A 44,703-nucleotide genomic window follows, 5' to 3' on the forward strand; every position below is an offset into this window, starting at 1 on the left:
TGGACCGCGCATCGCCGCGGTCTGCACGGTCGTACGCTCGGCGAGGCCACGCACTTCCTCGTCCGCGCGGTCGCCCTTCACGACCGGCCGGACTGGCGTGCGGCGGCATCCTCGAACCTCGACACGATCGTCGCCCGGCAGCGGGACGACGGCAATCTCGGCAGCATCCATCATGCCGAGACGGGAGAGGTGCTCGTCTGGGACGGATCGGCCGGACTCGCCTGGGTGGGCGCCCTCGCCGAGGCCGCCGCGTGGGATGAGCGGTACCTTCCCGCCGCGGTGCGCGCCGCGGACTGGTACGCGCGCCTCGTGCTCGACGAGGACCTGCACGGCGCTCCCGAAGACGTCGACCTGGCGGGGACGAGCGAAGACGGCTACGTGGCGGTGATGGCCTATCGGGCGCTGCACCGCGCGACCGGCGACGGGCGTTGGCTCGATCTCGCGCGGCGGGCGGCCGACTTCGCCCTGTCGTTCCGCTACACCTACGACGTCGACTTCGCGCCGTCGTCGATGCTCGGCGTCTACGACTTCGGCACGCGCGGCGCCGATCAGGCTTCGCCCTCGAACCAGCATCTGCACTCCTACGGCCTCGTGATGACCCGCGAGATGCTGGAGCTGGCGGATGCCACGGGCGACGAGCACTACCGCGAACGCGCGCTCGAGTCGCTCGCGTGCTTCCGCCAGTTCGTCGCGCGGTTCGACGGCGACTTCAACGCGTACCGGGGCATGGTCACCGAGCGGTACTACCAGACGGAGTGCTTCCAGCCGAAGGGCATGCTGCTCACCCTTTCGCACGCATGGAGCGCCGGCGTGCTGCTGCTCGGCTGCGAAGACGCGATCGCCGCGGGCATCCTGGGCCCCTGAGGGTTGTCAAGCCCCTCGGCCGACCTCCGACCCTCGCGCAGGATGGGGTCGACCTGAGGAGGCGCAGTGGATGTGATTCTGGTGCCGGGGCTGTGGCTCGACGGATCGTCCTGGCAGGAGGTCGCCGCGCTGCTCGACGCCGCCGGTCACGTCACCCACCCGCTGAGCCTGCGCGGTCTGACGGCGAGGTCGGCCGATCGGTCGGGGGTGATGCTCGCCGATCACGTCGCCCTCATCGCGAGCACGATCGACCAGATGGGCGGCCCCGTCGCGCTCGTCGGCCACGCCGAGGCGTGCGGGCTGGTTCACGCCGCCGTCAACCGGCGACCCGAGCGCGTCGCCCGCGCCTTCCACGTCGGCGGCCTGCCCAGTGCGCACGGGACCTACGTCTTCACGGGGTTCACCGCCGATGCCCACCGCGACACGGCCGACCTCGAATGGCGGGGGTCGGCGGATGCCGCTCTCGCCGCCCTGCGGGAGCGCCAGCGCGACGGCTACGGCAACGGCGTCGACTCCCTGCAGCGGCTCACCGACGAACGACGCTTCGATGTGCCGGCCACGATCGTGGCGACCGAGTACACCACCGACGACATCCGCCGATGGGTCGCCGAAGACGCCGATCCCGCACGCGAGGTCGCCCGCCTGCGCGACGTGACGCTCATCGATCTGCCGTCGGGCCACTGGCCGCAGTTCGAGCACAGCGAGGAGCTCGCCCGCCTCATCCTCGAGTCCCTCCCCACCCCTCACTCAGCCACGGTGGATCAGAAACGCGTCCCCGCGGGGCTTGGGGGCGGCATTTCTGATCCAGCCTGAGCGCACTCCTTCAGTAGGAGTGGGCGCGCGCGGCGTTCTTGACCTGCGCGATCGTCCCGTCGGCCGACGACTCGTACGCGGCGAGGATGACGCCCAGCACGTCGATGCCCTCGACGTGCGTCTGGAGCGGACGACGCCCGTCGCGGAGGCTCTCCGCGAAGTGGGCGATCTCGGCGGCGAACTCGTGCACCGGCTCGAACGTCGTCGTCACGGGGTCCTGTCCGCGCAGCCGTGTGGTCAGAGTGGTGCCGTCCGACGTCAGCGAGCCCTTCTCGCCGACGAGGGAGAACTTCTCGGTCGCCACCGCGGGCTGGTACGCCCAGCTCGTCGTCACGTGCCCGACCACGCCGTTGTCGTAGCGCACCAGGACCTGGGCCGAGTCCTCGCCCTCCATGAATTCCAGCCGGTGCCGCGAGAGCATCGCGGCGACCTCGACGGGGGTCCCGCCGGCCAGATGCTGGAGCAGGTAGAGGGGGTGGTACCCGGTGTCGATGAGCTCTCCACCGCCGGCCGTGGCGGCGTGGGCGCGCCACCCCATGCTCTCGGGCGTGAAGTCGTTGAAGAAGCTGTCGGTCGTGCGCACCTCGTACACGCGTCCGAGCGCCCCGCTCTCGACGAGCTGCTTCGCCGCGGCGACGGCAGGGAGGAACAGCTGGTTGTGCGCGCACATCACGGTCACACCGTTGCGCTCGACGGCATCGGCGATCGCCTCGGCCTCCGCCGCCGACAGGCAGAGCGGCTTCTCGCAGAGCACGTGCAGCCCGGCATCCGCGGCGGCGATCACGGCGTCGGCGTGCAGGTGGTGCGGCAGGCAGATGTCCACGGCATCCAGCCCGCCCGCGGCGATCATGTCGCGATAGTCGGCGAAGACGCGCACGTCGGGGTCGTCACCGCGACGCCTCTCGGCGTTCTCGGTGATCGGATCGGCGACGGCGGCGAAGGTCACCGTCTCGGGGTTGCGCAGGTATCCGGCCACGTGCGCGCCGGCGATGCCGCCGGCGCCGATCAGCCCGATGCGGATCCTGTCGGTCGCGTTCGTCATGCGTGTCCTTCCGTTCGGGGGGCGGTGTCTCGGGCGGCGGTGTCGGCGGCAGCGGCGTTCGCGGCGACGACGAAGCGGGTGAGGTCGACCGCGGCCTGCAGGTTGCGCGCGGTGTCGGCGCCGCCGCGGATCGCGTCGACCCAGAGCGCGTACGGGCCCGCGGCGGGTTCGTCGAGCTCGATCTCCGACCAGGTGTCGCCGAACCGGCCGCCCTTGACGATCATCGATTCCTGGCCGAATCCGTAGAGGAGCGACGCCTCGGTGCCGCGCAGCTCGAGCGCCGAGGCGCCCGGGGTCGTGACGAAGGCGGCCTCGGCCACGCCCAGCGCTCCGCCGGGGTACTGCGCGACGACGACCGCGTTGTCTTCGACGGCGCGTCCGGTGACGTGGCCGTAGGCCGCGGTGATCCGTTCGGGGCGCGCGCCGAGGAACCGCTGGATGAGATAGGCCGGGTGGCATCCGAGATCGGCGAACGCGCCGCCGATCGCCGCGACCGGGTCGGCGAAGCGTTCGGGGAGCCATCCCGCGAGCCAGCCGTCGTGGGCGACGCGCACCCGCGCGTAGGTGATCTCGCCGAGGGCGCCGGAGTCGACGAGGCGCGCGGCGGTGACCCCGAACGGCTCGGCGAGGCGGGGCAGCGACACGACGAGGGCGACGCCGGCGTCGCGCGCGGCCGCCACGAGCGCCTCGGCCTCGTCGACGGTCGGCGCGAGCAGCTTCTCGGTGAAGACGTGCTTGCCCGCGGCGATCGCCCGGCCGATCACGTCGGTGTGCTCGTTCGTCGCCGTCGTGACCGTGATGGCGTCGAGATCGGGACGCGCCAGCAGGGCGTCGAGGCTGTCGGCGAGCGGAACGCCCAGGCGGGCGGCGCCCGCGCTCCCTCGCTCGGCATCCGGATCCCAGGCGCCGACGATGGTCGTCGCGGGATGCTGGACCGTCTCGCGCGCGTAGTCGTCGGCATGGACGTGCCAGAACCCGACGACGCCGACTCCGATGGTGTGGTCAGCCAACAGGGCACTCCTTCGTGTTGTCGTCCGTCCGCGCACGCCGGAGGGATCCGGCGCGGGGTGGGATGTGGCAACGTTACCAGGTGCTCCCGCGCGGAGTCACGCCGTAGAAGGAGATCAGGAGTGATCGCCGACGATGATGTCGGCGACGAGCGGATAGTGATCCGATGGCGGCAGTCCGCCCGGCTCGTCGCGGACGATCCAGGCGGCGGCGGAGTGCGCACCCAGGGTTCCCGGCGCGAAGAGCACGTGGTCGATGCGACGGTCGTACTGTCCGACCGCCTCCGGGGGCGCGAAGCGATTGGTCGAGCTCAGCGTGCGGTCGTCGGCATCGGCGGGCGCGGCGTCCCACGCATCGCGCAGGTCCATTCCCGCGAGCGGGGGCTGGCTCGGGTCGTAGTTCAGGTCGGCGAGCAGGATGCTGGGGAGGGGCCGGGCGTCGTGGCCCTCGCGCGTGATCTGGCGCAGCGCAGCGACCTGGGCGGTCGTCTCGTCGAGACGCTCGGGCTCCCAGCTCGTCGCCCCGACGACGACGCGGAGCTCGCCGCGCGGATGCGCCACCGTGGCGACGAGCGCCGCGTTGACGCGCCCGTCCGAGGGCGTCGCGGCGCGCTCGACGTGAGCGATGGGCCAGCGGCTGACCAGACCCAGGCCCATCCGCGCCTCCGCCTGCGAGGGCTCCTCGACGGGCTCCGGCTCGGGCGGGAGCCCGACGGGGACGAACGCCGCGGAACCGCCGATCGCCTGAGCGAGCACGTCGGCCTGGGTGACACCGTCGGCGCCCCAGCACTCCTGGAGTCCGAGCACGTCGGGCTGCTGATCGCGGACGACCGCGAGCAGACCGGGTTCGCGCTGCTGCCAGTTGCCGCCGAACCGCCACCACACGTTCCAGGTCATCGCACGGAGGGAGTCCATGTCGACAGGATCACCCGGTGCCGGGCGGCCGCGCATGCCCTTGACAGGCGCGCGCGGCGCCCCTCAGCGGTGCGCGGCGACGACCTGCGCGACGGCGCTGCGCTCGGCGTCGGTGGGCTCGGCGATCGCCATGCGGCAATGCGTGTCGACGACGTCGAGCACGCGGTACGCCTCTTTCATGCGGGCCATGTCGCCGCCGATGAGCGAGACGACGTCGTCGACCGCGGCCTGCGCGGCGGCGATCGCGGCGGCGTCGCCCGAGCGACCGGCATCCGCCAGCGCGCGGAACGGCTTGGGGGTCACCGACGAGACTCCCGAGACGACGCCCTGTGCGCCGACGCCGACGGCCGCGATGAGGTCGCGATCGGCGCCGGTGTAGAGCTCGAAGTCCGCGGGCACCGCGGCCCGGTAGGCGGCGATGTCGTCGAGCGAGAGCTCGCTGATCTTCGCGCCGACCACGGTGGGTAGCTCGGCCAGGCGCGCGAGGAGCGCGGGCGAGACCGGGTTCCCGCTGCGCGCGGGGTAGATGTACACGTACAGGCGCCCGTCGCCGACGGCATCCGACACCGCCCGGTAGTAGTCGAAGATCGACTCGTCCGTGGCCTTCAGATAGTAGGGGGTGAGGGCGGCGAACTCCGTCGCGCCCAGCTCGCGCGCGATCCGGGTGAGTCGCACGGCCTCGAACGTGCTCGGCTGACCGACGTGCACGATCACGCGCATGCGGTCCCTCAGCTCGGCGAGCGCGGCCTCGACGAGGGCGGCGAACTCGTCGGCGTCGACGGCCGGGAACTCGCCGGTCGTGCCGAGCACGAAGGCGCCCTCGTTGCCCGATTGGGCGACGAACCGGAAGATCGCGCGCGATCCTTCGAGGTCGAGGCTCCCGTCGCGGTGGAACGCGGTGGGCACCGCGGTCAGGATGTCGTAGCGCGTCACTTCTCGTTCTCCTTGGGGGTCTTGCCGGGCTTGCGGGTGCGCACGGTCGAGGTGAGCAGATCGGGCGTGGCGGCGAGCTCGTCGTGCGCCCGCTCGATCTGCTCGATGCTGTCGTCGTGCAGGATCGAGTCGGCCAGCGCCGCACGCTCGGCACGCGGTCGCCGCGCGGCACGGATGGCCGGCATCACGATCGACAGCACCGCGAGGGCGAGCAGCACGATCGCGATGGGACTGACGACCTCGAAGAACGGGCGCGTCGGCAGGATGGCCAGCGTGCGGGCGAGGTTCTCCTCGGCCAGCGGCCCCAGGAGCAGACCGAGCACCACCGGTCCGGCCGGAACCTGCATGCGCTTGAGCAGGACGCCGACGACGCCGAACACGAGCATCGTCACGACGGTCGAGAGCGAGTTCGAGGTGGCGTAGGTGCCGATGATGCAGAAGATCAGGATGCCGCTCCACAGGTACGGCTGCGGCACGTCGAGCAGCTTCACCATGCCCTTCATGCGCACGAGGCTCAGCGCCAGCGACAGGATCGTCGCGATCAGCATGATGCCCACGATCGAGACGACGAGATCGGGACGGTTGGTGAAGAGCGTCGGACCGGGGGTGATGCCCCAGATGATCATCGATCCGATCATCACCGCCATCACCGAGTCACCGGGGATGCCGAGGGCCATGGTCGTCGTGAGCGACCCGCCGAGCGTGGCGCTGGAGGCCGTGTCGGAGGCCGCGACCCCCTCGATCGATCCCTTGCCGAACATCTGCGGCTGCTTCGAGACCTTGCGCGCGCGCTCCCATCCGATCAGACCGGCGATGTCGCCGCCCGCGGCCGGGATGAGGCCGACGCCGAGTCCCACCGCGCCGCCGACGGCCGTCGCGCGCCCGCTCTGCTTGAGCTCGGAGCGGTTCGGCCACCAGCGGCCGAGGCTCGAGATGGGCCGCACGCGCGAGGCGCGGTGCGTGAGCAGCTGGTCGAACAGCTCGGCGATGCCGAAGAGCCCGATGATGACGGCGATGAAGTTGACGCCCTCGACGAGTTCGAGCACACCGAACGTGAAGCGCTGGTCGGCCGTGGCGGCGTAGGTGCCGACGGTGCCGAGCATCAGCCCGAACAGGCCGGCGAGGATGCCCTTGAGCATCGACTTCGATGAGATGCCGATCATGATCGCGATGCCGAAGACGACCAGGGCGAAGAGCTCGGGAGACTTGAAGTAATCGCGCGCGAAGCTGGCGATCGGCACCGCGGCGACCGAGAACAGCACGAGCGAGGCGAGGATGCCGACCGCGGAGACGATCGCCGAGACGGTGAGCGCGAGTCCGGCCCGGCCCTGTTTCGCCATCGGATAGCCGTCGAGCGTGGTCGCGATGGATGCCGGCGTGCCCGGGGTGTTGATGAGGATCGACGGCACCCGGTCGCCGAAGTTCGCGGCGACGTAGATGGTGAGCAGGACCGCGAGGCCCTGCACGGGCTCGAGGGTCATGGTGAACCCTGCGGCGAGCGCGACCGCCATGGTCGCGGTGATGCCGGGGAAGGCGCCGACCATGAAGCCGAGCACGAGGCCGACCAGCATGTACAGCAGGATCGAGATGTCGAGGAGCGAGTTCAGCCCCTCCATGAGCGCGTTCACAGGGGAATCCTCAGGAGGATCCCGAACACGACGTAGACGAACGCCGTGACCGAGACGGAGTAGATGATGAGGCTCAGCCACCGTCGGTGGCCGTAGAGGAGCATGAGGCCGGCCATCAGCAGGGCCGTGGCGATCGGGAACACCTCGATGCGGTAGCCGAACAGGATGACCGAGCCGAGCGACCAGATCGCCACGAAGACCAGCGCGATGGCGATCGTGGCGACGACGCGGACGTAGCCGTTCGGCTGGATGCGCTCGAGGTCTTCCCTGGTCGGGGCGGGGCGGGTGATCGCGATCGCGAGGATGGCGATCGCGATCACCACGCCGGAGACGCCGACCACCATGGGCCAGAAGCGGGCGTCGATCTGGCCGGCGGCCGCCTCGCGACGCAGAGGGATCTGCGTCGCGAGGAAGACGTAGCCGGCGGTGAACGCCAGGGCGACGATGCCGAACGCGATCTCGAGCGGCCGCGACGCGGCCGCGCCCTGGTACTCGTCCGCGTGTGCGGTGTCGGAGGTCGACATGCTGCGCCCGGTGCTAGCCCAGGAGGTCCTGGAAGAGGGTGAACTGCTCGTCGACGAAGGCGGTCCACTCGGCCGAGTCGCGGTAGACGACCAGGTTCCCGGCATCCTTCTGGAACTGCTGGTAGCTGTCCGACTCGACGGCCTCCTTCACGGCGGCCTCGAGCTTCTCCTTCACGTCGTCGGGAAGACCCTTCGGGGCGTAGATGCCGCCCCAGCCGCCGAACTCGACCGCGTCGCCGAGGGCCTCCTCGACCGTGGGGACGTCTTCCGCGTCGGGGTGCCGCTCGTCGTTCATGACGCCGAGGATGCGCACGGCCTCACCCTGCGCGAGGGCTTCGCCGAGTCCGGAGACGGCGGCGACGGTCTCGCCGGATGCCGCGGCGGCGACGGCGGTCGCACCGCCGTCGTAGGGCACGGGGGTGAAGTCGGCGTCGGTGGCGTCGCCGAGCCCGATGGTGGCCGCCTCCCAGATGGAGCCGGCACCCGAGTTCGCGACGGTGACGGCGCCGGACTTCGCCTGGTCGACGAGGTCTTCCAGACTCTCGATGCCGCTCGACGCGCCGACGGTGATGACGCCGGGGGCGAGCATGATCTGGCCCAGCAGGTCGTAGTTCTCGGGCAGCACGTCGGCGCTCTGAGTGGTGTTGAGCATGGCGATCTCGACGGGCGCGAAGCCGATGACGTAGCCGTCGGGCTCCTGCGCGCCGACGTACTCCATCGCGAGCGCTCCGGCGGCTCCCGGCATGTTCTCCGGGATGACGCTGACGCCGAGGATCTTCTCGAGCTCGGTGGCGAGGGCGCGCGACGAGAGGTCGGACCCTCCGCCGGGGTTCGCCTGGATGATGAGGCGGATGTCGTTCTCCGGGAACGTCGACTCGGCGGCGGTCTCGCCTTCTTCGACCTTGGTGCAGGCCGACAGGACGAGGGCGGTGGCCGCCAGGGCGGCGATGGCTGCGGCCGCCCGGGTGATGCGCGTGCGGGGCATCTTTGCTCCTCTACGTGGGTCGACCGTGTTGTCGACCCGTCGAGGCTAACAGTGTTGACTGTTAACAGTCAACACGGAAGTGGGCTAGCACAAGAGCAGAGCTGACGCCTCCCCCTTGGCGCGGCCATCCTCCTCGGCGAGCGTGGATGCATGCAGACGCGATCGACGGCACCCCACCCGCTGACGGAGGAATCACCGCAGCTCCTGCTGCGCGGCTATGGCTTCGGCGAGCACCTGTGGCGGCGCGCCCGCGACGGCGCCCGCGCCGTGCCGATGCGCCTGCTGGGACGAGACGCTCTTCTCGTTCGCGGAGCGGAAGGCGTCGGCCTCTTCTACGACGGCGAGCGCACCGCGCGGCACGGTGCGATGCCCGCGTTCGTACAGGAGACGCTGTTCGGTCACGGATCGGTGCACAGCCTCGATGGTGCCGACCAGCGCCACAGGAAGGCCACGTTCGTCGACGTCGCCTACGAGGATGCGCAGGTCGAGCGGCTGACGCCGCATCTCGAGCGCGAGTGGCGCGACGAGCAGCAGGCGTGGATCGACGGGTCGAGTTCGCGCAGCGCCTACGACGCGGCGGTGGGGGCGCTGGGCCGGGCAGTGATGCGCTGGGCGGGACTCCCCGGAACGGGCGCGGCGAAGACGCGCTGGGCCGAGCGACTCGCACAGATCGTCGACGGCTTCGGAGCCCCGTACTCACCGGCATTCCTCGCCGCGCAGGTGAATCGCCTGTGGTCCGATCGGCATGCCCGGCGGCTGATCGAGGCCGTGCGCGCGGGAGAGCTCGGGCCGCCGGCGGGCACGGCTCTGCACGAGTGGGCATGGCATCGCGATCGCGAGGGCGTCCTCCTCACCCCGCACCTGGCCGGCGTCGAGCTGCAGAACGTGCTGCGACCCACGATCGCCGTCGCACGCTTCGTCGCCTTCGCCGCGAAGGAGCTGCACGATCGCCCCGAGTGGCGCGAACGGATCGGCGCCGAGACAGCGACGAGGGACGCCCTGGTGGGCGGCACCCTCGCGACCGCGTTCGCGCAGGAGATCCGCCGGACCGCGCCTTTCGTTCCGCTGCTGCCCGCGTGGGCGACGCAGGACATGGAGTTCGACGGTCAGCGCGTGCCGGCGGGAGGGCGCGTGGTGCTCGACATCCTCGGCACGAACCTCGACGCCCAGTCGTGGGAGCGGCCTGATCGGTTCGATCCGGAGAGGTTCATCGGCGTGGACGATTATGAGGCGCTCGAGGCCTTCGTTCCGCACGGCGGCGCCGATGTCGCCGACGGCCACCGCTGCCCCGGAGAGAAGCTGGCGATCGCGGGCCTCGCCGCGGCCATCGCAGCGATGAGCGACCCGCGCGTCACCATTGTCCACGACGGGCTCGGGGTGAACCGGCGGCGACTGCCGACGAAACCCCGGTCGGGTGGTCGGGTGCGAGCCAGCGGCTCGCCCTCGCGCTGTCCCTTCCATTGAGGACCCGTGCCATGGCGAGGTTGCGTGAGCGGCTGATCGACACGGTCGCGTCCCTCCTGGGGGGAGCGCTGGCCGGCGTCTTCGCGGCGATCCGGGCGATGCGGCACCCGCGCCCCATCCATCCGCGCGGACTCGTGCTGATCGGCGACATCGCGTGGCTCGGCACAGGGGTGCGCTCGGGCATCGCCTGGATCGACGCGCCACCGGTGGCACCCGCGCCGGTGACCGCTCGCCTTTCGCGCTCGGTCGGGCTTCCCGCCCCGCTTCCCGATGTGATCGGGCTCGCCCTGCGCATCACGATCGCCCGCGAATCCCGCTTCGCCGATCTCGAACTCGCCACGACCGGCATCGGCGTGCCGGGCCGCTTCCTGCTGCGCCCCCACCGCACGCCTTCGCGCGCCCTTTTCGGCACGCTGCTGCCCTACCGGTCGTCCACCGGTCCCGTGCTCATCGCCGCGCAGCCCCGTCCCGGGCGCACGCTGCCGTCCGGGCTCCCGCAGATCTCCGACGCCATCGGAGAGGAACCATGGACGCTGCAGCTGTCTTTCGCCCGACCGCGCGGACCGTGGCATCCCTTCGCCGAGGTCACCCTGCGCGTCGCCGAGGATCAGGATGACCACGATCTGCGCTTCGACGCGCTACGGCATCCGCTCCCCGGCGCGTCGGCGTATCGCTGGGAGCGGCTGGCGCGACAGCTGTCGTACGACCTGATCCAGCGGACGGGCTCACCCGGGCGGTAGCCGCTCAGTCGCGGTCGGCGATCTCGCTCAGCATCCGATCCCGCGCGCCGTCGAGGTGCGCGGCGAGCACGTCGGCGGCGTCGGCCGGGTCGCCGCCGCGCATGACCTGCATCAGCCGGGCATGATCGGATGCCGACTCGTGCAGATCTTCGTCGTGGTTGATGGTCACCTCGAGAAGGGCGGCGAACGTGGGGAGGTACTGATCCCACGCGCCGTGGAGACGCGGGTGATCGGCCAGGGCGTAGATCTCGGAGTGGAACTCGAGGTCGGCCGTCACGAATGCGGCGTGGTCTCCGGCATCCGCCGCCTCGCCCATGCGGTCCACGGCTGCCGCCATCGCCGACCAGCGCGAGTCGTCGACCACGCGCATGGCGCGAGCGAGGGCCAGTTGTTCGAGCGCACCGCGCAGGCTGTAGAGCTGGTCGACGTCGTCGCGCGTCAGGCCCGTGATGTACACGCCGCGGGGACGCTGCACCTCGACGAGCTTCTCGTAGCTGAGCTGGGTGAGGGCGTCGCGCACGGGACCGCGACTGACCGAGAACTCCTCGGCGAGCGCCTCCTCGGTGATGCGCGTGCCCCGGGGGAGGTCGCCGCGCACGATGCGCTGACGCAGGACCCGGGCGACCTGCGCGCCGAGGGACTCGCCGCGGGTCACGGTCAACGTCATGGTGTCCTCCTGCTAACAGTGTCCTCCTGCTAACAGTGTCCTCCTGTTAACAGTTGACAGGATACACACCACGTCGTCGACGGCCGTCAGGCGCTCCCGCGCGGTCTCCAGAGCACGAGGTCGGTGGAGCGGCGGATGCGACGGCCCGAGGGCATCGGCACCACCCCGGTCGCTCCGGCGGCGAACACACGCACTCCCGGGCGGTTCTCCCGCTCGGTGCGCAGCGCCGCCTCGAGGCGGGCGACGCGCTCGCGCAGCATCCGGTTCTCGTCTTCGAGGTCGAGGACGCGGGCGATGGCGGGCAGGCTCACGCCCTCCGACGACAACTGGGCGACCTCGCGCAGCTGCTCGATGTTGCGATGCGAGTAGCGGCGCGAGCCGCCCGACGTGCGCCCGGGAACGACGAGACCGATGCGGTCGTACTGACGGAGGGTCTGCGGGTGCATACCGGCCAGCTCGGCCGCGACCGCGATCGCGAACACCGGGGTGTCGGCGTCCATCCGTCGCTCGGCCATGGGTCTCACCTCGTTCCGGCGGTCATCGCCGGGCCTTCGCCATGAGGTCGGCGCGCGGGTTCTCCGTCGGCTCCAGCTCCTGGAACCGCTGCAGCGCCTCGCGGGCGGCGTCGTCGAGGTGCGTCGGCACGGCCACCTGGAGCTCGGCGAGCAGGTCGCCGGTGCCCTTCGACGTGGTGACGCCGCGGCCCTTGACGCGCAGCACACGACCCGACGGGGTGCCGGGTGCGACGCGGAGCTTGACCACGTCGCCGCCGAGGGTCGGCACCTCGATGGTCGCGCCGAGGGTCGCCTCGGTGAAGGTGACCGGCACGATGACGCGCAGGTTCAGGCCGTCGCGGCTGAACACCGGATGCGGGCGCACCGCGACCTGCACCACGATGTCGCCGCTCTCGCCGCCGTCGGGCGACGGGCGGCCGCGGCCGCGCAGACGGATCTTCTGACCGTCGGCGACGCCCGCGGGGATCTTCACCTTGAACGGCTTGCCGTCTTCGCCCTGCAGGGAGATGGTCTCGCCCTGCACGGCCGTGATGAAGTCGAGCGTCGTGCGCGCCGTCACGTCGGCGCCGCGCTGCGGACCGCCGAAGCCGCGGAACCCGCCCGAGGTCTGGCCGAAGCGTCCCGAGCCGAACGAGCCGCCCTGACCCTGGTTGAACATCGCGAAGATGTCTTCGAAGTCGGCGGTCTGCGCTCGGCCCTGCTGGCCGAAGCGGCTGAACACGTCTTCGAAGCCGCCGGCTCCCGAGCCTCCCGCGGTGAAGCGGGCGCCCGAGCCCATGGCGCGGATCTCGTCGTACTCCTTGCGCTGTTCCGCGTCGGAGAGCACCGAGTACGCCTCGCTGATCTCCTTGAACGTGGCCTCGGCGGCGGCATCGCCCTGATTGGAGTCCGGGTGATACTTGCGCGCCAGCTTGCGGTACGTCTTCTTGAGATCAGCGTCACTGACGTCTTTCGAGACCCCGAGGGTCTTGTAGAAGTCCTTATCGAACCAATCCTGGCTAGCCAATGCCCACCCCTACTGGGTCCCTGAGCCTGTCGAAGGGTCGGCAGGGACGGCGACGACGACCTTCGCCGGCCGCAGCTCGACGTCTCCGAGGCGGTATCCGACCTCCACCACCTCGAGGATCGTGGTGGTCGTGGCTCCGGGCGTGGGCTGCTGGAAGATGGCCTCGTGGCGCTGCGGGTCGAACTCCTCACCCTTCTCGCCGTAAGAGACCACACCGAGGCGGTCGACCACGGCGCGCACCTTGTCGGCGATCACGGCGAAGGGCGTGCCCTCGACGAGGTCACCGTGCTGGGCGGCGCGGGCGAGATCGTCGAGCACGGGGATGAGGCCCTTGGCGGCCTCGCCCTTCGCGCGCTCGATCTCGACCTGACGCTGCTCCTCGGTGCGGCGGCGGTAGTTGGCGTACTCGGCCTGCAGGCGCTTGAGGTCGTTCAGCAGCGTGGACTCGAGGTCAGCGAGCACGGCGTCTTCCGCCGCGGCCTCGCCGGTCTGCGTCGCGCCGAGGATGTCGTCGACCGTCAGGTCATCGGGAGCGTCGGTGACCGGGTTGCCGTCCGAGCCCTCCGCCGCTGCGGCCTCGCGCGAGTCGGGGTTCTGCGGCGCGGGGCCGGATGCCTGAGCATCCGACCCCTCGCTGCGAACCTCGTCGGGCTCGGGAGTCGAGCCGTTGTCGAAGTTCTTGTCCGTCATGGTTACTTCTTGTCTTCCTCGTCGTCGACGACCTCGGCGTCGATGACGTCCTCCTCGGACGAGGGAGCGTCACCCTGCGGGGCTTCGCCCTCGGCCTGGCCGCCGGCGGCGGCATCGGCCTGGGACGACGCGTAGATCGCCTCGCCGAGCTTGCCCTGAGACTCGTTCAGCTTGTCGAACGCCGTCTTCACGGCATCGTCGTCGTCACCCGCGAGAGCGGTCTTGAGGGCGTCGACGTCGGCCTGGACCGACTCCTTGACGTCGGTCGGGAGCTTGTCGTCGTTGTCCTTGATCAGCTTGTCGATCGAGTAGGCGAGGGTCTCGGCCTGGTTGCGGACCTCGGCGGCCTCGCGGCGCTTCTTGTCGTCGGCCGCGTTCTCCTCGGCCTCGCGCACCATCCGGTCGATGTCTTCCTTCGACAGCGACGAGCCGCCGGTGATCGTCATCGACTGCTCCTTGCCGGTGCCCTTGTCCTTGGCGGACACGTGCACGATGCCGTTGGCGTCGATGTCGAACGTGACCTCGATCTGCGGGATGCCGCGGGGAGCCGGGGCGATGCCGGTCAGCTCGAACGTGCCGAGCGGCTTGTTGTCGCGGGTGAAGTCGCGCTCGCCCTGGAAGACCTGGATCGCGACGGACGGCTGGTTGTCGTCTGCCGTGGTGAAGGTCTCGCTGCGCTTGGTCGGGATGGCCGTGTTGCGCTCGATGAGCTTGGTCATCATGCCGCCCTTGGTCTCGATGCCGAGGCTGAGGGGGGTGACGTCGATGAGCAGCACGTCCTTGCGCTCACCCTTGAGGACACCGGCCTGCAGGGCGGCGCCGACGGCGACGACCTCGTCGGGGTTCACGCCCTTGTTCGCCTCCTTGCCGGCCTCGCGCTTGACGAGCTCGGCGACGGCGGGCATACGCGTCGATCCACCGACGAGCACGACGTGGGCGATGTCGGCGACCTTGATGCCGGCTTCGCGGATGACGTCTTCGAACGGCTTCTTGGTGCGGTCGAGCAGGTCCTTCGTGAGGTCCTCGAACTTCGCGCGGGTGATGGTCTCGCTGAGCGACACCGGACCCGACTCGGTCAGCGACAGGTACGGGAGGTTGATGCTGGTGCTGGTCGAGGACGAGAGCTCCTTCTTCGCCTGCTCCGCAGCCTCCTTGAGGCGCTGCAGCGCGATCTTGTCGCCCGAGACGTCGACGCCCGTGGTCTCCTTGAACTGCTTGATGAGGTAGTCGACGAGGCGCTGGTCCCAGTCGTCGCCGCCGAGGCGGTTGTCACCCGCGGTGGCGCGCACCTGGATGGTCGAGAAGTCGTCGTCCTTGCCCACCTCGAGGAGGGAGACGTCGAAGGTTCCGCCACCGAGGTCGAAGACGAGGATCAGCTCGTCCTCCTTGCCCTTGTCGAGACCGTAGGCGAGGGCCGCGGCGGTCGGCTCGTTGATGATGCGGAGCACGTTGAGGCCCGAGATCTCGCCGGCCTCCTTGGTGGCCTGACGCTCGGCGTCGTTGAAGTACGCGGGAACGGTGATGACCGCGTCGGTGACGGTGTCGCCCAGGTACGACTCGGCGTCGCGCTTGAGCTTCATGAGGATGCGCGCGGAGATCTCCTGCGGCGTCCACTTCTTGCCGTCGACGTCGAACGACCAGTCGGTGCCCATGTGGCGCTTGACCGACGAGATGGTGCGGTCGACGTTGGTGACGGCCTGGCGCTTGGCGGTCTCGCCGACCAGCACCTCGCCGTCTTTGGTGAACGCGACCACCGAGGGGGTGGTGCGGAAGCCCTCGGCGTTGGCGATGACCTTGGGCTCGCCGCCCTCGAGGACGCTGACGACGGAGTTGGTGGTTCCGAGGTCGATACCGACAGCACGTGCCATGTGATTCTCCTTTGTTGCTGAGTTGATGTGGTCTGAAAATCCCGGGGCGATCAGGGAAACCTGAGTCGCGATGACTCAACTGTACTCTTGCCGTCGGGGCCTGTCAAACTACCTTGATATGAGTCGGCTCAACTTTGTCACGAGCAGGTTATCCACAGGGTGAGATGGGGCGGATGCTGCGCCTGCCTAAGCTCGCCCACCATGACCGATCACACCGTTGCCCCGCTTCCCCGCCCCTCCTGTCGCCGTGCTCGGCACATCGTGATGTGCCTCGCCGCGATCGCGGCCCTGAGCGTCTCGTCGGGCTGCGCCGCCCTGCCGGTATCCGACGGGTCGGGGAGCTCGTCGTCTCGTCCGACGCCCGATCCGACGGCCGATTCGACGGCGGACTCGGCGGCGGGCTCGAACTCCGGCGATGTGACGTTCGCGGCCGGTGCCGAGCTGGCGGAGGGATTCGACATCAGCTGGGGCGACGGGCTGATCGCAGACGCCGGGTGGGTGAGCGTCCCCTCCGATCATCCGGGTCGCTGGTCATATGCGAATGTGCGTGGCACGTGCACGGCGGCGTTCCGGGGCGGCGTTCTGGGCGATGCCGGGGGCATGGACGACCGCGAGGCCACGGATGCGCTCATCGCCCAGCAGTCCGGTGAAGACTTCCTGGGGGCGGAGATGCTCACGGACGGAGGGTTCCTGCGATACGAGCATCCGGACGCGGTCGTGGAGCACCGTCAGTTCAGCTACACGTTCAACGGGTTCGGCTACTTCATGGCCGCGCGAGCCTTCGTGGAGCCCGACTACTCGGTGTGGGTGATCGTGACCTGCGAGGGTGAGCCGGTGGGCCCGGTCGCCGAGGAAGTGCTGTCGAAGAACATGATCGTGGTGGACGCAGCCCCGTGAGCCCACCGGGGTCAGAAGGGCGCGGGGGTGTCGTCTTCGGTGAAGGTGACGGTGTTCACGGGTGGGGGTTTGTCGACGTAGACCCGCCCGGTGGGACTGGTCCAGGCGTAGAGCCCGTCGGTGAGGGGTTCGACGTGCCAGGGTGAGTGGTGTTTGAGGGTGTGGTGGCGGCGGCAGAGGTGGCCGAGGTTCCCCAGGGTTGTCGCGCCGCCGAGGGCTGCGTCGTGGTGGTGGTCGATGTCGCAGTCGATCGGTGGGTAGCCGCAGGTCGGGAACCGGCAGCGTTGATCTCTCGCCCGGAGGTGTCGTTTCAGTTCTGAGCTGGGCCGGTACCGGTCGACGGTGAGGAGGGCTCCGGTGATGGGGTGGGTGAGGATGCGGTCCCACCCGGGTGCCGCCCCGGCCAGCTTCCGCGCCGTCACCGGGTCGATCGGGGTACAGCCGTTCAGCTCCGCCGGTGTGGTGCCCTGTCCCATCAACGTCATGACCGGCACGGTCACCGAAACGCTTGCGGTGAGGTTCGCGAGCAGCCCGTCAGCGGTGTCATGCCCCGCCGGTGCACCCGTGAGAAGCAGATCCAAAGCGAGATCCGCCCGGATCTGCCCGAGCGTGCGCGGATCGCCCGACCCCTCAGCATCCGACTGTTCCTGCACCGCCTGCACGGACTGTTCCTGCACGGTCTTCGCCATCTGGGTGAGCCGGTCGAACGCGCCGTGCACCAGCGCCGCGGGGCCGAGGAGGCCGAGTTCCGCCATCCCATCCGCGCGGTCTTTCACCCACACGCCCCGCTCCTTCCGCGCCGTCTCATGCCGCTCCTCGATCGGACACGCCTGATACTTCTCCGCGATCCGGCGCGCCAGCCGCGCCACCCGGTTCGGGGACTCCGTCACCGCGACCCCGATCATCTCCGCCGAATACGCGTCCCGGTCGGCCGGGTCATCCAGATGCTCCCCCGCGTCGCAGATCACCCGGGCATGCCCGGCACTGATCCGGCCCGCGCCCTGCGCCTCCCACACCAGCGGAAAGCGCTCCACCCGCCACACCGCATCCGCCATCCGGCGCTGCACCGTCCGGTCCGACACCCGCAACGCCGTCGCGAGCTCCGCCGCCACCGTCCGCAATGACAGATCCCCTTTATCCGGGTGATCCGCGTCATCGGCGATCTGCAACGCCAACCGCGACCCGACCGCGAGAACCCCATCGCGCACCGCCTGCAGACTGCTGATCGTCTGCTCGATCCCCCCAAGCATGTCAGTGACCGCACCCAATGCGCTCACCTGCTCGATCGTCGCATCCGCCAGCCCCGTCATACACCCACTCAACCAGGGACCACCGACATTCAAACCCCCGATCAGCCCCCCAAACCAATATTCCGGAACACACCCGGCGAGCCTCGGTCCGACCGGCTGCGGCAGCCGCAGATGCACCATCCAGTGGGACGAGGGTCCAGTGAAACCGTGGCGAGTGTCGGAGAACCAGTCCGACTGGGTGACCGAATTGCAGCAACCCGTGCGGCGCCGCTGAGGCAGAAGGTTCTGTCGCGAACCTAGAGGTTGGCGCCCCCGCGATAACGGGCGGCCGGATGCCGCTCCGGCAGGCGCGGCCCCTCGCCGAAGATCCGCTCCCGCAGGGTCTCCCCCGGCGTGTACGCCTCGCGCATCCGTCCCCGCCGCCGCAGCTCGGGCACCACCAGCTCACCGAAGTCCCTGGCCGTGTCGAACGAGTGGTACTGCCGCAGGTTGATGCCGTCGATGCCGTCCTCGTCGAGCCAGCGTTCGATCGCATCGGCCACCTGCCCCGGATCTCCCACGACGAGGAACCGCGAGTCCCACGCCTCGTCGACGGCGTTCGCGAACTGCCCGACCGTCAGGTGCAGCGGCAGGCCGCCGGCCGCGATCACGTCGTGCCGCCCCTCACGCTCAAGGGCCTCGCGCACCGTGATGTCGGACGGATGCTGCAGCGGATGGAACGGCACGCTCATGTGGATGAACGGCCCCTCGGTGTCGCGGTAGGTGCGGTACTCCTCGTACCTCGCGCGCGCCTCGTCTTCGGTGGGTGCGACGATCACGGTCGCCATCACGAGGAAGCGCGTGTCGTCGGCCCGGCGACCCTGACGGACGCTCTCGTCTCGGATCGCGGCGATGTTGCGCTCGAGCGCCCCCGGCGGACGATCCGCCGTGAAGAGCACCTCGGCGTGCCGTGCGGCGAACGCGATGCCCGCGGTCGAGGCGGACGCCTGGAAGAGCACGGGCACCCGCTGCCGTGACGGCTCCGACAGATGCGGACCCGCGACCCGGAAGTGCTCGCCGTCGTGGTCGATCGCGCGCACGGTGCCGGGCCGGCTGTAGAGACCGGCGTCCTTGTCGGCGACGACGGCGTCGTCGTCCCACGACCCCTCCCACAGCTTGTAGAGCACGTCGATGTACTCGGCCGCGATCTCGTAGCGCGTGTCGTGCGGGATCTGGTCGGCGAGCCCGAAGTTCCTGGCCGCGTTCGGAAGGTACGAGGTGACGATGTTCCAGCCGACTCGCCCGTTCGTCAGGTGATCGAGCGTGGCCATCCGGCGGGCGAAGGCGAACGGCGGCTCGTAGGTGGTCGAGAAGGTGACGCCGAAGCCGATGTGCTCGGTGACCGCCGCCATGGCCGCCACCAGCAGCAGCGGATCGAGGTTCGGGATCTGCAGACCCCGCTCGAGCGCCGGATCGAAGCTGCCGTGGTAGACGTCGTACGCGCCGACGACGTCGGCGAGGAAGATCGCGTCGAATCCGGCATCCTCCGCGATCTTCGCCAGCTCCACCCAGTACGCGATGTCGGCGTAGCGCTCGCGCTGGTTGTCGGGCTGACGCCACAGGCCGTGGGTGATGTGCCCCGGGGTCGCCATCTCGAACAGGTTGACGACGAGCTGCTTCGTCATGACGCCGCCCCCTGTCGCGCGCCCGGCTGCGGCCGGTTGAAGGCGGGCACCACGCCGTTCAGCTCCCAGTCGCCGATGGCGCGCTGCCGCTGCACCGACGGGTTGTGCGTGGCGATCGTGCGAGCGTTGCGCCAGTGCCGGTCGAGGCCGCGGCCCGTGTCGACCGACGAGGCGCCGCCCACCTCGAACAGCTCGGCCGTCGCCTCGATCACCGCGGGCAGCACGGTCTGCTGGGCGCGGTAGACGTCGAGCTGCGCACGGGTGAAGGCGGCGGCGTCCGGAGCGCCGGCGCGGTATCCGTCGAGGGCCGCATCGAGCGAGCGGGCGGCTTCGAGCACCGTCGCGCGCGCGGCGAACGCCGTCGACGACAGCCGACCGACGACCGCCTGCACGAGCGGATCCTCGCGGGGGAACGCCTCGCCCCCGTAGCCGAAGATGCGGCGGCGCGGCTGCACGAAGGCGACCGCGTCGTCGACGGCCGCCCGGCCGATGCCGGCCACGACCGCGAGCAGCACCAGTTGGAAGAAGCCCATCAGGTACGGATGCCGGAAGCCGTCGTCGTCGAGCGCGTAGGGCCGCACGAGCCCGGGGTCGACGACGACGTCGGTGAACACCGTCGTGCCGCTGCCCGTGAGGCGCTGCCCGAAACCGGCCCAGTCGTCGATCGACTCGACCCCGGGCGTGCGGGTCGACACGATGACCTGGTGGTCCTCGTCGAGATAGCGCGCCGACAGATCGATCCAGTCGGCGTAGATGCTGCCCGTCGTGTAGTACTTGCGGCCGTTGAGCCGCAGCTCGCCGTCGACCGAGGTCAGCGTCGTCGCGAGGTCCGACGTCGCCGTCTGCTCGGACTGGGCGTTGCCCACCAGATCGCCCGCGAGCACCCGCTCGTACCAGGCGTCGCGCCGCGCGGCATCCGGCTCGAACCACTGCTGCTCGATGACCGCGAGGTGACCGCGGAACACGTGGGCGACGTTCGAATCGGCTGCGGCGAGGTCGATCAGGCGCGCGAAGAGGGTGGCGAGATCGACGCCCTCGCCGCCCGAGGCGGCCGGGACGCGGGCGCTGGCGAAGCGTTCGGCGAGCAGTTCGCGGATCTCGGCGTGCGGCAGCTCGCGGGCCTGGTCGCGCAGGGCCGCGCCCTCGCGCAGGCGCTGGAGCAGGTCGGGGGGCAGTTCAGGCATGGTCTCTCATCTCGACGGTCATTTCACCGCGCCGAGCGACAGCCCGGCGATCAGACGTCGCTGCGACACGACGAAGAGCAGCAGGAGCGGAAGCGAGGTGATCACGGCGAGGGCCATGAGACTGTTCCACTCGGCGGAGTAGGTGGAGTTCTGCTGCGCGAGCAGCCCGCTCACCGGCAGCACGACTCCCTGGGGCAGGAAGTTGATCGCGTACACGAACTCTCCCCAGGCGGAGATGAAGACGATGCACACGACGGTCAGGATGCCGTTGCCCAGCAGCGGCACGGTCAGCGAGCGGAACGTGCGCCAGCGCCCCGCGCCGTCGAGCTCGGCCGCTTCGTACAGCGCGCCGGGGATCGCGAGCGCGAAGGGGCGCAGCAGCATGATCGCGAACGGCAGCAGCAGCGCGATGTCGGCGACGATGACCCCGCCGAGGCTGCCCAGCAGCTTCCACGACGCGAGCACGCTGTACAGCGGGATGACCGTCATGGGCTGCGGCACCATCTGCAGCACGAGGAGGGCGGCGAGGAACACGGTGATCACGCGGTTCCATCCCGGCGAGACGCGGCGGGCGAGCGCCGCAGCGGCGGGGACGGCGATCAGGAGCGTCACCACGGTCACGCCGACACCGATCTGCACCGAGGTGAGGATCGCGCCGATCCCGTCGCCGATGACGTTCGCATACGTGTCGAGTGTCGGGGTGAACACCACGGCGTTCGGGTCTTCGAGCACCTGCTGCTTGGTCTTCAGCGACGTCAGCACGATCCACAGCAGCGGCAGGAGATAGGCCAGGCCCAGGAGAACGGCGAGCACCCGGAACAGGGTGCGGGTGGGGCGGCTGATCACGCGTGCTCCTCCCGCCGGACGGCGCGGATGTACGGCACGGCGAAGATCGCGACCGCGAGCATCGACACGAGCGCGATCGTCGCGCCCGTGCTCATCTCGAACCCCGAGAACGCCGTGTTGTACGCGAGCACGGGCAGCGTGTTCGTCGTCGTGCCCGGTCCGCCCTGCGTGGTCACGTAGAAGAAGTCGAAGCTCTTGAACGCGTAGAGCACGGTGAGGATGGCCAGGATGCCGAGGGTCGGACGCAGCTGCGGCAGCACGATCCGCGCCTGGGTGCGCCAATACCCCGCGCCGTCGAGGGCCGCGGCCTCGAGCAGGTCGTGCGGGACGGCGAGCAGCGCGCCGCGGATGACGAGGACGGAGAAGGGCAGTGCGGCCCAGGCGATGATTCCCGTCACCGACCACAGAGCCAGGTCGGGCGAGCTCAGCCACGAGACCGGAGGGATGCCGAGCACACCGAGCGCGTCGTTGACCGGTCCGCGGTCGTCGAGCAGGAACGAGAACGCGCTTCCGGCCACGATCGGGGGCAGCGCCCACACGAACACCATCACTGCGAGGACCGTCTCGGTCACGCGTCCGCCGACCGACAGGATCGACGCCCCCACGAAGCCGAGCAGGAAATTCGACACGAGCAGCACGGCGGCCACGCCGATCGTGCGCAGCAGGGCCAGCCAGATCTCGTCGTCGGACAGCACGGCGGCGAGGTTCTCCAGCCCGGTGAAGGGCCACTCCCCCACGATGTTCGTGGGGCCGACGTCGCTCAGGGCCATCCGGACGAGCACGATGAGCGGGTAGAGCGCGAACCCGGACAGCAGTCCGATCGCGGGGACCAGGAACCAGAGAGGCGTGCGGGCGAGGGCGCGCGCGAACGCGGGGCGCCCGGTGGGGCGCCCCGCATCGGTCACGGAAGCGAAGGAGCTCACGAGCAGCCGCCGCCGCCGTCCTCGATCGCGGCCGCGATGTCGGCGATCGCCGTCGCGCTGGCATCCGCCGCCGTCGTCTGCCCCGAGATCACGCTCGAGACCGCCTCGCCCAGCGCCTTCTGGATGTTGGCGGTGTTCTCGTTCTTCGGCCACGAGCCCGAGGTCTGCGCCGCGGCGACGAACGGCTGCACGGCGACGTTCTCCTTGATGGCGGGCAGCTCGGCGACGTCCGCGCGCACCGGGATGGAGCCCGCGATCTCGAAGATCGACTCGCCCGCCTCGGGGGTGAGCACCGCCTCCTCGAGGAACTTCCAGGCGAGGTCCTTCTTGTCGGAGTTCGCGCCGATGCCGAAGCCCTCACCGCCGGGGTAGACGATGCTCTCGCCGCCGGCCGGTGCCGGGTACTGCGTCGTGCCCCAGGCGAACGACGCCTCCGCCGCATTGCCGAGCTGCCAGTTGCCGTTGATGCCGAAGGCGTAGTCGCCGGTCGCGAACTGCTGCCACGAGTCGTTCTGGTCCCACGTCGCGGTCGCCTGCGGGGTGTATCCGGCCTTGGCCCAGGTCTCGGCGCGCTGGAACGCGGCCTCCACCTCCGGCCCCTCGAAGTTGCAGTAGTCGATGCCGAGGCCGAGCAGCTCGGGCGCGAACAGCCACGCCCCCTCGACCGTCGGGGCGCCCGACAGGGCGATGCCCTGGTACTGCCCGTGGGCCTTGACGGCCTCGAGGTCGGCCTGCAGCTCGTCGAGCGTGGTCGGCGGGGCGTCGATGCCGACCTCGGTCAGGATGTCCTGGTTGTAGTAGAGGCCGATCAGGTTCGTGAACGGCAGCAGGTTGTAGACCTTGTCGTCGGTCGACCAGGCCGCCGACTCGGCGAACTGATCCTTGTCGGCGAAGCCCTCCCAGTACTCGGTGAGGTCGGCCGTGACGCCGCCCGCGACGAGGGTCGGGTAGTCGACGACGATGTTGTTGATGAACAGGTCGGGGGTGTCGCCCGTCGCGACCGAGGCGAGCAGCTTCTGGTCCTGCTGGTCGCCGACCGTCTCGACGATGTCGACCGTCACGCCGGGGTTGTTCTTCTCGAACACGTCGGCCTGCTTCTGCAGCCAGTCGGCCTGAGTGCCCTGGTAGTAGCTCCAGAACGTGAGCGTCTGGTCGTCGCCGGAGCCGCTGCTCGCGCCGTCGGCCGAGATGGCGCAGGCGCTGAGGCCGAAGGCCAGTCCGGCCGTGATGACGAGCGCACCGCTGCGCCGTGCTCGGGATGCATGCATGGAAGAGGTCCTCGGGTGTGCGGGATCGTCGGTCGGAATGACCGCGACTGCACGCTACTGACATCGTTCCCGCTCGCGCGACGCGCCCGACACAGAGCGTCATGGGGGGTCACAGAGCGTCAGCATCCGTCCTCCTCGTGTGTGAAACACGGGCGTCACACGCGCGCTCTAGAGTCGCGGCATGCCTCGGCCCACCCTGCTCGCCGTCTCGCACGGCACGTCCGACCGCGACGGCGCCCGCGCGATCGCCGATCTCGTCGCGGCCGTCGCCGCCCGACTCCCCGACGTGGAGGTGCGCGCGGCCTTCGTCGACGTGCAGCAGCCGGATGCCGTCGACGCCCTGGCGGCGGTCGACGGACCGGTCGTCGTCGTGCCCCTCCTCCTCTCCCGCGGCTTCCACGTGCACCACGACCTGCACGGCATGGTCGAAGGGCGAGCGGATGCCGTCGTCACGGCGCCGCTGGGCCCCGACCCGCGACTGACCGCGGTGCTCGCCGAGCGTCTGCCCGCGTCGACCGGCGCCCCTGTGGTCCTGGTGATCGCCGGCTCCCGCGACCCGCGATCACGGGACGATGCCGAGGGCATGGCCGCACTGCTGGCCGAGCAGCTCGACCGTCGCGTCGAACTCGCCTATCTCGCCGCGCGGCAGCCCGATCTGCCGACCGCTCTCGCCGCTCATCCGGATGCCGTCGTCTCGACCTACCTGCTCGCGCGCGGATACTTCTTCGACCTCGCCGAGCGGCAGGCGGCCGGACGGGAGATCTCGCTGCCGCTGCTCGACGGCGGCAGCGTGCCGACGGCGCTCGTCGACCTCGTGGTCGACCGCTATGAGAATGCCACGACGGCCGTCGCTCACTTGCCGCCGGGCGGACCGATGAGCAGCAGGATCACGTAGAGGGCGACGATGCCGAGCACGAGGAGCGCGGCCAGCATCGCGGGGCGGCGCAGGAACCAGCGCATCAGCCGGTCGTGCCACCGGCGATCACGCGGATCGTCGGTCTCGTCGAGACGCCAGGCCCCGCGGAGCCGACCGCTGCGGTGCAGCCAGATCTCGGTCGGGATCGTGGCGTAGGGCACGATCGCGCTGGCGACCGCCACGACACCGACGCCGAGGTGCCACCGCTGGTTGAGCCCGACGAGGATCGCGGTGGCGGCATAGGCGAGGAACACGAGACCATGGATGCCGCCGCCCACCGTCACCACGACGCCGGACGCACCGACGGCACGGGCGATGATCGCGCCGATCAGGATCGTCCAGGTGATCGCCTCCGCGATCGCGAGGGTGCGGAACAGGCGGTCGGGTGCGCGGAACACGGATCTCCTCGGGTGGCGTCCCTCCAGAGTATCGGCGCTGCGCGAAGTCGGATGCCGCAGGGGCACGCCCCTGCGGCATCCGTCACCCCCTCTTACCGGACCGTCGCGGTGTACGGCCCGGAGCCGGAGTCGGCCCGCACGACGACCCGGTACGTGCCGGAGCTCGCCGAGTGGCTCAGCTGCTCATCGGGGCGCGTGGAGGTGCCCTGCGCCACGGTGATCCACCCCAGGAACGAGTAGTTCCTCTGGAGGTACACGTCGAAGTCGGCGCCCGTCGGCCCGTCGAGGCACACCTGGATCGTGCCCGACGCGGTGCGCGAGAACGTCGGCGACGTCGCCTGCTGACCGACGGTGAGCGTGCCCGTGCTCACCGGCGTGCCGGTGCACGTGCTCGGGGGCGTCGTCGGTGCCGCGGCCACCCGCCACGTGAAGGTGACCGTGTCGGTCGTGGCGGGGCTCGCGCTGTCGCGCACGGTCACCGTCACGGTGAAGCTGCCGGCCGTGGTGGGCGTTCCCGTGATCCGACCGGTCCCGGCGTCGAGAGCCACGCCGGCGGGCAGGCTGCTCGCCGAGAACGCGTAGGGCTTCGTGCCTCCCGACGCCGTCACGGTGAGGTCGACCGCCGTGCCGACCGTGCCGCTCTGATCGGCGACGGCCGCGAGGTCGACCGCCGTCGGCGTCGGCGTGGTGGGGCCGTTGAGGAACCCCGTGAAGAGCAGCCGGTTCGGGGACGCGGCATCCAGCCCGCCGATCCTGTTCGGCGTCGCGTTGTCGACGAGCGCGGCGTGCACCTGCGCCGGGGTGGCCGAGGGGTTCGCGGCCAGGTACAGCGCGGTGGCTCCGGCGACGTGCGGCGAGGCCATCGACGTTCCCGTCGCGGTGGCCGCCGCGGTGTCTCCCGTGAACCACGAGGAGGTGATCTCGGTGCCGGGCGCCCAGATGTCGAGGCAGCGCCCCCAGCTGCTCGACGCGTTCTTCTGGTCGGTGCGGGTCGTGTTGCCGACCGTGACCGCCTCGGGCACGAGCTGCGGGCTGTAGCGGCACGCGTCGTCGTTGGAGTTCCCCGCCGCCTGCACCCAGCTCACGCCGGACGCGACGAGGTTCTTCACGGCCTGGTCGAGCGCCGGGCTCGAGCAGGCGCTCCGGCATCCGACGCTGTAGTTCACGACCGCCGGCTTCTGCGCGTTCTCGGAGATCCATTCGACCGCCCGCAGGATGCCGGTGGTGTCGCCGTCGCCGCGGCAGTCGAGGATCTTGACCGGGTACACGGTCGCCTTCTTCGCGATGCCGTATGTCGAGCCGACGGCGGTCCCGGCGACATGCGTGCCATGACCGTTGCAGTCGCTCGCGTCGCCGCCGGTGGTCAGCGCGTCGAACCCGGGACGGATGCGGCCGGCGAACTCCGCGTGCGTGCGGCGGATGCCGGAGTCGACGACGTACACGTTGACGCCCTCGCCCGCCGAATCGGGGTACGCGAAGCGTTGGTTCAGCGGCAGGTCGCGCTGGTCGATGCGGTCGGCGCCCCAGTCGGGCGGGGAGACCTGCTCGGCGAGGGCGTGCACGCGCTGCACCTGCTCGACCGAGGAGACGCGGGGATCGGCGGCGATCGCGAGAGCCTCGTCTTCGGTGAGCGTGGCGGAGTAGCCGTCGATCGCCGTGTTGAAGACGTCGAGCAGCTCGCCTCCGACGGCCTCGGTCAGCGCAGAGGCGATGTCCTGCGCCGCTCCGATCGCCGACTGCGGCTCGAGCACGACGATGTACTCGTCGGCGACCGCACCCGCCGATCCGGCCCCGATGATCTGCGCGTCGTCCGGCACATCGGTCGTGGCTCCGGTCGTTGCTCCGGCGAAGGACGGTGTGAGCATGAGGGCGGCGCAGGCGAGAATGCCTCCCACGGCCGCGAGCCCTCGCACCGGAGTCGTGCTCCGGTCACGTCGAATGGACAATGGATCTCCTCCCGTAGATCGGAGGTGCCGTCGCGGCCACCCCCGTCGGCAGAATGCCGACTCGCTCGGACCCTAGCGGCATCCGTGGGTGCGGGGGGAGGATTGATGGACCGGAGCCAACATTGCATTCCGGTATATCGGTCCCGACTACCGCGAGAGCTGCGCGGCGAGCAGGGTCACGAGCTCGTACACGACGTGGCTGGCGGCGATGCCCGTCATCTGCGCGTGGTCGTAGGCGGGCGACACCTCGACGACGTCGGCGCCGACGATGCTCCGCGAGCCGAGCGCCCGGAGCATCCGCAGCAGCTCGCGGCTCGTGAGACCACCGGCCTCGGGCGTTCCCGTGCCGGGCGCGTGCGCGGGGTCGAGCACGTCGATGTCGATCGAGACGTAGAGGGGCTTGTCACCGATGCGCTGCAGGATGCGCCGGATGCCGGCCTCGACCCCGTGCTCTTCGATGTACTCGCTCGACACGATCGAGAAGCCCAGGCGGGCGTCGTCCTCGAGGTCCTGCTTGGAGTAGAGGGGTCCGCGGGTGCCGACGTGGCAGCTGGCGGTGAGATCGATCAGCCCCTCCTCGCTCGCCCGGCGGAACGGGGTGCCGTGCGTGATGGGCGCACCGAAGTAGGTGTCCCACGTGTCGAGGTGCGCGTCGAAGTGCAGCACCGCGACCGGGCCGTGCTTCGCGGCGACCGCCCGCAGCAGCGGCAGCGCCACCGTGTGGTCGCCGCCGATGGTGACGATGCGCTGCACCTGCTCGCCGAGCGCAGTGGCGGCGCGCTCGACCTCGGTCACCGCCTCGGTGAGGTCGAACGGGTTGACCGGGATGTCGCCGGCATCCACCACCTGGGCGAGGGCGAACGGCGAGACGTCCTGCGCGGGGTTGTACGGGCGCAGCAGGCGCGACGACTCCCGCACGTGCGACGGACCGAAGCGCGTGCCGGGGCGGTAGCTCACCCCCGAGTCGAACGGGATGCCGACGACGGCGATGTCGGCCCGCGGCACGTCCTCGATGCGCGGAAGGCGTGCGAACGTCGCGATGCCGGAGTAGCGGGGGTTCACGGAGGCGTCGATGGGTCCCACGGTGTCGGTCATCAGTCTTTCCTGTTCGTCGGGATGTGGATCAGCTGCACGCCGCCCTCGTCGATGGCGGTGCGGATGGTGCGGGCGATGTCGTCGGCTCGCTCGACGCGGCGGCCGGTGGCACCGAAGGCGGTGGCGAGCGCCGCCCAGTCGGGCTGCACCAGATCGACGCCGACGGGCGCCATGCCGCGGTCGATCTCGTTCTGGCGGATCTCGGCGTACCCGCCGTTGTCGACGCACACGACGGTCAGGTCGAGGCGCTGCTCGACCGCGGTCACCAGCTCATTGACGCAGAACATGAGCGCCCCGTCGCCGATCACCGTGACGACCGGCCGCTCGGTCTGCGCCACCCGGGCGCCGATCGCCGCGGGAAGGCCGTAGCCGAGCGTCGCGTACGTGGGCGTGTAGAGCAGGGAATGCGGATGCTGCGCCTGCAGGACGCTGCCGAGCGCCATGTAGACGATCTGCGAGGAGTCGCCCGCGACGATCGCGTCGTCGGGCAGGGCGTCGGCGATGATCTCGGCGAGCGCGACGGTCTCGGGCACGGTGTCACGCATCTCGCGGGCGATGGCGGAGCGTTCGGCGGTCACGTCGCGCGCCGGGTGCCGCGCCGTCGGCAGCAGGCGCAGCAGCTCGCCGGTAACGGCGGCGGCGTCGCCCGTGATGCCGACGGTCGCGCCGAGGTTCTTGTCGAGCTGCGCCGCCGAGATGTCTACCCGCACGACCGCGCCTCGCGCCTCGAGTCGCGGCGCCCAGAGCTCCGCCTCGCCGAGCTTCGACCCGACGACGAGCAGTGCGTCGGCGTCTTCGGCGACCGCGCGAGCGGCGGCGAGCCGCAGGTTCGAGCCGAGCGAGAGCGGATGCCGTTCGTCGACGACCCCTTTCCCGTTCAGGGTCGTGAGCACGGGAGCGCCGAGGCGCTCGGCGATCGCGGTGAGCTCGTTGCCGGCATCCGTCGATCCGCCGCCCGCGACGATGACGGGTCGTTCGGCCGATGCGAGGAGACGCGCGGCCTCGGCGAGCGCGTCCGGGTCTCCCGCGTCACGCGCCGGGAGAGGGCGCGGGCGCCGCGCCTCGGCGGGCACGTCGGCCGGCGCCTCGAGCACGTCGAGGGGGATCTCGATGTGGACGGGGCGGGGGCGGCCGGTGCGGAAAAGCGTGAACGCGTCGTGCACGGCATCCACCGCCTCGGCCGCCGAGGAGACGCGGCGCGACCATTCGGCGATCGCGCCGACCATGGCCGTGGCGTCCTTCGTCTCGTGCAGGGTGCCCACGTCGGCGAACTCCGCACCGAGCGGCACACCGGGCGAGAGCACGATGAGCGGACGCGACTCGCAGAAAGCGGTGCCGATCGCGCTCATCGCGTTCTGAAGGCCGGGCCCCGAGGTCGTGATGACGACGCCCGGCAGGCCGGTCTGCTGCGCCCAGCCGTCGGCGCCGTAGCCTGCGCCCTGCTCGTGGCGGTTCGTCACCGCGCGGATGCCGAGGTCGGCCAGCGGCCGGTACAGCTCGAGGTTGTGCGTGCCCGGGATGCCGAAGACCGCCGTGACGCCGTAGGCGCGGATGGTCTCGAGCACCGCTCGTCCCGCGGTGTCGGAGTAGTCAGGGGTCACGTCAGGCACGGGCATCACGTCAGACATGATGCCGCCGCTCGCCGTCGACCCAGGTCTCGTGCACCGTGATCGCCGCGATGTCCTCGGGCGCGACGGACAACGGGTCGTCCGACAGCACCGCGAAGTCGGCGTACTTGCCGACCTCGAGCGAGCCGAGGTCGTCTTCCCGCCCGATCGACACGGCGCCCTCGATCGTGTGGGCGCGCAGCGCGGCGAGCGCCGAGATCCGCAGGTCGTCGGGGCCGAGCCTGTGCCCGCGGCGGGTGACGCGGGTCACAGCGGTCTGGATGGCTTCGAGGGGGATGGGTTCGGCGACCGGAGCATCCGACGAGATCGTCATCGGCACGCCCGCGCGCTCGAACTCGCCGAGCGGGTTGAACCTCTCGCCCGGCGTGCCGATCGCCTCCTCGACGCCCTCGCCCCAGTTGAAGTAGTGCTGGGTCTGGTTGACGGGTCGGATGCCGGCGGATGCCATGCGCGCGATCTGCTCGGGCGTCGGCAGGCCGCAGTGCTCGATGCGGTGGCGAGCATCGGCATCCGGTCGCTCGGTGAGCGCCGCCTCGATCGCCGACACGACCATCTCGATCGCCGTGGGCGACTGGGCGTGGGTGGCGGTCTGGAGACCCGCGGCGTGCGCCTTCGCGATGAGCGCGGCGTAGTCGGCGGGCTCGTGGTAGAGCTGTCCGGTGCGGCACGGATCGCCGACGTAGCCGTCGGGGAAGTACGCGGTCCAGCCGCCGAGCGTGCCGTCGGCGTAGAACTTGATGCCGGCGAAGCTCAGGTGCGCGTTGCCGAACTGTCCGACCAGGCCCATCTCGAGCGCCTCGTCGAGCAGGTGCGACAGCAGGTACATCGACACCCGCAGCTCGAGGCGTCCGGCCTCGGCGAGCCGCAGGTACATGTCGAACTCGCGGCGGGTGACCTGGCAGTCGCCGATCGACGTGACGCCGCCCGCGAGGAAGCGCTGCGTCGCGGCATCCAGCTGCCTGAGGTGCTCTTCGGGCTCGTCGGCGAGGTGGAAGTTCGGACCGTGATGGCCGATCTTCACCCCGTGCACGCCGGTGAGGACGTTGCACGCGGCATCCGAAAGCTCGCCGGTCAGCTCGCCGTCGGCGTCGCGGAAGAACTCGCCGCCGTCGGGGTTGGGGGTGTCGCGGTCGACGCCGTTGATATCGAGCGTGTACGAGTTCACGACCCCGCCGTGGCCGGAGGCGTTCATGAGGTACACCTCGCGGTCGCGCGAGACCTCGTCGAGCTCGAACCGGGTGGGATGCCGCTTCTCGGCGAGGTTGCGCTGCTCGTAGCCGTATCCGCGCACCGGCCGCCCTTCGGGCGCCTCGGCCGCCGCGGCCTTCAGCAGCGCGACGATCTCGGGGATGCTCCGCGCCTTCTCCGGACCGCAGTCGACCCACGTCATCATCTGCCCGAACATCAGCGGATGCGCGTGCGCGTCGACGAATCCCGGCACGACGACGGCATCCCCGAGATCGATCCGTTCCGCGGCCAGACCCGCCCGCTCCGCCGCCGCCGCGCACTCGTCGACCGTGCCGATCGCGACGATCCGCCCGCGGTCGGTGAGCATCGCGGTCGCCGCGCTGTCGGCGGCATCCGCCGTGTGGATCACGCGGGCGGTGATCAGGCGAGGCGTCGTCTGGGCGAAGCGGTCGAAGGGAGTGAGCTTTCTCATGGGCCTGTTCGCTGTCGATGCGGTCGGGGTGGGGCGGCGACCCGCCGGTCAGGGCAGCCGGTTCGCGGTCGTGTCGGTGCGCGCGGTGAACGACGCCGTGACCGGAGCCTCGTCGGAGTGCTGCGGCGCGAGACGCGTGCAGATGCCGGCGATGATCGCCATGCCGATGAACATCGCGATGACCGACCAGACGCTGCCGGTCCAGGCGATGAGCTGCGTCGCGAACCAGGGCGAGAAGCCGGCCCAGACCGCCGCGCCCACGCCGTAGGAGAGGGCGATCGACGTGTAGCGCGCCTGCGGCCGGAACATCTGCGCGAGAATCGCGGCGATCGGCGCGTAGGTCGCGCTCATCGCGATGCGCACCAGCGAGGCGAACAGGAAGATGAGCGGTTCCACGCGGCCGGGCATGATCAGCAGGAAGGGCGCGAACGTGAGCACCGAGGTGATGAGGCCGATGTACATGACGTTCTTCCGACCCCACTTGTCGCCCAGCCAGGCGACCGGCAGCGTCACGACGAACTCGACGAACGACGCGATCGTCATGGCGTCGAGGATGACCTGCTCGCTGATCGCGATGGGCTCGCCGGTCGCGTAGGCGGTCGCGAACGTGGTGGCGAGGTAGTAGCCGCCCGTCGAGATGGGCAGGATGCCGATGCCGAGCAGGATCGGGCGCCAGTTGGCGCGCAGCGCGAACGCCAGGGGCATCGACTGCTTGCGCCCCTCGATCTTCGACTCGAAGACCGGCGACTCCTCGACGCGGTAGCGGACCCACAGGCCGACGCCGATGAGCACGATCGACAGCAGAAACGGGATGCGCCATCCGCCGTCGATGATGAAGTCGTCGCCGCCTCGCGCCATGATCGCGAAGATGCCCGACGCGAGCAGGGCGCCGGCCGGGTTCCCGAGCTGCGTGAATCCGCCGTAGAAGGTCTTCGACTTCTCGGGCGCGTGCTCGACGCTCATGAGCACCGCGCCGCCCCATTCGCCGCCGACCGCGAGACCCTGGATCGCACGGAGCAGGATCAGCAGGATCGGGGCGAGGATGCCGATGTTGTCGTAGGTGGGCAGGCAGCCGACGAGCACGGTCGCCGCGCCCATCAACAGCAGCGTGATGACGAGCGAGACCCGGCGGCCCAGCTTGTCGCCGATGTGACCGAAGATGATGCCACCGAGGGGGCGCACGAGGAACGCGACGGCGAAGGTCGCGAACGCGGCGGCGGTCTCGGCGAGGCGGTCGCCGCTGGGGAAGAACAGCGGACCGAAGACGAGGGCCGCGGCCGTGGCGTAGACGTAGAAGTCGTACCACTCGATGGTGGTGCCGACGAAGGCGGCGAAGCCGGCGCGGCGGGCGCGGCTGTGGACGCCGGGGGTCGGGGTGGAGGTCATGGTGCCCGCTCCTTTGCGGAAGGTGGTCGGATAGCGAAGGATGCTACGGCGACCCGGCGGGCCGAGCAAGGGCAGAACTCCAGTGAGAGCGCAGCCTGACTGGAGTTCTGATTCAGAATGCCGACATGAGTGACCCTGCTGGAAACCCGAAGTCCCGATAGACTGGATTCCTGCACCCGCATCCGTGCCATCCGGGGAAACTGGGGAGATCGACCGCTCATGGACTTCGACGCCGAACTCATCCGGGCGCTGCAGGAAGACGGGCGCGCCAGCATCCGCACCCTCTCCCTCAGGCTCGGGCATCCGAGGGCCGCCGTCGCCGCGCGCCTGCGAGCGCTGCTCGGCGACCGCACCGTCCGCGTCGTCGCCGCGGTCGACCCCGTGTTCCTCGGTCAGCACGTCTTGGCGCACGTGTCGATCCGCACCGACGGCGCCGTCGAGGTCGTCGCCGAGCACCTGCGCGACATGGCCGAGACCGTGCTCGTGTCGGCCGTCGGCGGCGCGCACGACCTCGTGACCGAGGTCCGGGTCGGGTCGATGTCGGAGCTGCACGACCTGCTCGCCGTGATCCGCGCGATCGGCGGGGTGCTCGACATCAGCACGATCATCTACTCGACCGTGATCAAGGGGTTCTTCGTGTCGGAGTACCACGGCGGGGTCACGCTCGACGCGATCGACGAGTCGCTCATCGAGCACCTCCAGTCCGACGGCCGCACGAGCTTCCGCGCTCTCGGCGAGGCGGTGCGGCTCTCGCCCTCGGCCGTCGCCACGCGCGTGCAGCGGCTCATCGACGCCGGGGTCATCAAGATCAGCGCCGTGGAGGCCCGTGGCCTCGCACACAGGCAGCTCTCGATGGGCGTCGGGATGACTCTCGGCGACGACGATGAGGCCGTGGTCGACGCGCTCCGAGCCGGGCGAGGCGTCGATTTCGCCGCGCGCACGCTGGGCCGGTTCGACGCCGTCGCGACCCTCGTCGAGCCGTCGGCCGGCGCGCTGTACGCGAGCCTCGAGCGACTGCGGGCGCTGCCCGGAGTGACCCGCATCGAGGCGTGGCTGCACCTCGCCGTGCTCAAGGAGGACTACGCCCGCACCCTGCGCCCGCTGCGCACGGAATGATGCCGCGCTGCGCGCCCGGCGCGCCGTCACCGCCCGTTCACCGCGCACCGCCAGACTTTCGACCATGAGCGACGAGCCCTCCGCAACGAAGCCATCTCGCCCGGTCGTTCCCGAGCCCGCTGCCACCGCCAACAGCGGAGCCGTCGGGGTGCTCGGCCTCGAACTGCGCGGCGAGACGCCCGCGCCGAGGAAGCAGGTGTACTCGTGGGCGCTGTGGGACTGGGCGACGCAGCCCTTCAACACCGTCATCCTCACCTTCGTCTTCACCGCTCTGTACCTCGTGGGCGAGGGCTTCCTTCCGGCCGAGGTCGCCGGCCTCGATCCGTCCGACCCCGCGCGCGTCGCCGCCGACGCCGAGCTGACCTCGGGTCTCGGCCTCGGTTCGACGATCGCGGCGTTCGGCATCCTGCTGCTCGCGCCGGTGCTCGGCCAGCGGGCGGATGCCGCCGGACGCCAGAAGCTCTGGCTCGGCATCGGCACCGGGGCGCTGGTGCTCTGCATGCTCGGGCTGTGGTTCGTCGAGCCGGCCCCGAGTCTCTTCTGGCTGGGCGTCGCGCTCATCTCTGCCGCGACCGTGTTCCAGGAGATCGCCGCCGTCAACTCGAACGCCATGCTCATCGGCATCGCGACGCCGAAGAACATCGGCCGCATCTCGGGCCTCGGGTGGGGCTTCGGGTACCTCGGCGGCATCCTCGCACTGGTGATCGTCGTCGTTCTCGACACGTTCGACTGGTTCGGGATGTCGACCGACAACGGTCTCGCCTACCGCCTGATCGCGGTCGGGTGCGCGGTGTGGACCATCGCCTTCAGCATCCCGATCTTCCTGAACGTGCCGGAGCCGTCGCTCGGCCGGCCGGAGCGGAAGGTGGGGTTCTTCGCCTCGTACCCGCTGCTGGTGAAAGACGTCGCCGGTCTCTACCGCGACCCCGAGACGCGTCCGACGTTCTGGTACCTCCTCTCGAGCGCCGTCTTCCGCGACGGCCTGGGCGGCGTCTTCGCGTTCGGCGCGATCATCGGCACCTCGGTGTTCCGCTTCGGCACGCAGGACATCATCGTCTTCGGCATCGCAGCCAACCTCATCGCCGGCGTCTCGACGATCGCCGCCGGACGCCTCGACGACCGTCTCGGCCCGAAGCGCATCATTCTCGCGTCGATCGGGTCGATGGTCGTCGCCGGTCTCGCCGTGTTCTTCCTCCGCGACGCCGGGTCGATGGTGTTCTGGGTCGGCGGACTCATCCTGTGCGCGTTCGTCGGACCCGCGCAGGCCGCCGCCCGCTCGTTCCTCGCCCGCGTCACCCCGGCGGGCCGGGAGGGCGAGATCTTCGGTCTCTACGCGACGACCGGCCGCGCCGCGAGCTGGATCGCCTCGGGCGCCTGGACCGTGCTCATCGCACTGACAGGGCAGACCGCGTTCGGCATCCTGGGCATCGTCATCGTGCTGATCGCCGGGTTCCTGCTGCTGCTTCCGGTGCGGGCTCCGCGCTGAGTCGCGGAGTCAGACGATCGTCGCGCGCACGTCTCCGAGGAGCAGATACAGCGTGCGATCCTCGCCCGGGAAACGTGTGAAGCCGAAACGCTCGTAGAACGGGACGACGGCGTCGGTCTTGGCATGCACGAGGATCTCACGGATGCCGATCGCCTCGGCGGCCTCGACGGCGCGGACCGTGGCGTGCTGCAGGAGCGATGCGCCGAGACCTCCGTACATCGGTCGCATGCGGTCTGCTTCGCCGCGCGGAGTAGCGTGGCCCGCGTGACCGTGCTCATCGCCTTCCTCGCCAACGTCCTGGAGGCCATCGCGAAAACGGTGGCCGCCGCGCTCACCTCGTCGGCGTCGATGGTCGCCGAGGCGGCCCACTCGTGGGCGGATGCCGGAAACGAGGTCTTCCTGCTCATCGCCGACCGCCGCGGCGCGCAGCGCAAAGACGCCCGGCATCCGCTCGGATACGGTCGCAACGCCTTCGTCTGGTCGCTCATCGCCGCGTTCGGGATCTTCACCGCCGGGTCGATCGTGTCGATCATGCACGGCATCCAGGAGCTCTCCGAGACGGGCCCGGTCGAGAGCCCGGTGATCGCGTACATCGTGCTGGGCGTCGCGTTCGTCCTCGAAGGGGCCTCGTTCACGCAGGCGATGGTGCGATCGCGCCGCCTCGCGAAGGAGCGCGGCTCGTCGACGTGGGACTTCGTGCTCGAGACCAGCGACACCACCCTTCGCGCCGTGTTCTTCGAAGACGCCGCCGCCCTGGTCGGTCTGGTGATCGCCGGCGGGTCGATCCTGCTGCATCAGGTCACGGGCGTGGCCGCATGGGATGCGGTGGGGTCGATCGCCGTCGGCGTGCTCCTCGGGGTGGTCGCGATCATCCTGATCGGACGCAACATCCAGTTCCTGGTCGGGACGACCGCGGCCCCGGCGCTCCGAGCCCGGGTCGGCGCCGCGCTGCTCGCCCTTCCCGAGATCGAGCGCATCACCTACCTGCACATCGAGTACGTCGGACCCAACCGGCTGTTCCTCGTCGCCGAGGTCGACCTCGCCGGCGATGCGCGCGAGCACGATGTCGCACGCCGTCTGCGCGACGTCGAGCGGCGCATCGAGGCGCACGAGGCCATCGAGACCGTCGTGCTGTCGCTCTCGGTCGACGACGAGCCGTCGCTCGACTTCGCCGCGCGCTGACCGCGGGCTCAGCGCTGCCAGTTGTCGGCGAGCTTGTCGAGCAGCCGGGCGAGCTCGATGCGCTCGTCTTCGGTGAAGGCGGCCAGCGCCCGCGACAGCATCTCGCGTCGTTCGCCGCGCATGCCGCGCACGAACCGGCGCCCGTCATCGGTGAGCGCGATGCGGGTGCGACGTGCATCGTCGGGGTCGGCCTCGCGACGCACGACGCCGCGGTCGACCCCCTGCTGGACGAGCCGTGACGCCCGCGGCTGATCGACGCTGATCGCCTCGCCGAGGGCGCTGACGCTGAGGGGAGCGGATGCCGCGGCCAGCGCCTCCAGCATCCGGATGCGGGCCGGCCCACCGGGGCGTCCCGACGGATCGGCCATCCACGGCGGCATGCCGGGGTGGCCGCGGCGGCCGAACGGCGCGTGATCGCCGTGCTCACCGGGACGCCGCCCGCGTAGACGCGAAAGCGCGTGGGCGATGGCGTCGGCGGGGTCGCGGGGCTCGGAGGTCACAGGACGATTTTACATGCAACTTGACATGGACTCTGTTTGCATGTCATAGTGCATATACATGACATGTGACAAGCACATGTCCACTGACATCCAAGGATCATCATGAACACCACCGACACACAGAACTCTCAGAACACCTCTCGCCCGTTCGGCTTCTGGCTCAAAGCAGCCGACCGCCTGATGGCCGCCGAGTTCGCCGCCGCCTTCGAGACCGAGCGGGCGACCCGCCGCGACTGGCGGATGCTCAACGCCGTCGACGGAACGGTCACGACCGATCGTCCGCTGCACCGGCACAAGCTGCACAGCCTCATCGAGCGCGGCTGGGTCGCCCGCGACGGGGACGGCTGGACGCTCACCGACGAGGGCCGGGCAGCCAAGGAACGGCTCGGCACCGTCGTCGACGGCATCCGCGCGAAGGTCTCCGCGGCCGTCTCCGACGAGGAGATGGCGACCACGCTCGCGTCGCTCGAGAAGATCGCCCGCGCGTTCGGCTGGGACGAGGAGACGCCTCTCCCCCGCCGACGCCGCGGCTTCGGCCCGCACGCGCACGGGCGCGGATTCCCCGGGCACGGATTCCGTGGGCACGGATTCCGTGGGAACGGATTCCCCGGGCACGGATTCGATGGGCACGGATTCCCCGGGCACGGATTCGATCGGCGCTTCGGCCGCGGCTTCGGGCCGGGCCATGACGCCTGACCCGCGCCAGCTGCACCACCGCACGCCGAGCACCAGGCAAGGAGAAGTACGCCTGAGAAGGATGCAGGGCGCCGATACGTCCTTCTGAAGCGCACACCTCCTTCTGAAGCGCACGCCGGCAGCCCCGTGTCAGGCCCACGCCGGCAGCCGACGCGCCAGCACACGCCGAGCACCAGCCACGGAGAAGTGCACCTGAGAAGGATGCAGGGCGCCGATACGTCCTTCTGAAGCGCACATCTCCTTCCGAAGCGCACGCCGGCAGCCGAGGCGCCGTTGCCCGGCGTTCCGCCGAAGAGGCCCTATGTCAGGAGAAGCGCGACGCCCGGGCCGGGTGCGGCACCCGCTCCGACGGCCATGAAGGGAAAGGTTCCACTGCTGATCAGCAGGACGAGCGTGACCACCGCGGCGGCCAGCAGCAGGAAGAGGAACGCGTATATCGCGACCGTGAGGCCGCGATAGCCGCCCGAGGTGGGCACGTCCGGCGCCACCGACGGCTCCGACCAGTCGTCGGCGGCGGCGGCCGGCTGGTCGCCCTCGAGGATGGCGGGAGTGGGCCGAGACCCTTCGGCGGCGCGGCGCCGGGTCAGCGGCGGAGTCGCCGGGGCGACGGCATCCGTCCCGGCCGGGTCGGGCGCCTCGTCCGGCGCCGGAGGAGGCGTCAACAGCCCCTCGGGGATCGGCGTCTCCGGCGGGGGTGGGGGGATGACGACGTCGGCGGGCGCGATCACCGGCTCGTCCGGGGCGACCGGCTGTTCGGGATTCGTGCCGCTGACGTCGCTCATCTCAGCCTCCGACTGCTCCGACGTCGGTGACGCCGACGTCTGTCCGATGGAAGTTCTGGAACGACCGGGATGCCGTCGGCCCCCGCTGCCCCTGATACCTGTTGCCGTACGGACCCGACCCGTACGGGTTCTCCGCCGGCGACGTCAGCCGGAAGAAGCACAGCTGGCCGATCTTCATGCCGGGCCAGAGCTTGATCGGCAGTGTGGCGACGTTGGCGAGCTCGAGCGTCACGTGACCGGTGAAGCCGGGGTCGATGAAGCCGGCGGTCGAGTGGGTGATGAGTCCGAGCCGGCCCAGCGACGACTTGCCCTCGAGACGGGCCGCGATGTCGTCGGGCAGGCTCACCTGCTCGAACGTCGCGCCGAGCGCGAACTCGCCCGGGTGCAGGATGAACGGCTCGGCGGGGTCGACCTCGATGAGGCGGGTGAGCTCGGGCTGATCGACCGACGGATCGATGAACGGGTACTTGTGGTTGTCGAACAGGCGGAAGTACCGGTCGAGACGCACATCGATGCTCGACGGTTGAATCATCTCCGGCTCATGCGGTTCGAGGCCGACGCGGCCCGATGCGAGTTCTGCCCTGATGTCGCGATCGCTGAGAAGCACGGGATCAGCCTAGTGCGGGGCGGTCGAGCCGCGGTGGTAGGCTGGCGTTCTCCTGCTCATCGAGCGGGTTCGGGGCTGTAGTTCAATGGCAGAACTTCTGCTTCCCAAGCAGACAGCGCGGGTTCGATTCCCGTCAGCCCCTCCACCGGAGAACGACTTCTCCGATTCGCCGCCGCCGCTCGCGATGCGCGCGGAGCCGTGTGTTCCGCGGTGAGACGCCCGCCGATACGATTCTCCTGACCGCCCGCAGGGAAAGCCGTGCGACGCCGTACCCCGGCTCACGAAGGGATCAGACGATCATGCGTACGAGGTCACGCGTCATTCTCGCCGCCGCAGCCGCAGGCGGCCTGCTGGTCGTCGCCGGCTGCGCCGGCACTCCCGACGCCGCCCCGACCCCCTCGCCCACCCCGTCCGCGAGCCGTGCGCCGGCGCAGGTCCCGAGCGTCGCCACCTTCGAGATCGAGGGGAAGCGGTTCCGGATCGAGCTGATCACGCCCGAGCTCGTCGAGCACGCGGAAGACCTCCTGGCCGGCGAAGAGGTGCCGGCCATCCCGGTGGGTCGCATCGTCCGCGACGACCCGTCGGTCAACGCCCCCTGGTCGTGGCACATCGACCCGGCCACGCTCGAGTTCGCCGACTTCACGACCGAGGTCTGCGACGGTCTTCCCGAATACGTCGAAGACGGCACGCTCACGAGCGACACGTACTGCCCGTGGCTGGCGACCGTGGTCTCGGTCGAGCCGCTCGACGCGGCCGACTGAGCCGCTCGACGCGGGTCGCACACGGCATCCGCGGATTTCTCTGAACCTTTCGCCGGCCCGTATCGTCTCTTCGCCGGAGGTGCGCTCGAGCGCACCGCGAACGGGGATGACATGAGCACGTCGACGGCGGCGACAGCCGCGAGAACACGGTACGGGGTGCCCGCGCGCCCATGAACGACTTCGCAGCACCGACAGATCCCGATCGGCTGCTGCGGAAGGCCCACAACCGTTATTCCGGCATGCTGCGAGGCTTCGTCATCTCGCTCGCCCGCGATGCCGCCCTCGCCGACGACGTGGTGCAGGAGACGCTGCTGCGGGCGTGGCAGAACCCCGAGATCCTGACCAGGCCCGATCCGGTCGTGCGAGCCTGGCTGTGCACCGTGGCCCGCAACCTCGTCACCGACGACCTGCGCAGCGCCCGCCGACGACGCGAGATCGTGACCGACACCCTGCCTGAGGCAGAGCACGACGACGACACCGATCGACTGTTCGAGCGCTGGGTGATCGCCGAGGCCCTGGCCACGCTGCCGGCCGACCACCGGGCTGTCATCACCGGCGCCTATCACGGCGGGAAGAGCATCGCGCAGCTCGCGACGGAGTTCGGCATCCCCGCCGGCACGGTCAAATCGCGGATGCACTACGGGATGCGGTCGCTGCGCACCGCCCTGCGGGAGAGAGGGGTCATCGCATGAGCGACGATCGATATCGGGAGTGGGACGCCGCCTACGTGCTCGGAGCGCTGAGCGTCGACGACCGCCGGGCCTTCGAACGACACCTCCCCTCCTGCGGATCGTGCCGCGAGGCGGTGCGCGAACTGGCGCCGGTGCCCGGCCTGCTCCGCTCCGTCGTCCCCGGCGTGCAGCCCGCGACCCCCGGCGCGGATGCGGCCGACGACCGGGAGGCCGCGGCATCCGATCCGGCGGGGCTGGCCGCGCTCGCCGACCGGGTGCGACGCCGGAGATCGAGGAGCCGGATGCTGCTCGCCGCGGCATCCGTCGCCGTCGCTCTCGCGGGCGGGACCGCCGGATACGCGCTCTCGGCCGCATCCGCCGACCAGACTGCCGTCGTCGCATCGCCGAGCACCGACGCGCCGGTACGTCTCGATCCCGTCGACGGCAGCGGCGTGCGCGCCGACCTCGCGATCACCGAGCAGTCCTGGGGAAGCAGGCTCGACTGGTCGTGCACCTACCCCTCCGGAGTGAGCCGCGGGCACGACTACGAGCTGGCCGTGGTCGACACGCTCGGGGCGAGGACGATCGTCGCGACCTGGACGGGCGACGGCGAGGAGAGGACGACGGGACTGTCGGCCGCCACGTCGCTCGCTCGTGCGCAGATCTCCCGCGTCGAGCTGTCGCTCGCCCCCTCCGGCACCGTGCTCGCGGCCGCCGACTATTGACGCACCTGCGCACCGACACCGACGAGAAGGAGCACCATGTCCACACGTACTGAGACGATCCTCGCGACGGCCTCCCGTCCGACCCGGGTCATCGCCGCCGTCACCCGCATCGCGCTGGGGTTCGTCTACCTCTGGGCGTTCTTCGACAAGCTGTTCGGGCTCGGCATCGCGACCCCGCGAGAAGGAGCGGTGCTGGCGGGCACGTCGGCCAGCGCCGGCTATCTGAGCCACACCGAGGGCGCGCTCTCGGGCTTCTTCCGTTCGCTCGCCGGCAACCCGGTCGTCGACGCGCTCTTCATGCTCGGCCTCGGAGCCGTCGGGCTCGCGCTGGTGACCGGCGTGTGCCTGCGTCTCGCGGCGGTCGGCGGCACGCTGGTGATGGGAGGCATCTACCTGAGCTCGCTCCCGCTCGACAACAACCCGATCGTCGACGACCACCTCGTGTACATCCTCGTCGGCTGGCTGCTCGCGGCGATCGGAGCCGGGTCCTCCGCCGGATTGGGCACCTGGTGGCAGTCGCGACCCGTCGTGCGCGACCATCGCTGGCTGTTCTGACCGCGTGCATCCGATCAGCGGGCGCCCTCCCGGTCCGCCGCAGCCGTCATCACGTCGTTGACGCTGCGCACGACCGGGAACGAGCCGAGCGCCGCGGCATCCAGCGGCTCCGGCGAACGCACGATGATCGTGGTCGGCTCCCCCGCGATCAGGTCGACGTCGCTGTCCTCCGGCCAGGCGTCGGCGACGAGGCGGTCGGGGAAGAGCGAGAACCCGCGAACGAGGGTGTCGGACCGCACCTCGACCGTCTGCCGGCCGTCCTGCCACTCGCCGACCTCGATCCTGAGGTTCGCCGGCTCGAGGGCGAGCTCCTTGTCCTCTGCGAACGTGCGGGTCGCCGACGTCGCCCCCGTGACGTCGGCGCGTACGAACTCCCGCCTCAGGTCTCCGGGCGTGCTGACGTCGGCGTCGAGGGGAACGCCCACGCTGTCGAGGGCGGGCACGACGACCGACACCGCCTGCTCGGCGAGCGCGCGCCCGTCGAACGCGAGCCGGCGGATGCGCCCCTCGACGGTCCACTCCTCGATCGAGTCGTTGACCGCCACGAGCATCAGGCTCCCGTCGGGCATCGGCTGCACCGTGACGAGCCGTTCGGCGTTGGATCGGCGCAGTCCGTGCCACAGCGGCTTCCGGCGGCCGTCGCCGTCGACGGCCGCCCACGACGTCACCGGCCAGCAGTCGTTGAGCTGCCAGACGATCGTGCCCATGCAGTGCGGGCGCTGGGCACGGTAGCGCTCGATCGCGAAGACGATCGCCCGCGACTGGTTGAGCTGGGTCAGGAAGTGCCAGTCCTCCATGCTCTGCGGCTCGGGAAGATGCGGCTCCATGCCTCGGGCGAGCTTGGCGTTGCCGTCGGCGGCCTTCTGATGCAGCAGCATCCCGGGCGATTCGGGGGTGAGCGGCTCGTCGTGGATCGCACGGGTGAGCGTCGACCATGTCGGCGGACCCTGGAAGCCGAACTCCGACACGAACCGCGGCTCGTACTCGGCGTAGGTGGTGTAGTCGACGCGATTCCAGACGTCCCAGATGTGCACGTTGCCGCGGTCGAAGTCGTTCGGGTGCACGTCCATCGAACCGGAGAACGGGCTGCCCGGCCAGTACGGCGTCGTCGGGTCGAGCTCGGCCACGACCTCCGGGAGCAGGTCGGTGTAATACCCCAGGCCCCAGGTGCGGTCACCGATCTGCTCCTGCCAGTTCCAGTCGAACCAGCCCCAGATGTTCTCGTTGCACCCGTTCCAGAGCACCAGGCTCGGGTGCGTCGAGAGGCGCAGCACGTTGTCGCGCGCCTCGGCCACGACCTCGCTGCGGATCGGCTCCTCCTCGGGATAGGCCGCGCAGGCGAAGAGGAAGTCCTGCCACGTCAGCACGCCCAGCTCGTCGCAGATGTCGTAGAACTCGTCGCGCTCGTAGATCCCGCCGCCCCACACGCGCAGCAGGTTGAGGTTCGCACCGACGGCCTGCTCGATCCGGGCGCGGTAGCGCTCCTCGGTCAGCCGGGAGGGGAAGCAGTCATCGGGGATCCAGTTGGCGCCCCGGATGAAGAGCGGGATGCCGTTGATCACGAACGTGAACTTCGAGCCGACCTCATCGTCCGACGTGTCGAGCTCGACCGTGCGGAAGCCCACCCGGCGGGACCACGAGTCCGTCGTGCTCTCGGCGTCGTGCACGCTCACCGTCAGCGTGTACAGCGGCTGCTCGCCCATTCCGCGCGGCCACCACACGGCGGCATCCGGTATCCGCAGCTCGGCGTCGACGGACTCACCGCTGACCGGCACTTCGACCTGCTGACCGCCGATCGAGACCGAGATCACGCGGCCCGTGGCGTCAGCATCCGTTGTCTCCAGCAACGCCGTCACGCGCGCGACGCCCTCGTCGCCGTCGAGCGACAGGGCAGGGCGCACCTCCGCCAGGCGTGCGCCTGACCACGACTCCAGCCGCACGTCCTTCCAGATGCCGGCGGTGACCAGCTGGGGACCCCAGTCCCAGCCGAAGTTCGCCGCCATCTTGCGGATGAACCCGAACGGAGTGGGGTAGGCGTTCGGCAGGTCGCCGAGGTCGGCCGTGACCTGCTCGGCGTACTCCCACGCGGAGTCGAAGACGACCTCGAGGTCGTTCGCGCCCGCGCGCAACCGGTCGGTCACGTCGAAGCGGTAGGTGCGGTGCTGGTTGAACGTGCGGCCGAGCTCGTCGCCGTTGAGCCTGACCGTGGCGACGGTGTCGAGTCCGTCGAAGACGAGGTCGGTGCGCTCGGCGCCGGCATCGGTCCACTCGATCGTCGTGCGGTACGACCACCGCGTGCGACCGATCCACTCGTCCTTCAGTTCGTTGAGGTCGAGATAGGGATCGTCGATCAGGCCGGCCGCGAGCAGGTCGGTGTGCACCGTGCCGGGGACCGTCGCGGGGATCTCCTTCGGGAGCGCGGCCGCGGGGCTGTCGGGGGCGGGGTCGGTGGCGCGGAGCGTCCAACCGGCGGTGAGCGAGGAGACAGTGGTCACAGTCGTCGATCCTTTCACGCCGGGCCGGTTTCGGGGCGGGGCGCCCCCGAGTCGCGCTCGAGGGAGGAACACGCCGGTGCGGACGCGCGGCGCCCGGCCTAAGCCCCGCTCGAGGGAGGAACACGCCGGTGCGGACGCGCCGCGCCCGGCCTAAGCCCCGCTCGAGGGAGGAACACGCCGGTGCGGACGCGCCGCGCCCGGCGTGTTCCTCCCCTGAGCGGCAGCGGATGCCGTGGGGGCGGATGCCGCGGGGGCGCGGGGCGGGGCGCCCCCGAGTCGCGCTCGAAGGAGGAACACGCCGGTGCGCCGGCCCCGAGCCGCGCTCAAAGGAGGAACACGCCGGTGCGGACGCGCCGCGCCCGGCCTAAGCCCCGCTCGAGGGAGGAACACGCCGGTGCGGACGCG

The 44,703-nt window shown here is 70.4% G+C and carries 43 protein-coding genes and 1 tRNA gene (1 of these 44 running past the window's edge); 15 read left to right on the plus strand and 29 right to left on the minus strand.

Translation table 11 applies throughout. The features are described from left to right. Together AB3M90_RS09600 and AB3M90_RS09605 are read left to right on the plus strand one after the other, a co-directional pair. On the plus strand, nt 1-864 hold the final stretch of the coding sequence (locus AB3M90_RS09600; protein ID WP_412951730.1) for a beta-L-arabinofuranosidase domain-containing protein. 1,044 nt of this gene lie to the left of the window's left edge; the window shows 864 of its 1,908 coding nt (coding positions 1,045-1,908); its start codon lies off the left edge, out of view; the stop codon is at nt 862-864. Between the two features lie 66 nt (nt 865-930). After that, a complete protein-coding gene (locus AB3M90_RS09605; protein ID WP_412951731.1) occupies nt 931-1,677 on the plus strand; it encodes an alpha/beta fold hydrolase in 747 nt (248 codons plus the stop codon). Nucleotides 1,678-1,687: 10 nt separating this feature from the next. Here the strand turns inward: AB3M90_RS09605 and AB3M90_RS09610 are convergent, their stop codons facing one another. The 7 genes from AB3M90_RS09610 to AB3M90_RS09640 form a co-directional block, all read right to left on the minus strand. After that, nucleotides 1,688-2,719, minus strand: coding sequence for a Gfo/Idh/MocA family protein (locus AB3M90_RS09610; protein WP_412951732.1), 1,032 nt, complete (start codon nt 2,717-2,719; stop codon nt 1,688-1,690). After that, entirely contained in the window at nt 2,716-3,729 is a 1,014-nt protein-coding gene (locus AB3M90_RS09615) for a Gfo/Idh/MocA family protein (protein ID WP_412951733.1), read from the minus strand. Before AB3M90_RS09615 ends, AB3M90_RS09610 begins: the two co-directional genes overlap by 4 nt. Nucleotides 3,730-3,843: 114 nt before the next feature. Continuing rightward, on the minus strand, nt 3,844-4,641 hold the full coding sequence (locus AB3M90_RS09620; RefSeq protein WP_412951734.1) for an endonuclease/exonuclease/phosphatase family protein: 798 nt from the start codon (nt 4,639-4,641) through the stop codon (nt 3,844-3,846). A gap of 63 nt (nt 4,642-4,704) precedes the next feature. Beyond that, complete coding sequence (locus AB3M90_RS09625) at nt 4,705-5,574, minus strand: dihydrodipicolinate synthase family protein (protein ID WP_412951735.1); 870 nt, start codon at nt 5,572-5,574, stop codon at nt 4,705-4,707. Then, nucleotides 5,571-7,202 carry a tripartite tricarboxylate transporter permease gene (locus AB3M90_RS09630; RefSeq protein WP_412951736.1) on the minus strand — a complete coding sequence of 544 codons (1,632 nt, stop codon included), beginning with the start codon at nt 7,200-7,202 and terminating at the stop codon, nt 5,571-5,573. The genes AB3M90_RS09625 and AB3M90_RS09630 overlap by 4 nt, the downstream gene beginning before the upstream one ends. Then, nucleotides 7,199-7,726 (minus strand): tripartite tricarboxylate transporter TctB family protein, encoded by a 528-nt coding sequence (locus AB3M90_RS09635; RefSeq protein ID WP_412951737.1) that lies wholly within the window; start codon nt 7,724-7,726, stop codon nt 7,199-7,201. The genes AB3M90_RS09630 and AB3M90_RS09635 overlap by 4 nt, the downstream gene beginning before the upstream one ends. A gap of 13 nt (nt 7,727-7,739) precedes the next feature. Then, nucleotides 7,740-8,711, minus strand: coding sequence for a tripartite tricarboxylate transporter substrate binding protein (locus AB3M90_RS09640; protein WP_412951738.1), 972 nt, complete (start codon nt 8,709-8,711; stop codon nt 7,740-7,742). A gap of 150 nt (nt 8,712-8,861) precedes the next feature. Between AB3M90_RS09640 and AB3M90_RS09645 the strand changes: the two genes are divergently transcribed. Together AB3M90_RS09645 and AB3M90_RS09650 are read left to right on the plus strand one after the other, a co-directional pair. After that, nucleotides 8,862-10,175, plus strand: coding sequence for a cytochrome P450 (locus AB3M90_RS09645; RefSeq protein ID WP_412951739.1), 1,314 nt, complete (start codon nt 8,862-8,864; stop codon nt 10,173-10,175). 11 nt (nt 10,176-10,186) lie between these two features. Next, a complete protein-coding gene (locus AB3M90_RS09650; protein WP_412951740.1) occupies nt 10,187-10,915 on the plus strand; it encodes a hypothetical protein in 729 nt (242 codons plus the stop codon). A gap of 4 nt (nt 10,916-10,919) precedes the next feature. Here the strand turns inward: AB3M90_RS09650 and AB3M90_RS09655 are convergent, their stop codons facing one another. The 5 genes from AB3M90_RS09655 to dnaK all read right to left on the minus strand — a co-directional run bounded on the left by AB3M90_RS09655 (nt 10,920) and on the right by dnaK (nt 15,661). Next, on the minus strand, nt 10,920-11,582 hold the full coding sequence (locus tag AB3M90_RS09655; protein WP_412951741.1) for a GntR family transcriptional regulator: 663 nt from the start codon (nt 11,580-11,582) through the stop codon (nt 10,920-10,922). Between the two features lie 86 nt (nt 11,583-11,668). After that, nucleotides 11,669-12,097, minus strand: coding sequence for a heat shock protein transcriptional repressor HspR (locus AB3M90_RS09660; RefSeq protein WP_412951742.1), 429 nt, complete (start codon nt 12,095-12,097; stop codon nt 11,669-11,671). Between the two features lie 22 nt (nt 12,098-12,119). Then, nucleotides 12,120-13,103 (minus strand): DnaJ C-terminal domain-containing protein, encoded by a 984-nt coding sequence (locus tag AB3M90_RS09665; protein ID WP_412951743.1) that lies wholly within the window; start codon nt 13,101-13,103, stop codon nt 12,120-12,122. 9 nt (nt 13,104-13,112) lie between these two features. Further along, nucleotides 13,113-13,793, minus strand: coding sequence for a nucleotide exchange factor GrpE (locus tag AB3M90_RS09670; protein ID WP_412951744.1), 681 nt, complete (start codon nt 13,791-13,793; stop codon nt 13,113-13,115). A 2-nt stretch (nt 13,794-13,795) separates the two neighbouring features. After that, a complete protein-coding gene (gene dnaK / locus AB3M90_RS09675; RefSeq protein WP_412951745.1) occupies nt 13,796-15,661 on the minus strand; it encodes a molecular chaperone DnaK in 1,866 nt (621 codons plus the stop codon). Nucleotides 15,662-15,862: 201 nt separating this feature from the next. On the opposite strand from dnaK, the gene AB3M90_RS09680 reads away from it, so the two are divergent. Beyond that, nucleotides 15,863-16,558: a hypothetical protein gene (locus AB3M90_RS09680; protein ID WP_412951746.1), complete on the plus strand. Its 696-nt coding sequence runs from the start codon at nt 15,863-15,865 to the stop codon at nt 16,556-16,558. 11 nt (nt 16,559-16,569) lie between these two features. On the opposite strand, the gene AB3M90_RS09685 is transcribed toward AB3M90_RS09680, so the two are convergent. The 6 genes from AB3M90_RS09685 to AB3M90_RS09710 form a co-directional block, all read right to left on the minus strand. Then, on the minus strand, nt 16,570-17,868 hold the full coding sequence (locus tag AB3M90_RS09685) for an HNH endonuclease signature motif containing protein (protein ID WP_412951747.1): 1,299 nt from the start codon (nt 17,866-17,868) through the stop codon (nt 16,570-16,572). Between the two features lie 236 nt (nt 17,869-18,104). After that, complete coding sequence (locus AB3M90_RS09690) at nt 18,105-19,472, minus strand: NtaA/DmoA family FMN-dependent monooxygenase (protein WP_412951748.1); 1,368 nt, start codon at nt 19,470-19,472, stop codon at nt 18,105-18,107. Further along, nucleotides 19,469-20,656, minus strand: a complete 1,188-nt coding sequence (locus AB3M90_RS09695; RefSeq protein ID WP_412951749.1) for an acyl-CoA dehydrogenase family protein — start codon at nt 20,654-20,656, stop codon at nt 19,469-19,471. Before AB3M90_RS09695 ends, AB3M90_RS09690 begins: the two co-directional genes overlap by 4 nt. A gap of 18 nt (nt 20,657-20,674) precedes the next feature. Continuing rightward, entirely contained in the window at nt 20,675-21,502 is an 828-nt protein-coding gene (locus AB3M90_RS09700; protein WP_412951750.1) for a carbohydrate ABC transporter permease, read from the minus strand. Continuing rightward, the gene (locus AB3M90_RS09705) at nt 21,499-22,425 is read right to left on the minus strand and encodes a carbohydrate ABC transporter permease (protein WP_412951751.1); all 927 of its coding nucleotides are present in this window, start codon (nt 22,423-22,425) and stop codon (nt 21,499-21,501) included. The genes AB3M90_RS09700 and AB3M90_RS09705 overlap by 4 nt, the downstream gene beginning before the upstream one ends. Next, nucleotides 22,422-23,693: an ABC transporter substrate-binding protein gene (locus tag AB3M90_RS09710; protein WP_412951752.1), complete on the minus strand. Its 1,272-nt coding sequence runs from the start codon at nt 23,691-23,693 to the stop codon at nt 22,422-22,424. Before AB3M90_RS09710 ends, AB3M90_RS09705 begins: the two co-directional genes overlap by 4 nt. Before the next feature lie 181 nt (nt 23,694-23,874). Here AB3M90_RS09710 and AB3M90_RS09715 point away from each other — a divergent pair, with 181 nt between their 5' ends. Then, nucleotides 23,875-24,588, plus strand: coding sequence for a sirohydrochlorin chelatase (locus tag AB3M90_RS09715; RefSeq protein WP_412951753.1), 714 nt, complete (start codon nt 23,875-23,877; stop codon nt 24,586-24,588). On the opposite strand, the gene AB3M90_RS09720 is transcribed toward AB3M90_RS09715, so the two are convergent. The 6 genes from AB3M90_RS09720 to AB3M90_RS09745 form a co-directional block, all read right to left on the minus strand. Continuing rightward, nucleotides 24,546-25,007, minus strand: coding sequence for a DUF3817 domain-containing protein (locus AB3M90_RS09720; protein WP_412951754.1), 462 nt, complete (start codon nt 25,005-25,007; stop codon nt 24,546-24,548). The two genes, AB3M90_RS09715 and AB3M90_RS09720, sit on opposite strands and share 43 nt — an antisense overlap. 92 nt (nt 25,008-25,099) lie before the next feature. Next, the gene (locus tag AB3M90_RS09725; RefSeq protein WP_412951755.1) at nt 25,100-26,902 is read right to left on the minus strand and encodes a S8 family peptidase; all 1,803 of its coding nucleotides are present in this window, start codon (nt 26,900-26,902) and stop codon (nt 25,100-25,102) included. A gap of 198 nt (nt 26,903-27,100) precedes the next feature. Continuing rightward, nucleotides 27,101-28,048: an agmatinase gene (gene speB, locus AB3M90_RS09730; RefSeq protein WP_412951756.1), complete on the minus strand. Its 948-nt coding sequence runs from the start codon at nt 28,046-28,048 to the stop codon at nt 27,101-27,103. Continuing rightward, the gene (locus tag AB3M90_RS09735) at nt 28,048-29,664 is read right to left on the minus strand and encodes a thiamine pyrophosphate-binding protein (RefSeq protein ID WP_412952683.1); all 1,617 of its coding nucleotides are present in this window, start codon (nt 29,662-29,664) and stop codon (nt 28,048-28,050) included. The genes speB and AB3M90_RS09735 overlap by 1 nt, the downstream gene beginning before the upstream one ends. Nucleotides 29,665-29,668: 4 nt before the next feature. Then, on the minus strand, nt 29,669-31,336 hold the full coding sequence (locus AB3M90_RS09740; RefSeq protein ID WP_412951757.1) for an amidohydrolase: 1,668 nt from the start codon (nt 31,334-31,336) through the stop codon (nt 29,669-29,671). Between the two features lie 48 nt (nt 31,337-31,384). Beyond that, the gene (locus AB3M90_RS09745; protein WP_412951758.1) at nt 31,385-32,722 is read right to left on the minus strand and encodes an MFS transporter; all 1,338 of its coding nucleotides are present in this window, start codon (nt 32,720-32,722) and stop codon (nt 31,385-31,387) included. 219 nt (nt 32,723-32,941) lie between these two features. Here AB3M90_RS09745 and AB3M90_RS09750 point away from each other — a divergent pair, with 219 nt between their 5' ends. After that, nucleotides 32,942-33,838 carry an Lrp/AsnC family transcriptional regulator gene (locus AB3M90_RS09750; protein ID WP_412951759.1) on the plus strand — a complete coding sequence of 299 codons (897 nt, stop codon included), beginning with the start codon at nt 32,942-32,944 and terminating at the stop codon, nt 33,836-33,838. Between the two features lie 64 nt (nt 33,839-33,902). After that, complete coding sequence (locus AB3M90_RS09755) at nt 33,903-35,324, plus strand: MFS transporter (RefSeq protein ID WP_412951760.1); 1,422 nt, start codon at nt 33,903-33,905, stop codon at nt 35,322-35,324. Between the two features lie 9 nt (nt 35,325-35,333). Here the strand turns inward: AB3M90_RS09755 and AB3M90_RS09760 are convergent, their stop codons facing one another. Further along, nucleotides 35,334-35,552: a GNAT family N-acetyltransferase gene (locus AB3M90_RS09760; RefSeq protein ID WP_412951761.1), complete on the minus strand. Its 219-nt coding sequence runs from the start codon at nt 35,550-35,552 to the stop codon at nt 35,334-35,336. A 36-nt stretch (nt 35,553-35,588) separates the two neighbouring features. On the opposite strand from AB3M90_RS09760, the gene AB3M90_RS09765 reads away from it, so the two are divergent. Next, nucleotides 35,589-36,506: a cation diffusion facilitator family transporter gene (locus AB3M90_RS09765; protein WP_412951762.1), complete on the plus strand. Its 918-nt coding sequence runs from the start codon at nt 35,589-35,591 to the stop codon at nt 36,504-36,506. An 8-nt stretch (nt 36,507-36,514) separates the two neighbouring features. Here the strand turns inward: AB3M90_RS09765 and AB3M90_RS09770 are convergent, their stop codons facing one another. Continuing rightward, nucleotides 36,515-37,006, minus strand: coding sequence for a MarR family winged helix-turn-helix transcriptional regulator (locus tag AB3M90_RS09770; RefSeq protein ID WP_412951763.1), 492 nt, complete (start codon nt 37,004-37,006; stop codon nt 36,515-36,517). Nucleotides 37,007-37,108: 102 nt separating this feature from the next. Here AB3M90_RS09770 and AB3M90_RS09775 point away from each other — a divergent pair, with 102 nt between their 5' ends. Continuing rightward, nucleotides 37,109-37,702, plus strand: coding sequence for a hypothetical protein (locus tag AB3M90_RS09775; protein WP_412951764.1), 594 nt, complete (start codon nt 37,109-37,111; stop codon nt 37,700-37,702). A 299-nt stretch (nt 37,703-38,001) separates the two neighbouring features. Here AB3M90_RS09775 and AB3M90_RS09780 read toward each other — a convergent pair whose 3' ends face one another. Further along, entirely contained in the window at nt 38,002-38,484 is a 483-nt protein-coding gene (locus AB3M90_RS09780) for a hypothetical protein (protein WP_412951765.1), read from the minus strand. A 1-nt stretch (nt 38,485) separates the two neighbouring features. Next, on the minus strand, nt 38,486-39,091 hold the full coding sequence (gene dcd, locus AB3M90_RS09785; RefSeq protein ID WP_412951766.1) for a dCTP deaminase: 606 nt from the start codon (nt 39,089-39,091) through the stop codon (nt 38,486-38,488). A gap of 71 nt (nt 39,092-39,162) precedes the next feature. Between dcd and AB3M90_RS09790 the strand changes: the two genes are divergently transcribed. From AB3M90_RS09790 to AB3M90_RS09810, 5 genes are all read left to right on the plus strand, one after another. Further along, nucleotides 39,163-39,236, plus strand: a tRNA-Gly gene (locus tag AB3M90_RS09790). Between the two features lie 154 nt (nt 39,237-39,390). After that, nucleotides 39,391-39,852 (plus strand): BP74-related protein, encoded by a 462-nt coding sequence (locus AB3M90_RS09795; protein ID WP_412951767.1) that lies wholly within the window; start codon nt 39,391-39,393, stop codon nt 39,850-39,852. 170 nt (nt 39,853-40,022) lie between these two features. Then, nucleotides 40,023-40,544 (plus strand): sigma-70 family RNA polymerase sigma factor, encoded by a 522-nt coding sequence (locus AB3M90_RS09800; RefSeq protein WP_412951768.1) that lies wholly within the window; start codon nt 40,023-40,025, stop codon nt 40,542-40,544. Next, nucleotides 40,541-41,248 (plus strand): anti-sigma factor family protein, encoded by a 708-nt coding sequence (locus AB3M90_RS09805; protein ID WP_412951769.1) that lies wholly within the window; start codon nt 40,541-40,543, stop codon nt 41,246-41,248. The genes AB3M90_RS09800 and AB3M90_RS09805 overlap by 4 nt, the downstream gene beginning before the upstream one ends. A gap of 36 nt (nt 41,249-41,284) precedes the next feature. Next, nucleotides 41,285-41,803 carry a hypothetical protein gene (locus AB3M90_RS09810; RefSeq protein WP_412951770.1) on the plus strand — a complete coding sequence of 173 codons (519 nt, stop codon included), beginning with the start codon at nt 41,285-41,287 and terminating at the stop codon, nt 41,801-41,803. Between the two features lie 14 nt (nt 41,804-41,817). On the opposite strand, the gene AB3M90_RS09815 is transcribed toward AB3M90_RS09810, so the two are convergent. Then, nucleotides 41,818-44,298: a glycoside hydrolase family 2 protein gene (locus AB3M90_RS09815; RefSeq protein WP_412951771.1), complete on the minus strand. Its 2,481-nt coding sequence runs from the start codon at nt 44,296-44,298 to the stop codon at nt 41,818-41,820. Nucleotides 44,299-44,703: the final 405 nt, after the last annotated feature.

The organism is Microbacterium martis (assembly GCF_047246685.1).
Taxonomy (GTDB): Bacteria; Actinomycetota; Actinomycetes; order Actinomycetales; family Microbacteriaceae; genus Microbacterium.

What these genes read in the sequence shown, in the direction of transcription:
- dnaK (WP_412951745.1), bottom strand. Translation starts at nt 15,661, where the DNA reads ATGGCACGTGCTGTCGGTATCGACCTCGGAACCACCAACTCCGTCGTC.
- AB3M90_RS09805 (WP_412951769.1), top strand. Translation starts at nt 40,541, where the DNA reads ATGAGCGACGATCGATATCGGGAGTGGGACGCCGCCTACGTGCTCGGA.
- AB3M90_RS09645 (WP_412951739.1), top strand. Translation starts at nt 8,862, where the DNA reads ATGCAGACGCGATCGACGGCACCCCACCCGCTGACGGAGGAATCACCG.
- AB3M90_RS09655 (WP_412951741.1), bottom strand. Translation starts at nt 11,582, where the DNA reads ATGACGTTGACCGTGACCCGCGGCGAGTCCCTCGGCGCGCAGGTCGCC.
- AB3M90_RS09715 (WP_412951753.1), top strand. Translation starts at nt 23,875, where the DNA reads ATGCCTCGGCCCACCCTGCTCGCCGTCTCGCACGGCACGTCCGACCGC.
- AB3M90_RS09810 (WP_412951770.1), top strand. Translation starts at nt 41,285, where the DNA reads ATGTCCACACGTACTGAGACGATCCTCGCGACGGCCTCCCGTCCGACC.
- AB3M90_RS09695 (WP_412951749.1), bottom strand. Translation starts at nt 20,656, where the DNA reads ATGCCTGAACTGCCCCCCGACCTGCTCCAGCGCCTGCGCGAGGGCGCG.
- AB3M90_RS09760 (WP_412951761.1), bottom strand. Translation starts at nt 35,552, where the DNA reads ATGCGACCGATGTACGGAGGTCTCGGCGCATCGCTCCTGCAGCACGCC.
- AB3M90_RS09775 (WP_412951764.1), top strand. Translation starts at nt 37,109, where the DNA reads ATGAACACCACCGACACACAGAACTCTCAGAACACCTCTCGCCCGTTC.
- AB3M90_RS09800 (WP_412951768.1), top strand. Translation starts at nt 40,023, where the DNA reads ATGAACGACTTCGCAGCACCGACAGATCCCGATCGGCTGCTGCGGAAG.
- AB3M90_RS09610 (WP_412951732.1), bottom strand. Translation starts at nt 2,719, where the DNA reads ATGACGAACGCGACCGACAGGATCCGCATCGGGCTGATCGGCGCCGGC.
- AB3M90_RS09640 (WP_412951738.1), bottom strand. Translation starts at nt 8,711, where the DNA reads ATGCCCCGCACGCGCATCACCCGGGCGGCCGCAGCCATCGCCGCCCTG.
- AB3M90_RS09650 (WP_412951740.1), top strand. Translation starts at nt 10,187, where the DNA reads ATGGCGAGGTTGCGTGAGCGGCTGATCGACACGGTCGCGTCCCTCCTG.
- AB3M90_RS09690 (WP_412951748.1), bottom strand. Translation starts at nt 19,472, where the DNA reads ATGACGAAGCAGCTCGTCGTCAACCTGTTCGAGATGGCGACCCCGGGG.
- AB3M90_RS09780 (WP_412951765.1), bottom strand. Translation starts at nt 38,484, where the DNA reads ATGAGCGACGTCAGCGGCACGAATCCCGAACAGCCGGTCGCCCCGGAC.
- AB3M90_RS09745 (WP_412951758.1), bottom strand. Translation starts at nt 32,722, where the DNA reads ATGACCTCCACCCCGACCCCCGGCGTCCACAGCCGCGCCCGCCGCGCC.
- AB3M90_RS09660 (WP_412951742.1), bottom strand. Translation starts at nt 12,097, where the DNA reads ATGGCCGAGCGACGGATGGACGCCGACACCCCGGTGTTCGCGATCGCG.
- AB3M90_RS09620 (WP_412951734.1), bottom strand. Translation starts at nt 4,641, where the DNA reads ATGGACTCCCTCCGTGCGATGACCTGGAACGTGTGGTGGCGGTTCGGC.
- AB3M90_RS09750 (WP_412951759.1), top strand. Translation starts at nt 32,942, where the DNA reads ATGGACTTCGACGCCGAACTCATCCGGGCGCTGCAGGAAGACGGGCGC.
- AB3M90_RS09680 (WP_412951746.1), top strand. Translation starts at nt 15,863, where the DNA reads ATGACCGATCACACCGTTGCCCCGCTTCCCCGCCCCTCCTGTCGCCGT.
- AB3M90_RS09735 (WP_412952683.1), bottom strand. Translation starts at nt 29,664, where the DNA reads ATGCCCGTGCCTGACGTGACCCCTGACTACTCCGACACCGCGGGACGA.
- speB (WP_412951756.1), bottom strand. Translation starts at nt 28,048, where the DNA reads ATGACCGACACCGTGGGACCCATCGACGCCTCCGTGAACCCCCGCTAC.
- AB3M90_RS09635 (WP_412951737.1), bottom strand. Translation starts at nt 7,726, where the DNA reads ATGTCGACCTCCGACACCGCACACGCGGACGAGTACCAGGGCGCGGCC.
- AB3M90_RS09685 (WP_412951747.1), bottom strand. Translation starts at nt 17,868, where the DNA reads ATGACGGGGCTGGCGGATGCGACGATCGAGCAGGTGAGCGCATTGGGT.
- AB3M90_RS09670 (WP_412951744.1), bottom strand. Translation starts at nt 13,793, where the DNA reads ATGACGGACAAGAACTTCGACAACGGCTCGACTCCCGAGCCCGACGAG.
- AB3M90_RS09755 (WP_412951760.1), top strand. Translation starts at nt 33,903, where the DNA reads ATGAGCGACGAGCCCTCCGCAACGAAGCCATCTCGCCCGGTCGTTCCC.
- AB3M90_RS09795 (WP_412951767.1), top strand. Translation starts at nt 39,391, where the DNA reads ATGCGTACGAGGTCACGCGTCATTCTCGCCGCCGCAGCCGCAGGCGGC.
- AB3M90_RS09710 (WP_412951752.1), bottom strand. Translation starts at nt 23,693, where the DNA reads ATGCATGCATCCCGAGCACGGCGCAGCGGTGCGCTCGTCATCACGGCC.
- AB3M90_RS09740 (WP_412951757.1), bottom strand. Translation starts at nt 31,336, where the DNA reads ATGAGAAAGCTCACTCCCTTCGACCGCTTCGCCCAGACGACGCCTCGC.